At 62.3% G+C, this 55,444-nt stretch carries 58 protein-coding genes (1 of these 58 running past the window's edge); 46 read left to right on the forward strand and 12 right to left on the reverse strand.

Annotated elements, in window-relative coordinates; translation table 11 throughout:
• The first annotated feature begins 340 nt into the window (after nt 1-340).
• Complete coding sequence (locus HLH25_RS08425) at nt 341-997, forward strand: hypothetical protein (protein ID WP_182973632.1); 657 nt, start codon at nt 341-343, stop codon at nt 995-997.
• Complete coding sequence (locus HLH25_RS08430; RefSeq protein ID WP_182973633.1) at nt 987-2,423, forward strand: tyrosine-type recombinase/integrase; 1,437 nt, start codon at nt 987-989, stop codon at nt 2,421-2,423. Before HLH25_RS08425 ends, HLH25_RS08430 begins: the two co-directional genes overlap by 11 nt.
• Before the next feature lie 106 nt (nt 2,424-2,529).
• Here HLH25_RS08430 and HLH25_RS08435 read toward each other — a convergent pair whose 3' ends face one another.
• The 4 genes from HLH25_RS08435 to HLH25_RS08450 form a co-directional block, all read right to left on the reverse strand.
• Nucleotides 2,530-3,669, reverse strand: a complete 1,140-nt coding sequence (locus HLH25_RS08435) for a GGDEF domain-containing protein (protein WP_182973634.1) — start codon at nt 3,667-3,669, stop codon at nt 2,530-2,532.
• 295 nt (nt 3,670-3,964) lie between these two features.
• Complete coding sequence (locus HLH25_RS08440; RefSeq protein ID WP_182973635.1) at nt 3,965-4,939, reverse strand: hypothetical protein; 975 nt, start codon at nt 4,937-4,939, stop codon at nt 3,965-3,967.
• 1,229 nt (nt 4,940-6,168) lie between these two features.
• Entirely contained in the window at nt 6,169-7,035 is an 867-nt protein-coding gene (locus tag HLH25_RS08445; protein ID WP_182973636.1) for a ParB/RepB/Spo0J family partition protein, read from the reverse strand.
• Nucleotides 7,032-8,099: an AAA family ATPase gene (locus tag HLH25_RS08450; RefSeq protein WP_182973637.1), complete on the reverse strand. Its 1,068-nt coding sequence runs from the start codon at nt 8,097-8,099 to the stop codon at nt 7,032-7,034. Before HLH25_RS08450 ends, HLH25_RS08445 begins: the two co-directional genes overlap by 4 nt.
• Nucleotides 8,100-9,163: 1,064 nt before the next feature.
• Between HLH25_RS08450 and HLH25_RS08455 the strand changes: the two genes are divergently transcribed.
• From HLH25_RS08455 to HLH25_RS08515, 13 genes are all read left to right on the forward strand, one after another.
• A complete protein-coding gene (locus HLH25_RS08455; protein WP_182973638.1) occupies nt 9,164-9,589 on the forward strand; it encodes a hypothetical protein in 426 nt (141 codons plus the stop codon).
• Between the two features lie 126 nt (nt 9,590-9,715).
• Nucleotides 9,716-14,842, forward strand: a complete 5,127-nt coding sequence (locus HLH25_RS08460; RefSeq protein ID WP_182973639.1) for a DEAD/DEAH box helicase family protein — start codon at nt 9,716-9,718, stop codon at nt 14,840-14,842.
• Between the two features lie 307 nt (nt 14,843-15,149).
• The gene (locus tag HLH25_RS08465) at nt 15,150-17,603 is read left to right on the forward strand and encodes a toll/interleukin-1 receptor domain-containing protein (protein WP_182973640.1); all 2,454 of its coding nucleotides are present in this window, start codon (nt 15,150-15,152) and stop codon (nt 17,601-17,603) included.
• A 435-nt stretch (nt 17,604-18,038) separates the two neighbouring features.
• Complete coding sequence (locus HLH25_RS08470; RefSeq protein WP_182973641.1) at nt 18,039-19,553, forward strand: DNA cytosine methyltransferase; 1,515 nt, start codon at nt 18,039-18,041, stop codon at nt 19,551-19,553.
• 23 nt (nt 19,554-19,576) lie between these two features.
• A complete protein-coding gene (locus tag HLH25_RS08475) occupies nt 19,577-19,879 on the forward strand; it encodes a hypothetical protein (RefSeq protein ID WP_182973642.1) in 303 nt (100 codons plus the stop codon).
• A gap of 211 nt (nt 19,880-20,090) precedes the next feature.
• Nucleotides 20,091-21,983 carry a ParB/RepB/Spo0J family partition protein gene (locus tag HLH25_RS08480; RefSeq protein ID WP_182973643.1) on the forward strand — a complete coding sequence of 631 codons (1,893 nt, stop codon included), beginning with the start codon at nt 20,091-20,093 and terminating at the stop codon, nt 21,981-21,983.
• Nucleotides 21,983-22,267 carry a hypothetical protein gene (locus HLH25_RS08485; RefSeq protein WP_182973644.1) on the forward strand — a complete coding sequence of 95 codons (285 nt, stop codon included), beginning with the start codon at nt 21,983-21,985 and terminating at the stop codon, nt 22,265-22,267. The genes HLH25_RS08480 and HLH25_RS08485 overlap by 1 nt, the downstream gene beginning before the upstream one ends.
• A 192-nt stretch (nt 22,268-22,459) precedes the next feature.
• On the forward strand, nt 22,460-22,900 hold the full coding sequence (locus tag HLH25_RS08490; protein WP_182973645.1) for a hypothetical protein: 441 nt from the start codon (nt 22,460-22,462) through the stop codon (nt 22,898-22,900).
• A 592-nt stretch (nt 22,901-23,492) separates the two neighbouring features.
• Nucleotides 23,493-24,146: an LPD29 domain-containing protein gene (locus HLH25_RS08495; protein ID WP_182973646.1), complete on the forward strand. Its 654-nt coding sequence runs from the start codon at nt 23,493-23,495 to the stop codon at nt 24,144-24,146.
• Nucleotides 24,147-24,217: 71 nt separating this feature from the next.
• Nucleotides 24,218-24,841: a hypothetical protein gene (locus HLH25_RS08500; protein WP_182973647.1), complete on the forward strand. Its 624-nt coding sequence runs from the start codon at nt 24,218-24,220 to the stop codon at nt 24,839-24,841.
• Between the two features lie 75 nt (nt 24,842-24,916).
• The gene (locus HLH25_RS08505) at nt 24,917-25,222 is read left to right on the forward strand and encodes a DUF5983 family protein (protein ID WP_182973648.1); all 306 of its coding nucleotides are present in this window, start codon (nt 24,917-24,919) and stop codon (nt 25,220-25,222) included.
• Between the two features lie 4 nt (nt 25,223-25,226).
• The gene (locus HLH25_RS08510) at nt 25,227-25,667 is read left to right on the forward strand and encodes a hypothetical protein (protein ID WP_182973649.1); all 441 of its coding nucleotides are present in this window, start codon (nt 25,227-25,229) and stop codon (nt 25,665-25,667) included.
• Between the two features lie 309 nt (nt 25,668-25,976).
• Nucleotides 25,977-26,201, forward strand: a complete 225-nt coding sequence (locus HLH25_RS08515; RefSeq protein ID WP_182973650.1) for a hypothetical protein — start codon at nt 25,977-25,979, stop codon at nt 26,199-26,201.
• A 42-nt stretch (nt 26,202-26,243) separates the two neighbouring features.
• On the opposite strand, the gene HLH25_RS19980 is transcribed toward HLH25_RS08515, so the two are convergent.
• Complete coding sequence (locus tag HLH25_RS19980; protein ID WP_220791733.1) at nt 26,244-26,435, reverse strand: hypothetical protein; 192 nt, start codon at nt 26,433-26,435, stop codon at nt 26,244-26,246.
• Between the two features lie 3 nt (nt 26,436-26,438).
• Between HLH25_RS19980 and HLH25_RS08520 the strand changes: the two genes are divergently transcribed.
• The 3 genes from HLH25_RS08520 (at nt 26,439) to HLH25_RS20235 (ending at nt 28,704) form a co-directional block, all read left to right on the forward strand.
• Nucleotides 26,439-27,263 carry a hypothetical protein gene (locus HLH25_RS08520; protein WP_220791734.1) on the forward strand — a complete coding sequence of 275 codons (825 nt, stop codon included), beginning with the start codon at nt 26,439-26,441 and terminating at the stop codon, nt 27,261-27,263.
• A 120-nt stretch (nt 27,264-27,383) separates the two neighbouring features.
• On the forward strand, nt 27,384-28,316 hold the full coding sequence (locus HLH25_RS08525) for an ArdC family protein (RefSeq protein WP_182973652.1): 933 nt from the start codon (nt 27,384-27,386) through the stop codon (nt 28,314-28,316).
• A 13-nt stretch (nt 28,317-28,329) separates the two neighbouring features.
• Complete coding sequence (locus HLH25_RS20235) at nt 28,330-28,704, forward strand: hypothetical protein (protein WP_246401739.1); 375 nt, start codon at nt 28,330-28,332, stop codon at nt 28,702-28,704.
• Nucleotides 28,705-28,802: 98 nt separating this feature from the next.
• Here the strand turns inward: HLH25_RS20235 and HLH25_RS08535 are convergent, their stop codons facing one another.
• On the reverse strand, nt 28,803-29,171 hold the full coding sequence (locus HLH25_RS08535) for a hypothetical protein (protein WP_182973653.1): 369 nt from the start codon (nt 29,169-29,171) through the stop codon (nt 28,803-28,805).
• 320 nt (nt 29,172-29,491) lie between these two features.
• Between HLH25_RS08535 and HLH25_RS08540 the strand changes: the two genes are divergently transcribed.
• The 6 genes from HLH25_RS08540 to HLH25_RS08560 all read left to right on the forward strand — a co-directional run bounded on the left by HLH25_RS08540 (nt 29,492) and on the right by HLH25_RS08560 (nt 31,617).
• Nucleotides 29,492-29,671 carry a hypothetical protein gene (locus HLH25_RS08540; protein ID WP_182973654.1) on the forward strand — a complete coding sequence of 60 codons (180 nt, stop codon included), beginning with the start codon at nt 29,492-29,494 and terminating at the stop codon, nt 29,669-29,671.
• Nucleotides 29,668-29,889, forward strand: coding sequence for a hypothetical protein (locus HLH25_RS08545; protein WP_182973655.1), 222 nt, complete (start codon nt 29,668-29,670; stop codon nt 29,887-29,889). The genes HLH25_RS08540 and HLH25_RS08545 overlap by 4 nt, the downstream gene beginning before the upstream one ends.
• Nucleotides 29,890-29,893: 4 nt before the next feature.
• Complete coding sequence (locus tag HLH25_RS19985; RefSeq protein WP_220791735.1) at nt 29,894-30,094, forward strand: hypothetical protein; 201 nt, start codon at nt 29,894-29,896, stop codon at nt 30,092-30,094.
• Between the two features lie 72 nt (nt 30,095-30,166).
• On the forward strand, nt 30,167-30,676 hold the full coding sequence (locus HLH25_RS08550) for an N-6 DNA methylase (RefSeq protein WP_220791736.1): 510 nt from the start codon (nt 30,167-30,169) through the stop codon (nt 30,674-30,676).
• 27 nt (nt 30,677-30,703) lie between these two features.
• Complete coding sequence (locus HLH25_RS08555; RefSeq protein ID WP_182973656.1) at nt 30,704-31,102, forward strand: hypothetical protein; 399 nt, start codon at nt 30,704-30,706, stop codon at nt 31,100-31,102.
• Nucleotides 31,099-31,617, forward strand: coding sequence for a hypothetical protein (locus tag HLH25_RS08560; protein WP_182973657.1), 519 nt, complete (start codon nt 31,099-31,101; stop codon nt 31,615-31,617). Before HLH25_RS08555 ends, HLH25_RS08560 begins: the two co-directional genes overlap by 4 nt.
• A gap of 43 nt (nt 31,618-31,660) precedes the next feature.
• Here HLH25_RS08560 and HLH25_RS08565 read toward each other — a convergent pair whose 3' ends face one another.
• Nucleotides 31,661-32,170 (reverse strand): hypothetical protein, encoded by a 510-nt coding sequence (locus HLH25_RS08565; RefSeq protein WP_182973658.1) that lies wholly within the window; start codon nt 32,168-32,170, stop codon nt 31,661-31,663.
• A 381-nt stretch (nt 32,171-32,551) separates the two neighbouring features.
• Between HLH25_RS08565 and ssb (HLH25_RS08570) the strand changes: the two genes are divergently transcribed.
• Both ssb (HLH25_RS08570) and HLH25_RS08575 read left to right on the forward strand, forming a co-directional pair.
• On the forward strand, nt 32,552-33,043 hold the full coding sequence (gene ssb, locus HLH25_RS08570) for a single-stranded DNA-binding protein (protein ID WP_182973659.1): 492 nt from the start codon (nt 32,552-32,554) through the stop codon (nt 33,041-33,043).
• 75 nt (nt 33,044-33,118) lie between these two features.
• Nucleotides 33,119-33,352, forward strand: coding sequence for a hypothetical protein (locus HLH25_RS08575; RefSeq protein WP_182973660.1), 234 nt, complete (start codon nt 33,119-33,121; stop codon nt 33,350-33,352).
• On the opposite strand, the gene HLH25_RS08580 is transcribed toward HLH25_RS08575, so the two are convergent.
• A complete protein-coding gene (locus HLH25_RS08580) occupies nt 33,317-33,829 on the reverse strand; it encodes a hypothetical protein (RefSeq protein ID WP_182973661.1) in 513 nt (170 codons plus the stop codon). The genes HLH25_RS08575 and HLH25_RS08580 overlap by 36 nt on opposite strands.
• Before the next feature lie 48 nt (nt 33,830-33,877).
• Here HLH25_RS08580 and HLH25_RS08585 point away from each other — a divergent pair, with 48 nt between their 5' ends.
• Together HLH25_RS08585 and HLH25_RS08590 are read left to right on the forward strand one after the other, a co-directional pair.
• The gene (locus HLH25_RS08585) at nt 33,878-34,792 is read left to right on the forward strand and encodes a DNA/RNA non-specific endonuclease (protein ID WP_182973662.1); all 915 of its coding nucleotides are present in this window, start codon (nt 33,878-33,880) and stop codon (nt 34,790-34,792) included.
• Nucleotides 34,789-35,040, forward strand: a complete 252-nt coding sequence (locus HLH25_RS08590; protein WP_182973663.1) for a hypothetical protein — start codon at nt 34,789-34,791, stop codon at nt 35,038-35,040. Before HLH25_RS08585 ends, HLH25_RS08590 begins: the two co-directional genes overlap by 4 nt.
• Here HLH25_RS08590 and HLH25_RS08595 read toward each other — a convergent pair whose 3' ends face one another.
• Nucleotides 35,041-35,316 carry a WGR domain-containing protein gene (locus HLH25_RS08595; protein ID WP_182973664.1) on the reverse strand — a complete coding sequence of 92 codons (276 nt, stop codon included), beginning with the start codon at nt 35,314-35,316 and terminating at the stop codon, nt 35,041-35,043.
• A 608-nt stretch (nt 35,317-35,924) separates the two neighbouring features.
• Between HLH25_RS08595 and HLH25_RS08600 the strand changes: the two genes are divergently transcribed.
• The 18 genes from HLH25_RS08600 (at nt 35,925) to HLH25_RS08680 (ending at nt 51,987) form a co-directional block, all read left to right on the forward strand.
• Nucleotides 35,925-36,893, forward strand: coding sequence for a DUF3991 and toprim domain-containing protein (locus HLH25_RS08600; protein ID WP_182973665.1), 969 nt, complete (start codon nt 35,925-35,927; stop codon nt 36,891-36,893).
• Nucleotides 36,890-37,927, forward strand: coding sequence for a hypothetical protein (locus HLH25_RS08605; protein ID WP_182973666.1), 1,038 nt, complete (start codon nt 36,890-36,892; stop codon nt 37,925-37,927). The genes HLH25_RS08600 and HLH25_RS08605 overlap by 4 nt, the downstream gene beginning before the upstream one ends.
• The gene (locus tag HLH25_RS08610) at nt 37,890-39,950 is read left to right on the forward strand and encodes an ATP-dependent helicase (protein ID WP_246401749.1); all 2,061 of its coding nucleotides are present in this window, start codon (nt 37,890-37,892) and stop codon (nt 39,948-39,950) included. Before HLH25_RS08605 ends, HLH25_RS08610 begins: the two co-directional genes overlap by 38 nt.
• 193 nt (nt 39,951-40,143) lie before the next feature.
• The gene (locus HLH25_RS20755) at nt 40,144-40,677 is read left to right on the forward strand and encodes a DNA glycosylase AlkZ-like family protein (RefSeq protein WP_408869946.1); all 534 of its coding nucleotides are present in this window, start codon (nt 40,144-40,146) and stop codon (nt 40,675-40,677) included.
• Nucleotides 40,678-40,756: 79 nt separating this feature from the next.
• A complete protein-coding gene (locus HLH25_RS08615; RefSeq protein ID WP_246401778.1) occupies nt 40,757-42,013 on the forward strand; it encodes a DUF1173 family protein in 1,257 nt (418 codons plus the stop codon).
• Nucleotides 42,010-42,459 (forward strand): transcriptional regulator, encoded by a 450-nt coding sequence (locus tag HLH25_RS08620; RefSeq protein WP_182973668.1) that lies wholly within the window; start codon nt 42,010-42,012, stop codon nt 42,457-42,459. Before HLH25_RS08615 ends, HLH25_RS08620 begins: the two co-directional genes overlap by 4 nt.
• A gap of 4 nt (nt 42,460-42,463) precedes the next feature.
• Nucleotides 42,464-42,757, forward strand: coding sequence for a DUF2312 domain-containing protein (locus tag HLH25_RS08625; protein ID WP_182973669.1), 294 nt, complete (start codon nt 42,464-42,466; stop codon nt 42,755-42,757).
• Nucleotides 42,758-42,759: 2 nt separating this feature from the next.
• On the forward strand, nt 42,760-43,146 hold the full coding sequence (locus HLH25_RS08630; RefSeq protein WP_182973670.1) for a hypothetical protein: 387 nt from the start codon (nt 42,760-42,762) through the stop codon (nt 43,144-43,146).
• A gap of 46 nt (nt 43,147-43,192) precedes the next feature.
• Nucleotides 43,193-43,846 (forward strand): HD-GYP domain-containing protein, encoded by a 654-nt coding sequence (locus HLH25_RS08635; protein ID WP_182973671.1) that lies wholly within the window; start codon nt 43,193-43,195, stop codon nt 43,844-43,846.
• A gap of 865 nt (nt 43,847-44,711) precedes the next feature.
• Nucleotides 44,712-45,404 carry a hypothetical protein gene (locus HLH25_RS08640; RefSeq protein ID WP_182973672.1) on the forward strand — a complete coding sequence of 231 codons (693 nt, stop codon included), beginning with the start codon at nt 44,712-44,714 and terminating at the stop codon, nt 45,402-45,404.
• Nucleotides 45,405-46,288: 884 nt separating this feature from the next.
• The gene (gene ssb / locus HLH25_RS08645; RefSeq protein WP_182973673.1) at nt 46,289-46,762 is read left to right on the forward strand and encodes a single-stranded DNA-binding protein; all 474 of its coding nucleotides are present in this window, start codon (nt 46,289-46,291) and stop codon (nt 46,760-46,762) included.
• 492 nt (nt 46,763-47,254) lie between these two features.
• Complete coding sequence (locus tag HLH25_RS08650; RefSeq protein ID WP_220791737.1) at nt 47,255-47,740, forward strand: hypothetical protein; 486 nt, start codon at nt 47,255-47,257, stop codon at nt 47,738-47,740.
• 58 nt (nt 47,741-47,798) lie between these two features.
• The gene (locus tag HLH25_RS08655; protein WP_182973675.1) at nt 47,799-48,047 is read left to right on the forward strand and encodes a type II toxin-antitoxin system Phd/YefM family antitoxin; all 249 of its coding nucleotides are present in this window, start codon (nt 47,799-47,801) and stop codon (nt 48,045-48,047) included.
• A complete protein-coding gene (locus HLH25_RS08660; protein ID WP_182973676.1) occupies nt 48,037-48,324 on the forward strand; it encodes a type II toxin-antitoxin system RelE family toxin in 288 nt (95 codons plus the stop codon). Before HLH25_RS08655 ends, HLH25_RS08660 begins: the two co-directional genes overlap by 11 nt.
• Before the next feature lie 244 nt (nt 48,325-48,568).
• A complete protein-coding gene (locus HLH25_RS08665; protein ID WP_182973677.1) occupies nt 48,569-49,363 on the forward strand; it encodes a hypothetical protein in 795 nt (264 codons plus the stop codon).
• Nucleotides 49,363-49,965 carry a vWA domain-containing protein gene (locus tag HLH25_RS08670; protein WP_182973678.1) on the forward strand — a complete coding sequence of 201 codons (603 nt, stop codon included), beginning with the start codon at nt 49,363-49,365 and terminating at the stop codon, nt 49,963-49,965. Before HLH25_RS08665 ends, HLH25_RS08670 begins: the two co-directional genes overlap by 1 nt.
• Nucleotides 49,966-50,230: 265 nt before the next feature.
• Nucleotides 50,231-50,725 carry a hypothetical protein gene (locus HLH25_RS08675; RefSeq protein ID WP_182973679.1) on the forward strand — a complete coding sequence of 165 codons (495 nt, stop codon included), beginning with the start codon at nt 50,231-50,233 and terminating at the stop codon, nt 50,723-50,725.
• Between the two features lie 572 nt (nt 50,726-51,297).
• On the forward strand, nt 51,298-51,987 hold the full coding sequence (locus tag HLH25_RS08680; protein ID WP_246401751.1) for a hypothetical protein: 690 nt from the start codon (nt 51,298-51,300) through the stop codon (nt 51,985-51,987).
• Between the two features lie 1,426 nt (nt 51,988-53,413).
• Here HLH25_RS08680 and HLH25_RS08685 read toward each other — a convergent pair.
• The 3 genes from HLH25_RS08685 to HLH25_RS08695 form a co-directional block, all read right to left on the reverse strand.
• The gene (locus HLH25_RS08685) at nt 53,414-54,055 is read right to left on the reverse strand and encodes a hypothetical protein (RefSeq protein WP_182973680.1); all 642 of its coding nucleotides are present in this window, start codon (nt 54,053-54,055) and stop codon (nt 53,414-53,416) included.
• On the reverse strand, nt 54,043-54,825 hold the full coding sequence (locus tag HLH25_RS08690) for a hypothetical protein (protein WP_182973681.1): 783 nt from the start codon (nt 54,823-54,825) through the stop codon (nt 54,043-54,045). Before HLH25_RS08690 ends, HLH25_RS08685 begins: the two co-directional genes overlap by 13 nt.
• A gap of 86 nt (nt 54,826-54,911) precedes the next feature.
• Nucleotides 54,912-55,444, reverse strand: partial view of a hypothetical protein gene (locus HLH25_RS08695; RefSeq protein WP_220791738.1) — the 3' portion only. 319 nt of this gene lie beyond the right edge of the window; only the last 533 of its 852 coding nucleotides appear in the window; its start codon lies off the right edge, out of view; the stop codon is at nt 54,912-54,914.

The raw sequence follows: 55,444 nt of genomic DNA on the forward strand, positions 1-55,444 counted from the left end.
TTCAGCGGAGGCCGACATCCACGCACGCTCTTGGGCGCTTGAAATGGGACGGAAAACCGCGATTTTCCGGCAAAACGCCGCGACGGGAATGCGTGGCCGGGACAGTTCAGGAGGCGCGCTATCGGGGAGCTACAGATCCAGTCCCATCAAGTGAAGGAAACGACAACAACGGCAGTCATATTACGCTAATTTGTCTTTAAGGTAAATCTCGGCGGACGCTCCGAACTCCGCCCCCTCCTCCGCCTCTACTTCCGATAATGTCCCTTGTCGGATGTAGGTGGCGGGCCGGGCCGTTCGCTGCTAAACCACGCTGAACCGCCGCAATGGAGGCCCGCAGCCGATGCCGAACACGCTTCTGTCTTCCATCAGCATCCGGGGCCTGGCCTACCAATCCGGGCTGGCCGCGGAGACCGCAGAGGCCGGCCTGAACGCCGAACTGAGCGGCAAACGGCAGGCGCTGGACGCCTACGACGCCACACCCGGCTTTATCGGCGAACGCGAAGACGGGCATATCCTGTGGGAGCTGGATCAGGTGCTCGAGATGGACGTCGCGCGCCTGGAGGAAGCGTTGCCCGATCTGCGCCGCGCCTTCGCGCTGTCAGCCTACCACTACTGGGAGACCGCCGTTTACCGCTGGCATCACCAGGAGCACGGAAAAGCTGCCAAGAAGAGGCTTGGAGCACACGATGACCTCGTCGAAGAGATCCGCAGGCTCGCGCAGAACGCACCCGATCTCTCGTTCAGTGTCCACCCCGACCTCGAGGCCGTCGCCAAGCTGGCAAACGTCCTCAAACATACCAGCGCCGATTCATGGCAATGGCTGATCGGGCAGTGCCCGGAACCATTGAAGCCCCTGTTCCCGGCACCCTCGGACCGACACACGCCGGTGATGCTGACAGTCGCCCAACTCGCCTGGGTGTTCGAGGTGGTCAGCCAGTCAGGCCCGGCCGGCTACCCCGGCGGTGCCGGCGCGCCGAGGACAAGCGATGCTCAGTGACATCCGGATCCTCGGCTCCCGCGCCGCTGCCCGACGCACGGTCGCTGCGCGGGTCGATCGCCTCACCCGCAGCCGCCTCGACCTCGACCAACTGCAGCAGGCGGTGCGGGCCCTCTCGGTCGCCCGCTTCGATCCGCCGCTCCCGCTGATCCTGGCCGGCATCGAGCAACCGGACGGCAGTTATACCGCGGACCGGCCGCTCGCCCCTGCCCTGCCCCACGCCGCCGCCGCCCTCGACGCCGCACGCGAGGCCGTTGGCGATGTCCCGGCCGGCCACGAACTGCTGATCGCCCTGGAGATCGACCAGGGCGCGCCCAGCTTCGTCGCCTGGCTGCGCCGCTGCCCGCCGGCCGGGCCGGTGCCCGACCTGGACGACAAGATGCCGCCGGCACCGGTCGGCCAGCCGGCCGCCAGCGTCGCCCAGTGGTTCGCCCTCGCCTCCAGCCAGGCAGTACCGAACCATGACGGCAGCCTGGGCACCGCCCGCAAGGCGGTGGAGGCCTTCGTCCAGCGCGGCAAGGCCGATAATACCCGCCGCGCCTACCGCGGTGCCGTGCGCGCCTGGTGCCAGTGGGCCGCCGGCCACGCCCTCCCTGCCCTGCCCGCGCGGGCCGAGGATGTCGCCGCCTATCTGGCCGACATGGCGCTGCGCAAGCGCACGCCGCGCACCATCGACCTGCATCGTGCCGCGCTGCGCTATCTCCATCACCTGGCCCGGCTCGCCATTCCCACCAGCCATCCGCTGGTCGCCGCCACCCTCGCCGGCATCCGCCGCGAGGCGCCGGGCGCCGGCCCGCAGCAGAAGACGGCGCTGACCTGGACTCCGCTCACCCGGGTGCTCGAAGAGGTGCAGGGCGACGATCTGGCCTCGGTCCGCGACCGCGCCATCCTGCTGCTCGGCTTCGCCGGCGCCTTCCGCCGCTCGGAGCTGGCCGGCCTCACGGTGGCCGACGTCAGCGTCGACGATGACGGCATGGAGATCCGCCTGACCCGCTCGAAGGGCGATCCCAACCGAGACGGGGTGCGGGTCGGTATTCCACGCGGCATCACCCGTCACTGTCCGGTCCGCGCCTACGAGGGTTGGCTACGAGCGGCTGCAATTACCGAGGGCGCCGTGTTCCGCCGGGTATGGATGGCCCCGGACGCCAAGGCAGGTACCCGCTCCCCGCGCCCGAAAATCGGCAGCACCGCCCTGTCCGATCGCGCGATCGCCGAGATCGTCCGCAAGCATTGCCAGGCCGCCGGGCTGGAGGGCAGCTTTGCCGGCCACAGTCTGCGTCGCGGTGCCATCAGCACCGGCGCCGGCGACGGCTACGACCTCCTCGAGCTCAAGCGCTTCTCGCGGCACCAGAGCCTGCGCATGGTCGAGACCTATATCGATGCCGCGAGCATCAAACAGCGTCACCCTGGGCGCGGTCGATTTTAACCCTCCTCTGAAACCCGTATAAGAGCTGATTGGACGGCGATCCTGATTGAGCACGTGGTCCAGAAGGCGTGCGACCGCGCTCTGTGCACCTGGGGCCTGACCGGGGTTACGCCCCCGTCTCCCTCCTTGCCCGTTTGGCCGCATAGAGTGCCGCATCAGCGCGCTCCAGGAGCGCCTGAAATGAGATCGCCATCGGTCGCCCCACGGCTATGGCCGTTCCGACGCTCAGCGTCGCGTTTATAGGCCCACCCGGTCGCAGCCGCGCATCGTGCCGGAACGCAGCCGTGAGGCGGTCCGCAATCAAGCGGACGTCTTCCTCAGCCGTGGTGGGAAGAATACCCAGGAACTCGTCCCCGCCGATCCGATAGATCGTCTCGCTGTCCGGCAGCACACGGCGAGCGACGTCGGCGGCCATCCTGAGTAGTTGGTCGCCGGTCGCATGCCCGTGGTTGTCGTTGATCGACTTAAAGTGGTCCAGATCAAAGGTCAGGAGCGCAATATCGCCTGGGCAGCCGCCGCGGCGCGCCAGCCATTCCTCCAGGGCGCGTCGGTTTCCCAGATCGGTCAACGGATCCCGCCTGGCAAGGCGGAGGTGCTCCGCCGCCTGACGCTCGCGCGGCAGCGCGATCAGCAAGGCGGTGACCAGCAGCACCTCGATCATAGCCTGCGCATTAAACGCAACGACCGCCCACAACGCGGTCGGTTCCGCACCGAGCGGTTTCGGTAGCCAGGCCGCAAAAGGCACGCGCGCCCATTCGAGCGCCGCGCAAATGCCAAGCACCCGGGCTAGCAGCCTCGCCGCATGAATAGCCCTGCCAGATGCCAGCCAGACGTCGCGGGCGGCCAATGCATTGAAGCCTCCCACCAGCAACATGCGGGACATCGCACAAGCGACGTCGCTGGTTCTTCCCGGTTCAATGACAAAGGGTAACGCGGCCGTCGCTAAACAGCACAGCATCGCGGTCCCGATCCGTGGCCGGTACCCGACCTTAATGCGAATGGCCAGCCATCCAAAACCGTAAGCGAGAGTCAGCAGGAACGCCCCAACCGGGATCCCGGCCTCACCGGGCAGGATCCACGGCGCGGTCAGAAAAGCTCCCCCCGCCCCGCCGATCAGGAAAGGCGCGGCCAGCCAGCGAGCTTTGGAAGAACGCCCGTTGCTCACCCCCGAAACGAGAAATGCAAGCCCGATCAGCAAAGTGACTGCCGTGCTGTAACCGATGATAGCCGGGGCGTATGCGGTCATGTGGCGTATGGCTGGTGTGTTAGGACGGACATTCTGGCGTCTTCATGACTTACGAACGGCCGTTTGCGCAACCAAACTCGATGACTGAATCGGCGTCTCGGGCAGTGTATCACCCGCCGTTGCTCGTTCCGCGCTCACGACGCGTAGCCGCGGACCGCGGCACAACCGACTGCGCGGTGTTCCGACGGGTATGACTCCCCACCGAGGCCAATCCGGCCGTCCCCTCAGCGCGTCCACAGGGCAGCGGCGCTGCCATCTCCGATTGCGCGATCGGCGCGCCTGTCCGCGAACCGGTTCAGGTGTTTGGAAGCCCGAGCTCCCCTTGAGTGCCGAATATTTCGTCCGAGGCATCAAGCTGCTTCGCAGTCGGCAATGCGTGCTTGTAGATCACACGATAGGACTTAGTGCGGCCCGGACCGCTCGCCTCCAATTCAAATTCTGCGAGCCCTCCGGCCCTCACCATATCGTTGAAAGCAGACACCACATCCTCCCGGAACCGTGCTCGCTTCTTCGACGGCTCTGTTCGGTAATCCCTTCCAACCATTTCGGACAATGTTTCCAGTGTAATGTAGTGGTGATTCGGCTGGCTATCGATGTACGGCCACCAAGCCCGCGCGAAGTCCCCTTTCAATCCGAAATATACATCCGCAGAGACCGAGACCAAATTTTTGGTTTCAAACGTCCGTCTTACCCACTCGCCGTAAGTAACGCTAACCTCGGAATCGAGATTAACACCGGTCCAGTTGATCGAACCAATCAGACCATCCGACCATCCCGCAGAGGGAAGTCTGCCCTTCGCCACGGCTGTCTCATAGGCGTCATATGTTCCGGTGAAAACGCGCATCGTGACGCTTCTGAGCTCTTCCAAGATGCGCAGAGCAACGATTAAATTATTCACGTGCGCTGTGAGACCAGATGCTTTGAGAATATCCCGCCAGGTCGCGTCAGTGCGATAAACTGACCCCTTCACCTGACCATTCTCACCCACAGTCTCAAAACGCTTAGCCCGGAGCCTAAAAAGCGCGATCAGCGCATCACGATGGCGCGTCCCTAATTCCCTGCCCCTCACTTCCACGACCGCGTGCGGCTTCACAACATACGTGCGAACGAAATCCGCATCTGTCGACAAGCCATGCTTACGTGGCGCGAATGCAGCAGTGCGCGCGAGCTTCGACGGTAGAACAGCGGGATTACGACGACCTCGCATGTTCGCGCGAGTACGGGCTAACCTCTCTAACCGCGCCACCTCAGCGTCGCTCAACTCGGTCATCTCTACCCCAGCGATTCCGACAGTGATCTGACTTTAGCAAGCCAAACTGTGGAAAACTATAACCGATTTGGGAATCACAGGGGTAGAAACGGGAATCGCGGGGGGATGAATGGGAATTGCGCGGGGAAAATAGGCTGATAACATACTGGTTTTATTATATTAAATCGGCATAGACTTTACTTTATTAGACTAAAAAATTAAAGACCACGTCTTCCCCTGTGAATCACGTGAACAACTTGTGCCCCGATCTCGCGAACTCCCGTCGCAAAAACGACTCTATTGGCTAAAAAATAAGAATGCTCATGAACAAGGAGTTTATGGGGGACATAGTACACTCCAGACCAGCATATCTTGCGCTCCGAGATTCCCCTCCTAGTCTGAATTTTGCCATGACTTCGCTCACAAACCAGGTGTGCGCGGAATCGCGAGGGTAGAATGGAGCAACATCCGTACGAATCCGGTGTTCCATCGGGCACATGTCCGAACGGAATCACGGGGGTAGAATGGCAAAAGGCGACGTTCCAGTGAACTGATATCATTATACATTGTTCAACTGAGCGCTTCCTCTTGAACGCGGAATCGTAGGGGTAGAATCCGCCTTATCATGCCGGTTTGACCGGCAATATCGCGAAAACTATCCGAATCGCGGGGCTGGTGACGACGGGCAAACAGGAATCGCAGGGGTAGAATTAGGTGCTCCCTCTCGGGTGAGGGGAGCGCCACTTGACCATCCCCCTCGCTGAGCAACGGAATTGCGGGGGTAGAATTGGGACTTTTGCCGCTTCCGTTCCGCCAATTTAGCGGGGGCGGCCCCGCAACTGGTAACGACGGCAAGGGAACCGGCCGCCGTGGAATCGTGGGGGTAGATTCGTAATGCCTCGGGCTCAGTTCTGGTCTCGGAGGCCCGGTAAACTGCAAATATTCCTACCCAGGTGGAATCGCAGGGGTAGAATGCGCCAGCGTTTCGATGCTTAGGGATTAGGAATCCGGCTACACAGCAGGTGTCCCGCTAACAATGAGCGCGGAATCGCAGGGGTAGAAATCGAATACGCTACTCGCTTCATGGGTCTTCCACGGGAGACCGGGCCATAAGAGGCTCACGATCCATGGCGAAAGCGGGAAGCGCGGGGGTAGAATACGACATTAAGGCGATTCCTCCCCCCATCACACCTTCCACCAAGTAACTGGAAAAATGCGATTGAAAGCATTCCTGACTCAGGGATCCTCATTCATCGAGCGTCAAGAAGATCCGCAATAAGGCTTGAAAGGGTACGGAGTTTTCCACGATCGTCCTCGGAAAGTGCGTCACGACTAATCTTCCGAAGCGAAGTCTCAAGCTTATCCACCAAACGACCTGAAAAAGCGTTACCAGGCCCATTCCGGCTTGCGCTTACCTTAGACGATGACGGCTCTTGCATACCATTGCGAAGCTCCCGAATTGTCAGGCTTCCGGATAACGCGCGCTCCATCAGCGCGGTCCGCGAAGGACCGTCAGGTAGTCGACTGAGCTCAACGAGCATGTTGCGGCTGATAGGAAATTCTGACGTCAGAACTGCAGACAAGAAGTCTTCTGGCAAATCAATGATACGCAACAAGCCACTAAGCTCTGAAGGACTCTTCCCGATTTCCTTCGCTGCTTCCCGCTGATTCCATCCCTCCTTCTCCATCAGACGCTTGATCCCGTAAGCTTCCTCCACAGGATTCAGATTCTCACGATGGAGATTCTCAACCAAAGACGCCACCTCGAATGCTTTGTCGCACTTTATGGCGACAAGCATGTGGATTCCGGCGCGCTCGGCGGCTCTCCAGCGCCGCTCGCCGGCGACGATAATCCAGCGGTTCCGCTCTCCCGGCTTGGGCCTGAGCAACACAGGCGCGAGTTGCCCGTGCTTTTTTAGGCTCTCGGCAAGTTCGTCAATACTGGCCTCAGGGAATGTCTTGCGCGCTTGGGTTGGGTCGGGCTCCACATGAGAAGCGTCGACTTCGAAGCTGTGGTTTCGGTTTGACGAAACAAAGTTCGACTCCAACGACGATACCCGCTGCCCGATCGAGTTCATCAGCGGTGAAGGCCCCTTCCGGCGCGGTATCGGGCTCATGCCCGCACCTTGCGCTTCACGGGAACAGGCGGCTCATCCTCTTCCGGATCCGGCTCATCAAGGTTCAATAACGCCAGATTGGGTGGTGCGCCGGTCGCCAGCGACGCAGCTAACCTCACATAGACCTGCACAGCTTTCGACCGAGGTGAAGTGTCGAGCGCAATAGCACCTGCCCAAGCGGCATTGCCAAATACAGTGCTATCGGGAACAGGTTCCAGAACAGGTGCCAATTCCGCAGTGTACTTGATCAAATGGTGCAGAACCTCCCGATCTACGGCTTGTCGACCATTGTACCGCGTCGGCAAGATTCCGGTGACTCTAAGCTGAGGATTCAGACGGCGCTGAACTTTCTGGACGGTCGTCAGAAGGAGCGCGACTCCCATTGCATCGGGCGGTTCAGTTTGAACCGGCACAATCACCATATCTGCAGCAACGAGCGCCATGTATGTCATAAGCCCAAGATTCGGCGGCGCGTCGATGACGATAAAATCATAATCGTCGAGGACAGGTTCAATGGCCTCCGAGAGAGCGGCCTCGAAGCCTGGCTCGCGACGACCGTCCGCTTCGGACAAGTCGATATGGCTTGAAAGCATATCGAATTGCCTTACATTTCCTCCCACCTCCTCGTCGCCGCGGATAATGGCGTCACTTACCTCCGCGCCTCTAAGCAGTACGTGCATCACAGTCCGGCCAGAACGATAGAACTCAAGAGCGCCCTGCCCCAGAAGCCAGTCTGTGGCAGACGCCTGCGGATCGAGATCTATCAGCAGGGTCCGTTGCCCAGCCCGTTGGAGCGCCGAGACAAGATTCAGCGCTGTTGTGGTTTTACCCACCCCGCCTTTCTGGTTGGCGATGGCGACCACGCGCGCTTTAGCAGTCCGCTGCTCTTGAAGAAGTTGCATTTCACGCTCGACGTCTGCTGGTATTTGCTCCTTCCCATTTTCCCAGCGACTGAGGCGAGAGCGGTCGTAAGAGCGGTCAAGCCGCGTGTTGAGTACATTTCTCAAATCGTTCTGAGAAAATTTAAGCTCTTCGCGAATCTGGCGGAATTTGTCCCCGTTCACGTGCCGGCTCCCTCTGAAGTTTCCGTATCTGCACGCTAAAGCCCTCGAAGACTGACCGTCAACACAAAACGCACACTGTTGACGGATTAATGTTGCCGACACGATGAAGCGGCTTCGGGTCTGCGCAAATTCTTCTTGGCGACCGCCGCAGAGAGTAATCGACGTAGTCTCCCCTCCGCCGGAAGACGTTGAGGGTTGAACCTTGAAGATTCTGCGGCAAATGGGTCCCGTTGTCCCAACGACGCGCTGCTCTCCATTTCACCGCCGCTATATGTCACGCTTGGTGTCACCTCAGTCAGGTAAGGAAGTGGAAACTTCGACCCATATCGTCTCGTCCTCCAGGCATCATGATTCGGTGCTGTTGCACTAAGCGGGCGGCCGAGCCTTGCCGACGGGGCCGCTTTGTGTCGAGGCTCCCCTCCCCCATCTGTGACGCCGAGTTCTGACGTCAGAACTCGGCCGTCGAGCGCCGTTGCACTAAATGGGCGGCCGGGCGTTGCCGGCGGAGCCGCTTTGTGTCGAGGCTCCGCCTCTCCCATATGTGGCGCCGAGTTCTGACGTCAGAACTCGGCCGTCGAACGCCGTTACACTAGATGGGCGGCCGTGCGTTGCCGGCGGAGCCGCTTTGTGTCGAGGCTCCGCCTCTCCCATATGTGGCGCCGAGTTCTGACGTCAGAACTCGGCCGTCGAGCGCCGTTACACTAAATGGGTGGCCGGAAGGTGCTGGGGGGGGCTGCCTTCTGTCGAGGCTCCGCCTCCCCCGCGCGTGCCCTGGGTTCTGACGTCAGAAGTTTCACCAGCGCCGATGAGGCGCTTTCCAGAGTTGAATAACAATAAGCGGGGAGAAGAAGAGGGAAAGGGTCAGGAGGGAAGAAGACGCGCGCGGAAGCAGGGACAGAGGTCGCACCACATGGTGGGGAGCGGATCAACCGGGTGGGTCCTCGTCATGCTCGCCGGCTGCGCCGCCTGCGCGTGCCTGCGGTCCCGGCGCAAAGCGCCGCCGTATGATCCCCGCCCCACCATGTGGTCGCGCAAATGGGTCAAGAGAGAAAAGGACCCAGACAATGACGCTCCATATCCTTGCCCATGGCCTCCCCGATCCGGACGGCCCCGCACGACCGGTCGCCGGCCGCCAGTTCGAGGCGCTCAGCGAGCTCGAGACACTGGCCGGTGTGACCGACCGGGTGGCCTTCTGGCGCCGGTTCAGCCACCTGCCCCTGCAATATCGCGTCCGGCGCGGCCAGGAGGTCCTGCATCAGAGCGTCCATGAGCAGATCGCGAAAGGCATGCTGACGCCCAAGGAGACCCCAAAGGAACGGGCCCTGCGCGCGCTCAAACGGGCGACGACGGCTTTCATCGAGCCCAGTGATCCGACGGCGCAACCGCTGCCGGACGTCCTTGATGCACTCGCCCGATCGGCCGACGCGGCACGTGACGCCGGCGCGACGGCGCTCGAGATCATCGATGCCAGCGACGGGCTGGAGCATTAGCGCCTCCCCGTCCCTGCCCTCAACACCCTGACCCGTCATAGCGGCCACCTCCAGGTGGCCGTTCGTCGTTTCGCGCCCCCGGCCAGCTCGCTGCGCCGGGCGATCGCGCATGCCCGGAGCCCTTCCATGGCCGATTTCGGAACCCAGTTCAGCCTCTTCGACAGCACGCCCCTCAGCGGGAAAGACACCTGCCTCTATTGGGGCGACCTGGAAGGAGAAGACGCCGACGCGGCGCCTGCCGCGTTCGCCAAGGCACTCGCCGAAGCCCCAGCCGTCGTGCCGCAGCGCGATTTCCGCCTGGCGGGCCTCCGTGGCCTTGCTGCGGGTTGGCAGGCCCGCGCGCGGGATAATTTGGCCGCCATCCGGCTGCTGGGAGAGCTTGAGCGAGACGAGCGCAACGCGACCGCGGCCGAGCAGGCGATTCTCAGTCGCTTCGTCGGCTTCGGCGCCGGCGATCTGGCCAACAATCTGTTCCCCCGCGCAGGCGACACCGTTGGCCGCGGCTGGGAAGAGATCGGCGCCGAGCTGACCGCCTGCACGAGCGAGACCGAGCGCGCGGCGCTGGCGAGGGCGGTGCAATACGCCCATTACACCCCGGAATATATCGTGCATACGATCTGGGACTTCCTGCTCGCGCGCGGCTTCCAGGGCGGCTCCGTGCTCGAGCCCGGGTGCGGCACCGGCCTGTTCATCGCCACACGCCCGGCAAAGCTCGACGGCAGCATCGCATTCACCGGCATCGAGATGGACGCCGTGACCGCGCGGATCGCCGGGTGCCTGTATCCCCGGCAGTGGATCCGCCAGGAGGATTTCACCAAGGCGAAGCTCGACAGCGGATACGACCTCGCGATCGGCAATCCGCCGTTCTCCAACCGGACCGTCCATAACGCCGACGACCGTGCCCTCTGGGGCTTCAGCCTCCACGACTATTTCATCGCCCGCTCGATCGAGGCCCTGCGGCCAGGCGGGATCGCGGCGTTCGTGACCTCGCGTCATACGCTCGACAAGAGCAGCACGACGGCAAGGGCACACATGCAGGGGATGGCAGACCTGCTGGGTGCGGTCCGGCTGCCCGCAACGGCGATGCGCGCCGATGCCGGAACCGACGTCGTGGTCGACGTCCTGGTCTTCCGTCGCCGCGCAATCGGCGAACTGCCGGGCGATGACCACTGGCTGGAGAGCGCGGAGATTCCCGACACCGATCTGGGCCAAGGCGCTCTGCACGTGAACCGCTACTATCTGGATCATGGCGAGCAGGTCCTCGGACGGCATGCCTGGACCACGAGCCAGTTCGGGCCGGACTATACCTGTGAGCCGATCGCCGGCGTTGCGCTGGACGAGGCGCTGCCGATCGCGCTCGGCCGCATCGCACCGGACGTTCGTTTCCCGGCGCCGACCGACGGTCGGATCGTGGCGCCGGCGGCCGACGGCCGCCAGATCGGCACCGCGGCGGATGGCGCCGACCTGAAGGAGGGCAGCTACTTCCTGGAAGGCGGCGTGCTGCACCAGATCGTCGCCGGACGATCGAGCCGGGTCCTGATCCGGAAAGGCGAGCAGAAGGAGGGCCTGTTCCAGAAGCACGCGCGCATCATCGAGGCGCTGGTTCCGGTGCGTGACGCTGCGCGGCGCGTGCTGCGCGCCCAGATGGAAAACCAGCCGTTCGCGAAAGGGCAGGGGGACCTGAAGCGCGCCTACCAGGCGTTCGTGCGGCAGTTCGGACCGATCAACCTGACGAAGACGACCGTGCGGGTGAATGAGACGACAGGTGTCGAAACCGAGACGCAGCGGCGCCCGAACCTGCAGCCGTTCTACGATGACCCGGATGTGTGGCTGGTCAGTTCGATCGAAGAATATGACGAAGCGACGGAGAGGGGCAGGCCCGGTCCGCTGTTCACCGACCGCGTCATCCATGCGCCGGTGGAGCCGGAAATCCATTCCGCTCACGACGCCCTGGCGGTCTCCCTGCACGATACCGGCCGCGTCGACATTCCGCTGATCGCGGAGCTTCTCGGGCGGTCCGAGAGCGACGTGGTGACGGACCTCGGCTCGGCGATCTTTCTCGATCCAGCCTTTACCTTCCCGGGCCGGGATTCCTACGTCACGGCCGACGCCTATCTCAGCGGACCCGTGCGGACCAAGCTGGCGAAGGCTCGCGAGGCCGCCAGCCATGATGGCCGCTTCACCTGCAACGTCACGGCGCTGGAGGGGGTGCAGCCAGAGGACCTGCGGCCTTCCGATATCACCGCCCGACTGGGCGCGCCCTGGCTTCCGGTGAGCGACGTCACGGATTTCGTTCGCGAGGTACTCGGGGTTGAGACGCGGATCCACCACACCGCGCAGGTGGCCTGCTGGAGCGTCGACAAACTGCCGTTCGCTGGCAAGGCCGAGGCGACATCTGTCTGGGGCACGGAGCGCCGCCACGCGGGCGAGCTGCTGGAGGACGCGCTGACCCAGGCCAGTCCGAAGATCTACGACACCTGGACCGACCAGGACGGCGAACATCGTGTGTTGAACACGCAGGAGACGGAAGCGGCCAAGGAAAAGCTGGCAGCGATCAGGAGCGCATTCTCAACGTGGGTGTGGCAGGACGCCGAGCGTGCGGATCGCCTGGTGCGGCTCTACAACGACACCTACAACAACCTGGTCGCCCGTAAATTCGACGGCGCGCATCTCCGCCTGCCGGGCGCCAGCACGACGATCCGGCTGCGTGAGCATCAGAAGCGGGTCATCTGGCGGATCATCGCCACGGGGGGCACATACATCGCCCACGCCGTGGGGAGCGGCAAGACGTTCTCGATGTGCGCGGCCGTGATGGAGCAGCGCCGCCTTGGTCTGATCTCGAAGGCGATGATCGTCGTGCCCGGGCATTGCCTGGCGCAGATGGCGCGCGAGTTCCTGATGCTCTACCCGACGGCGAAGATCCTGGTCGCCGACGAGACGAATTTCGTGAAGGAGAAACGCCAGCGGTTCCTGGCGCGCGCCGCCACAGGGAATTGGGACGCGATCATCATCACCCACGATGCGTTCAAGTTCATTCCGGTCGAAGCCGCGTTCGAGCGGGAGATGATCGAGGCGCAGATCGCCTCATACGAGGAACTGCTCGACCAGGTGGACGGCGAGGACCGTCTCTCGCGCAAGCGCATCGAGCGGATGAAGGAGGGTATGGAGGCGAAGCTCGAAGGCCTCGCCGCCCGCAAGGATGATTTGGTGCATCTGGGCGAGATCGGGATCGACCAGATCCTCGTCGACGAGGCGCAGCAGTTTCGCAAGCTCAGTTTCGCGACCAACCAGTCCGACCTGAAGGGCATTGACCCGAACGGCAGCCAGCGGGCGTGGGACCTGTTCGTGAAGACCCGCTATCTGGCGGCGCGGAATCCGGAGCGTCCGCTGATCCTGGCCTCTGGCTCCCCGATCACCAACACGCTTGGCGAGCTCTACACCGTTCAGCGCTACATGGCGCTGGAAAGCCTGCAGGAACGCTATCTGCACGAGTTTGATCCGTGGGCGGCGAATTTCGGGGAAACCCGCACCGAACTCGAACTGCAGCCGAGCGGCCTTTACAAGCCGGTGACCCGCTTCACCGAGTTTGTGAACGTCGCCGATCTGATGGCGATGTATCTGCATTTTGCCGATGTCGTGCAGCAGGAGGATCTCCGCCGCTACGTGAAGCTGCCGGCAATTCAAGGCGGGCACCGCGAAATCGTCGTTGCGCCGGCGAATGACGATTTCCGCGCCTACCAGAAGGTGCTCGCCGAGCGCATCCGCGTCATCGAGAACCGGAAGGCGCGTCCCCAGAAAGGCGACGACATCCTTCTGTCGGTGATCAACGACGCGCGGCACGCCGCGATCGACCTCCGGTTCGTCGAGCGCGACCCCGCGAACGAGAATGCGCCCAGCAAGCTCGACGTCATGATCCGCAACGTCTTCCGGATCTGGCAGGAGACGTCGGAGAACCGCTACACCAACCCGGAGACCGGCGGTCCGTATGACCTGCCGGGCGCCGTGCAGATGGTGTTCTCCGATCTCGGCACCGTCGCGGCCGAAGGGAAGCGCGGCTTCTCGGCGTATCTGTGGATGCGCGACGAGCTGGTGCGGATGGGTGTGCCCCGCGACCAGATCGCCTTCATGCAGGACTACAAGAAGGCGGCGGCCAAGCTCCGCCTGTTCGGTGACCTGAACAGCGGGCGCAAGCGGATCCTGATCGGCTCGACCGCAACCATGGGGACGGGGGTGAATGCCCAGCAGCGGCTGATTGCACTGCACCACCTCGACGTGCCCTGGCTGGTCTCCGACATCATCCAGCGTGAGGGGCGGATCGAACGCCAGGGCAATCAGAACCCGCTCATCCATATCTACGCCTACGCCCAGGAGGGATCGGTGGACGCCACGAACTGGCAGCTCCTGGAACGCAAGCTGCGCTTCATCTCGCTCGCCATGTCGGGGGACCGCTCGATCCGACGTATCGAGGACGTCAACGACGACGGCAATCAGTTCGCCATGGCCAAGGCGCTCGCGTCAGGCGATGCACGGCTGATGCAGAAGGCGGGGCTGGAGGCCGAGCTGGCCAGGCTCGAACGGCTCCACGCCGCGCATTACGACGACCAGTTCGCGGTGCGACGCGCCATCCAGGCGGGCGAGCGGGACATCGCCAGGGCGAACGAGCTGCTTCCGAAGATCGAGGCGGATATCGCGCGCCGGGAACCGACGCGGGGCGACGCATTCCGCTTCGAGGCGCCGCGTGGCGCCATGGCAGAGCGGGAGAGGGCAGGGGCCTTTCTCCTGGGGCAGGCCAGGATGGCCGAGAAGCAGGGGGAGGAGGGACGCTGGGTCCTCGGCCGCATCGGCGGTTTCGACATCGTGCTCGAAGCGTGGGTGCAGCGGTTCCGCCTGGACGAGAAGCGCAAGGTCGAGGCCACATTGGCGATCGACTTCAGCCACGGAATCGCGGGGGTAGAGTTCGACGCCGACACAAAGCCCCTCGGCGTTGTGTCCAAAATCGAGCACGCGCTGTTGCGTCTGGACTCTACTCACGCCGAGACGCTGCGCAGTCGGGCGGACGCCGAGGGTCGGTTGCCCGCCTATCGGGCCCGGCTGGACGTGCCGTTCCGTGAGCAGGCGCTGCTCGACGATAAGCGGAACGCGCTGGCCGAACTGGAGGCGGAGCTTGCGGCAACGGCCAGCCCTGGCGGGAACGACAATGAAGCGGGTCCGGTGAATAATGCAGCCGCCGGGGACAGCGCGGCTGCTGCGTAGGAGAGGCTGGGAAAAATCAATTGACCGGCGTTGTTGGAGGACGCCGGCCATGCCAGGCTGCCAGGGTACGAAGGCCGCCGTTCATGGCGGCTTTCGCCCCTCATCTTGGCCGTTCGATTGGTTTTCTCACTGCCTCAGAAGCGGACAAATCTTTGTGGATTAAAAACGCTTGGCGCTCGGCTGCCGATGTTCTTCTAATTATGAGGGCATGGAAACCATCTCGCAGGATATTGCCTGTAGCTAATCGCCTGCTATGGTCATATGTACAAATGCAACATGAGAGTTTTAAAGATAGGATGAGAATTTCATGAAATGCTTCCTCTCCCATAGTAGTCGTGATAAAAAATCTTATGCAGAAATATTAGCATCCGCACTCAGACCAAACATCGAATATGATGAGGCTACATTCGAAGAAGGGATGGGAAATTTAGAAGAGATAATTAATGCTTTAGACAGATCTAGCATATTTGTTCTTTTGATATCTGATAACTCTCTTTCTTCTGATTGGGTAAAAAAAGAAATTACTGAAGCACATCATCGATTAAATAACGGCCAATTAAAACGCTTTTTCCCAATTATAATAGATCCTAATATTAACCATACCGACGATCGTATTCCCTCGTGGATTCGCGATGCATACAATTTGCGGGCGATTACACGACCGACAATAGCAGCAAAAAGAATCAAAGAACGCCTAGTGGAAGCTTCGTGGCAATCGCATCCTATGCTCAAGAGACGTGACCAGATTTTCGTGGGAAGAAATACACAGATTGGTGAATTTGAACAGCGGTTCGATGATTTTACGAGGCCTCAACCCACGGTGGTATTTGCGTCAGGATTGAATGAAATCGGACGGAAAACGACCATAAAGCATGCACTTCGTAAAGCTAACCTTGTTCGTGATACATATGAACCAATTCGTCTAGACCTTAGTAGAGTCGACAATATAGAAGGAGCCATATTGAAGTTGTTCGACATTGGAATAACGGAAAATATTATTATTGATAATTTAATGGAACGCACTGTCTCCGAAAAAATAGAACTTTGCTCAAAACTTATTAAAGACATTTTATCATATAAAGAAATTATTTTGATAAATGATGACTATTGCGTTCTTCGATTTGACGGGGATGTTGCTCCATGGTTTGAGAAAGTAATAGATTCTCTTCCTAAAGGCAGTCTTGCCATTTGTGTCGCGACATCTGCGCGGCCAAACCGACATTTATATATTAATAAACATAAATACTTTTTTATTCACATACCGGAACTTGAAAAAGTAGAAAGAATTGGTCTTTTTAAACGATACGCTGGTTTATTTCAAATAAATTTACAAGAAACAGATTATGAAAATTTTATCCCGTTACTAAAGGGGTTCCCGGAACAAGTAACCTATGCAATAAATTTAATACACGAGTCTGGAATCGAAAAAGCGTTCAAAGAGTCTCATAATATTGCGAATTTTTCAGTATACCGCGCCAACATTACTATAGAAAAATTTCAGAACGATGTTGATGTTATCAATTTCTTAAGATTCATCTCATCTTTTGAGTTCGTGTCGATTGATTTTATTTCTAACATAGAATCTGTGATGGGTAGAAATATTAACCAGCATTTAGATACACTTCTTCAATATAATGTCTGCGAATCCATTGGAGCAAGTGGTGACTATTTTCGAGTAAACGAAGTGATCAGAGATGCTATACTTCGAGATAGATTCCACATAGAGGATTCTTATATTTCGGCATTAAGGGTTTTTGTTGAAGATTTCTCGAAAAATCACAATGAAATTACATTTGATATATCAGAATATCAGATCGCTATACGGGAGGCATTGTCATCTGGCATAAAGCTTCCAGATCGAATGCTCATACCTGCGCATTTTCTGCAAACGATGCGTCGTCTTTATGATCGTAGAGATTACAAAGACGTTGTAGTATTGGCTAACAGAGCATTGATAAACAAGGAAAACTTCGATGAGCGCACAGAGCAAGATATACGATATTACTTATGTCAAGCTCTGGCTCGGCTGTTAGATCCGCGGTTTTTGGATGAAGTGCATCTTATTCATGGTCCAGAACATGATTTTCTTATGGGGTTTTACTATCGATTAAAAAGACACTTCCGCAAGGCTCTATCACGTTACAGATCTGCGCTTAGTTATCCTCGCATTGAACAGAGAGCTCGTCAAGAAATCGTTTTTGTTCTCATTAATATGGAGGATTTTGGACAAGCGATCTCTCTCGCTCGTGAGAATTTCCAAAGGTATCCTCGAAACCCTCTTTTGGCGCAAGCATACTTTAATTGTTTGATGCACGATTCTAATCGTGATTATGTAAAACTTGAAGGTGAACAAATTCTACAAGCTCTTAATAGCATGGGAGGATCTCGAGCTATAGAAATATTCGATAATCTGAAAGCAAAATTCGAATTTGAATTTGGTGATAAAGAAGATGCCTTTGTGCAGATTGATATTGCCATAGGTAAATATAAAGAGATCATATATCCACTTTTGACAAAATTGGAGATGTCTATATCTAATGAAGATATCTCATTGATACAATCTTCCATTGAAGATATCAAAAGAAGAAATCCTTCTCCTGGCCATAAGATTGCAATCTACAAAGGTGAAGCAGTTATTGCTGCCCTCTCAGGAGATTATGACCGAGCGCTTAGAATGCTATCTAGAGAACTATCTGAGTTGAGTGAGGGTGCAAAAGAAAAACTAGAACGTAAATTCCGGCGTATTTCTTGTAACTTGTAGAAATACATCGCGTAATTTTGTTTTATAAAAAATAATTGGTGATTCTTCAAAAATAGACCGTCCGTTGATGGCATATTACGGACGGTTTCAGGAGATAAATTTATTTTTTATTATATTATTTGACAAAACATACGGATTTACTGAGGGTTATGATCGATTTGGAAAAGGCGGCGATGTCTACTTCCTCAGTTTCCGAACCAATAGTGGACAGGCAGATTCCCCCTCCTTGCGGACGAAAATGTAGGGGAAAAATAAGCGCGGAGTAGGCAAAGGAAGCGCAAAGCCAGACCAACCCGTCCGCACCAAGTGGTGGGTGCTCCCCATGCTCGCCGGCTGCGCCGCCTGCGCGTGGGTTGCGCTCCCGGCGCCAGGGCGCCGCACTTGGCCCGGCCGGGATGCCCCGGCTTCCCGACCCTGAAAAGGGAAGGGAAAACGATGCTGAACGGCAGCACGCACCATACGATCCTCCATGGCCACCTGTTCTGCGGGCTGGGGGGCGGCGCAAAGGGCTTCAATGCCGCCAAGGCCCGCCATGGGACACTCTCCGCAGATTTCGAATGCCTCGGCGGGATTGATGTCGATCCGGCGGCGATCCGGGATTTCGAGCGGCTCGCCGGTGTTCCCGGCACGGTGCTGGACCTCTTCGATCGGGGCCAGTACCGCACGTTCCATGGAACGGAGCCGCCGGCGGATTGGCGGGAGGCCGGTCCGCAGGACATTCACCGGGCGTTCGGCTTCCGCCGCCCTCATATTTTGTTCCTTTCCGCGCCATGCAAGGGATTCTCCGGCCTGCTCTCGGAGCGGACCAGCCGAACGCCGAAATACCAGGCCCTGAACAGATTGACGCTCCGTGGGATCTGGCTGACGCTGGAAGCGTACAAGGACGACCCGATCGAGTTCATCCTGTTCGAGAACGTGCCGCGTATTGCGACGCGGGGGCGTGAGCTGCTCGATCAGATCGTCGCCCTTCTGCGCGGTTACGGATACGCGGTTGCAGAGACGACGCACGATTGCGGCGAATTGGGTGGGCTGGCGCAGCGGCGCAAGCGCTTCCTGCTGGTCGCGCGGCATGCGCAGAAAGTCCGCCCCTTCCTGTGGGAACCCCCGAAGCGGGCGCTTCTGGGTGTGGGCGATGTGCTGTCGCGCATGAAGCTGCCCGGCGACGCCGACGCCGGGCCGATGCACCGCATTCCGCGGCTGCACTGGCAGACCTGGGTGCGCCTTGCCTTTGTCGAGGCCGGGAAGGACTGGCGATCGCTGGAGCGGCTTGCCGTCCAGGACGGATTGCTGCGCGACTACGCGCTGGTCCAGGACACGCCTGGCTGCTCACCTGCGGCGTCCGAGATCCCCGATCCCCGGCCGAGCAATCACCGGAAGTTCGCCAACATCTACCGTGTCGTCGCCTGGGACGCGGCCACGTCCACGGTTATCGGCCGCTCTCAACCCAGCGACGGTGCGATGAGCGTCGCCGACCCACGCCCCGGTCTCGCGCGCGGCAAGGGAGACGACTATCTGACCGCCGGACATTACGGCGTGGTTCGGTGGAAGGATGGCTGCGGTGCCGTGAGTGCCGCGGCCTGCCACGATAACGGCCGCTGGGCCGTGGCGGATCCACGCCCGCCGTTGCCGGCGCACGATGAGCGCCTGGTTTCGGTCATTCGCGCGGAAGACGGCACCTGGCACCGGCCGTTCACGACGGCCGAGCTGGCGTGCCTGCAATCCCTCTTCGACCCGGAGGAACAGGCCGAACTCGACGGCCTGAACGACACGGCGTGGCGGGAGCGGATCGGCAATGCCGTCCCGCCGGACGCAGCACAGGCGATCGCGGAGGCAATGGGCCGTACGCTGCTGGCCGCCTGGAGCGGAGAGAGCTTCATGCTCAGCGCGGCGCCGATCTGGGTCAGGCCGATCGCGATCGCAGCCAGCGTCGACCTTCCCCGCTATCAATAATCTATGCCGATCAGGAGATCATCATGGCCGAGTATCGCGTCAAAATCGGGTTCTGGCTGCGTGCATACGACAGCTTCACGATCGACGCCGCCTCACCGGAGGAGGCGATCGAAATCGCCAGGCGGGAGGCCCGGAAAGAAATCGAGAGCAGCGGGAAGCCGGAGCATATCGAAACCGACGAGCGGCGCGAGGGCGTGATCCTGTACGTCGATCGCGTCGGCGCAGCCCTCGATGTCGCGACGGTCGCCGAGGATCTCGCGTTTGATGACGATCGGATTCATCCGGCGGAGGAACGCCCGGCAGAGCAGGAAATCCAATCTGCCTGACAAACAGGGGAGGAGGCGGAACACGGAAGACAAACAGAAGAGAAAGATGGCTGCCACGACCCCGGCGCGCGCTCAAGGCCAAGGCGAGCGCGGCGTTGCCGCGGCCTTGCCCGCGCGCCGGGCCCGTGCCCGCCGGAAAGTATCAGGCAGGAAAGTGATGGCAGGGTGCCGTCGCTTGTCCGGATGCCTGCGCTCTCCGAAAGGCCGAACCATGACCTCTGAATTTCGTGAAGTCGACCCGCGCACGCTGATCCCAAACCCGAACAACCCGCGCACCTCGCCGCCCAACGAAGAGCGGGACCGCCGCTTCGCCTTGAATATCCAGATCGTCGGCGTGCTGCAGCCGCCTGTCGTGCGCGAGCAGGCCGATGGCACCCTGATGATCGTCTACGGGCACCGACGGGTGCGTTGCTCGATCATGGCGAAGCTCAAGGTGATCCCGGTGATCGTGCGGTCTGGCGACGAGAAGCTCGACGACCTGGCAGCGGGCTCGGAGAACATGATTCGCGAGGACATGTCGCTGCCCGACCAGTGGCGTTACGTCGACCGGATGCGCCGCGAGAAGAACTATACCGAACGGCAGTTGTGCAAGGCGCTGATGGTCACGCCTGCCTATCTGAAGCGTCTGTCGCTGCTGGCCGGCCTGCATCCGCCGATCCTCGACGCGATCGAGATTGATTACGGTCCGGACGAGCGTGCCCTGCGGGTCATCGCGCGGACGCCGGCGGTCGAGCAGAGAGCCGCCTGGGCTGAGATCTGGTGCGAAACGATCGCCGACGACGCGGACCCGGCCGAACATTGCATGACGGAGGACGAGGCGAAGGATTTCGATTGGACGGAATTTGCTCATGCTCTTGAGCACACCCAGTTCTTTGCCCGCGACGCCTCATTCGACGATGCTCTCGCCCGCAAGCACGGGATCGCCTGGGAAGAAGACCTGTTTGCCGAGGGCGGCCAGGATAACCGTTACACGGTGGACCGTGCGCGCTACGCGAACGCGCAGCGCGCATGGATCGAAACGCAGTTCGGCGAAGACGATGTGTTTCTTGAGACGCATGAATATGGGCACCCGAGGATGGAAGACGGCATGCGCCGGCTGTGGCACGCCGAGGAAGGCCCGCGCGCGTTCTACCTGGATTCCCGAACGCTGAAGGTCGGTTACGTCTTCTTCGAGCGATGGACACCCCAGCCCGGCGCAGGGGCGACCATGGGGTCGTCGGCCCCGGCTCCGAAGGTCCGCGGCGACATCTCGGGAACCGGTGAGAAGATGATCGGCCAGATCCGGACGCGCGCGCTGCATAGCGCCCTGGACGCTGCGTGCGCGACTGCGGAGCCATGGGACCTGGTTGGGGCTCTTCTGCTCGCCTTCTGCGGAAACAATATCGCGGTCCAGGGAGATCCGACAGGCGGATTTGGGGAGCAGTCCGCGCGCGACGCCGCGACTGCCGCCCTATTCCCGGAAGGTGTGCTGGTCAGGGATCCCGAGCTTCTGCGCACGCATACGATGGCGGTGCTCCGGAGCGTGGCCAACTGCGAAGTGAGTCTCCACAGCGGTAGCGGGATCGCGGCGCAGCTGCTCGGCGTGCTGTTCAATGCGGACGTGCAGATGCCGAACATGGCGTTCGATGAGTTCCTGAAGACGTTCAGCAAGGCCGGCATCACGACTGCCGTCGAGGCAGAGGGCCTGGCCGCCCAGTCCACGGGGAAGCTGATGCGCGCGGCGCTGATCGCCCATGTCGGGGAGGGACGCTGGGTGCCGGAGGCGGCAGGCTTTGCGCAGTCGACAGCCGCGTGGAAGGCGAAACTTGCGGAGGACGCGCAGCATGCGGCGCGCCTCGCGGCATACTCCGAGGACGATGACGGGGACGAGGATGAGGAGGACGATGAGCCGGCTGACGCCGGCGACGGCGACGACGTGGTGCCCGTAGAGGATGAGGCGGCGCCGGAGGACGCCAATGCAGCGTGCATGAGCGCGCCTGCGGACACTGAGGGGGCAGGGGAGGCGCTCGACGCTGTTGCCGAGCGGCTACGGGATGAGTTCGCCTCGACCCCCGAGGGGCGCGCGCATTTCGACAGCCACGTCGTGTTCGTAAAGGCAGCGTGATGTCGGGGATCGTCAGTTGGGGCAGCGAGACCGAGCCCTTCCAGTTTGCCGGGAAGAATCCGATCCCGCGCAACGATCGGGACCCGATGATGGCCAGCTACACGGCTGGCCATCTTGGCTTCCACGGTTGGATGCGTGCGGTCGACCGCGCGGTCTGGAGGCAGACCGGGCTTGGCGTATTCGATTTGCCCGACCGATGCTGGCGTGATGCCTACGAGGAGCAGATCCCGCCGGCGGAAGCCGCACAGGAGGCCCTCGAGGACGAGGGATGCCCCCTGGAATAGGCAAGGAGCCGAGAAGAGCAGGCGAAGAGCGTGGGCTGCCAGAGCGGGCAGGCCCTGCCGAAAGGTGGGTGCTCCCCATGCTCGCCGGCTGCGCCGCCTGCGCGTGGGATGCGCTCCCGGCGCCACGGCGCCGCTTTCGACAGGTCCTCCCCGCCCTGGCCGGCCGATGGGCATTCCAGAAGGAGAAGACCGATGTCGAATGTCTCTTTCCGCTCGTCCGGGGCTGGCCCGCGCCGGCCGGCTCCGGTACGCTGGGCCTGCACATCAGGGCCAGTCACCTGCAGGCGGTGCTATGCCGCCTTCGAGGAAGGTGACCCAGCATATCTGGTGGCCTGTCGTGGCTGTGCCGCGCCGGCAGGCGTCCCCTGTCGGCGGCCTCGTGGCGGGAACGAGCGGGTCTGCCACCAGCGCGATACCGATGCCATCGGGATGGGCCTGCTCGATCCATGCGACGGATTGAGCTGGGACGGCCGTCACGACAAGCCGCTGCCGTTGTTCGCGGTGCCGGTCGCCAACGCGTGCCGGGTCGTCACCGGCTCGCCGGCGAATGCCGACCCGAATGGTCTTCCGGCTGCGGCGCCGGCGGATGGACGGAGAAAGAGCCTGCCGCTAGAGAAACTCTGGGCCGCCTGAATGAGCCGGTAGCGGCGAAACGGGCGATGCGTGGCTACGACATCGCCCGTCGCGGCCCCTTGATCGTAGCCGGGTCAGGCACCTCGGGGCCGTGGTGCCGAAGCCCATCAGAAGAGGAAAACACCATGATCCTCGTGATCGTGGTGGATCGGACTTGGGTTGCGAAGGTTCTTCGCAAAACGAAGAAGGCTCTCCAGGCGGCTGCTACCGTCCTGAAGAGCCTCTCCGAGTAACTCGGTCCGAAACACCGGCCGAGGGGTTATCTTTTCCCGGATGCCCCTCGGCCACCTCTGATGATGGCAAGCCCGGCTGCGATTTTCAAGGGCGGTGTGTCCAGCGGACATGCCGCCCTTGGCTTGTACCGATCCGCGCGCGGCAGGTCGTCGTGCGCGAGGAAAACAGCGAAGCAAAAAGAGAGAAGGGCGGAGAGGAGGGACGTGCCAGAACATGGCGGCCGCCGCCAGAGCGTCGCCATGCTCGCGCGCTGCGCGCCCTGCGCGTGGCTCCGTGAACGGCGCTGACGCGCCGCTCTGGCCCCGGCCGCCATGTCCCGCCACGCGGGAAAGCATCCAGCAAGAAAAAGGAGAGCGGGATGTCCGTGCAAAACAACCCGATCGAGGTCGGCACCATGGTGTCGAGTATCCTCTACAACCGTGGCCGCGGCTACGTAACCAGGATCCAGGGCGCGCAGAGGCCCGACACTGTAAGGCGGCTGTCAGGCACGGCGATCACCGCCGGAGGCGCTGTCACGTTCGACATCGTGTTCGAGTCCGGGAGCTACTCCCGCCTGCTTCCCGAGGCGATCCTGCATGGCGTTCAGTGGACGATTCATGACCGGGAGGAGGGGTTTGCCGACCAGGAACAGCTTGCTGGCCTGTGTCGCCATGCAGACGAGGTGATCGCACAGCAAAGAGTTGAGGCAGAGGCTGCGCAGGAAGCGTTTGAGCAGGAGATCGCCAGGCTGCGTGCAGACACGGCCCACGCCATGCTGACGCAGGGCGATACGGGCGACGGAACAATCGCCGCGAAGAACATCCGTGTCCTGCTGAAGGAGGCCTTTCCCGCCGTGAAATTCTCGGTGCGCAAAAGGCATTACGGCGCGCTCACCGTCAGTTGGGCGGAAGGCCCGGATTCCAATGCTGTCGAGGCTATCACCGACCTTTTCCGGACCGGACACGATGGCAACGCCACGCCGTGGATGATGGTGTTCGGCCACGCGGAATACATTTTTACTTCCCGCTCCTGATCGGGGGCGATCCCAAAACACTGCATCAAGGCCGCCCGTGAGGCGGCCTTTTTCGTATCTGGAGATACAGCATGCCGACAATCATCCTCTCCGCTCACCCCGCCCGCCGCTACGAAAGAAAGTCGCTGACCGGCACTCAGATCGAGTACGGCCAGAAAGTGGTTCCCTCGGTCTGCATCGAAGCTCGTACGGTGCCGGAAATTGCCGAACAGGCGCGCGCCTTCGGCGCCTCAGTCTTCACTGCAGCACCGCGCGTCTCCTTTCTGGTCTCTGTTCAGATGGCTCGTGGTGAACGGAAGCCACGGGGGTTCGATGTTGCCGATCGTGCCGGCCAGTTCCACGATGCGGACTGGATCCACACCGAGATCGAGTGCCCTGTCCGGCACGTCGACGGGCCCGGCGTCCGCATGTGGGGAAGCCGCCTCGCACCATTCCAGATGGATGGGCAGGACCCATTCTGGCCTGCTGAAGAGCCGGACGATTTTACCTCGCCCGCCGATGGATCCATCGGCCTCTATGGTTATCTGCGGGCGGTCAACGCGCGCGTGCAGCGCCGCACCGACAGTTGGCAGAGCCTGTTTTCCATCGTGCATGAGGTGCCGCTGGGCGACCGCTATGCCGCTCGCGTCCATCCGTTCGATGTGGCCGCTGAACTGTTGGCCGGCCGGCTGTCGCCGACCTCAGCCGCGGCCTGAAGAAACGGAATGCAGCGGGGCCGTGATGTTCCGCCCCGCTGCCGCAACGAAAATACCGGATAGGCGGAGAGAACCATGCCGAAAGCAGAATCCATCCCGCGTGGGGTGCGCAAATTCCTCGACTTGAGCACCGGCCATCTGCCTGTGTCTGATCGCGTGCTCATGGTGTCCTCAGCAATTGAGGCGCTCTCGTTCAGTGCTTTTGCCGGGCCCTATGGATGGTTTGTGCACGTCCCAGAGGATGGAGCCTCCATCTGCTGGACAGGGAGTGGGGCACTGAACGCCGTGTTCTCGCGCGCCCGCGAGCTGGACTGCGATTACGTGCTGCTCGACGCGGATGGCCCGCGGGACGAAGCGTTGCCATGGTTCGATGAGGATTAAGAGAATGGCCGAATATTTCACAAGATTCTCAGCGCGCCTCCCAATGACAAGCGAGAGCGCTGCGCATGAGGCTTTGCTCGCCCTGGAGGGGCGGCGCAAAGCCGGAGAGGCCCATGGCAATCCGAACCCTGAGGGTTTCGAGGCGGCGTATGACCATCTTGATGCAGCCGGAAGGCCGGTCGTTTGGCTCCACAGCCGTGCAGGCTCGCCCGATAACGTCGTTGCCTTCGTCCAGGATTGCGCAGAACGCGGTCTGACCGAGCCAGGTCTGTGGACGCTCATATGGTCGTTCGATTGCAGCAAGCCCCGGTTGGACGGCTATGGCGGCGGCGCCTGCATCGTCGACCTGGCGACGGGCGCAATCGTGGAGAGGATCGACCTGAACCATTGGGCCAGCGTCCAGACAGGACGAATGCGCGCGACGGAGCGAGACGGATCGAGCTGATCGTGCCGTCCTTCGGATAGCGGCTCGCAAAACGGGCTCCCGCGCGATCTGATCGCCCAGACTCCGCGAGCCATTTTGGACACAAATCCTCCGATGTCGCGGGCAATGGCAAGGCGCCGGGGACGTCGGAACGGGAGAAGAGAACGAGGAGAGAGGAAAAGAGAGAGAAGGGGAGGGGAGACCGCTCTCATGGGGCGGGGAACGCTGCAAGGGTTCGTCGCAGGCTCCCGGCGCAAGCGCCGCCCTTGCACCGTCCCCCGCCCCATGAGGCTGCCGATCAGGTCGAAAACAGACTTGAGAGAGGCAGAAATGACGCGGAATACGAGCGATCCCGACCTGAACGCCGCGCGGGCGGCAGCACGACGGTTCGGTTCCGAAGCGATGATCTTTGAGGATCTGGCGGTCGGGGAGCGGTTCTGTTTTGCCGGCAGTTCGAGCCAGACGGTCTGCATCAAGATCCGTCGCAGACGATACAGTCTGGACGGTCGGGTCTGCTACGCGACGGCCACGCGCGCGGTCGTCAGAAGCGCGTAGCCGGCAGAGACCTCACTTCTCGTCGCACTCTTCAGGCGCCCGTCAATGGGCGCCTTTTTTCGTATCAACACAGGATTTCCCGCCATGACGACCGATCCGCGGTGCGCAGAAGCCCACGGGCCGAAGGCGCGCGCGCCAGGCCCATTTTCTGGGTGCGAGCACGGTTGCCGCCTCCGCGTGACGCTTGCGAGCGGACATCCCGTCGAGGGTGAGCTTCAGATCTTCGGCGGACATCGCATGCTGATTATCCGCGATCCCGCTGCCCCGATGGGTCACCGGGTGGAAGGGCCGCTTCGCCGGGCCGACGTCACGCGCGTCGAGATTCTGCAGAGCCGGGAAGAGGTGCGCGCGGAGCAGCGGGCGCAGCGCTTTGGCAAGCTGGTCTTCACCTGGGAGCCGAAGACGCGGGACGACAACCGCGCTCAACTGGAGGGGATTGCCCGCGCGATTGCCGATATCCCGCGTGACGGCGATTTTCATCGCCGGCTTGAGCTGGAGGCTCAGTTCGCGCACCTGGCCGGCCGCATCGCGCTTGGCCAGGCAAAGCGCGCGTGGGTGCTCGCGGAGGCAGCGTGGTATCGGGCTCACAACAGTCCCCCCTCGATGGCGGATCTGTGGGGAAGCGACCTCGCCTCACCGTCCTGCTTCCGCCGGCCCCGCGAAGAGGATTTCGATCCGGATCCGGCCGTTCGCAATCGGCCGGTGCCGGTTCCGACCTGGGTTCTGCAAGATCCGCGCTCGATCAGGAACATGCTTGCCGCCTTGCAGGAAGCAGGCCTGTCTGCCCGCATCCATCGCCTCGGCGACCTGCCTCATGAGCATGGAGGCATCCTGGTGAAAATGCCGGTCAGCGGGCGCGCCCAGTTTGCGTTGATCGGCCGAAGAAATGGCGCCGGCGTCATGGACTGGACCCACGCATGGGACGTGCTGGACACGCCGACAGGGGCCAGGCGCCTCGGCGCGGTGCGGCGATGCGCTGCGTACCACCGGATGCTGAAGGTGCTTCAGGTCGGACGGGTCGCGCTTCAGCTCGATTTCGCCACCATGCTCGAACGCCTTTGAGGTGGATGGGTCCGCCACACGCGGCCCACCCGCAGTCGAGCCATTTTGGACACAAATCGCTTCGGCGTCGCAGGCAGACGGCCGCGCCCGAGGCAGCCAGAAGAAGAAGGAATCCGTAACATGGCAACCAGGGCCAAAGCCTCTGCCGTACGCTCTTCGGGTGAACGCGCCGACATTTACCAGGAGGTCACGGACCGGATCGTCGCTGAACTCGAGAATGGGCGCCTGCCGTGGGTCCAGCCGTGGTCGAATACTGTGGCGGCGCCCTCGGTGCCACGCAACGCCACCACAGGACGTCGTTATTCCGGGATTAACGTTCTGTTGCTCTGGGGCAGTCTCCAGCAGTGCGGGTTCGCAACTCAGCGCTGGCTGACGTTTCGCCAGGCATTGGCCGCCGGCGGGAATGTTCGCAAGGGAGAGAAAGGCACGACGGTATTCTTCGCGAACACCTTCGTGCCTGAAGGGCAAAAGCTGGAAGCCGAGCCGCGGGCGGTGCCCTTCCTTAAACGGTTCACGGTGTTCAACATCGATCAGTGCGACGGTTTGCCCATCGAGATGACGGCGGCGCCTTCACCTCAGGCCGATGGTGACATTGTGCCGCGAGCGGAGCGTCTGATCTGCGCGACGGGAGCGGATCTGCGTATTGGAGGTGACAAGGCTTTCTATATGCCTGCCCTGGATTACATACAGGTTCCTCCGCGATTTGCGTACTTCGACCAGATCAATTGGTATCGAACCGTCATGCACGAGACCGGGCATTGGAGCGGCCATGTAAAACGCCTTAACAGAGACCAGACGGGAAGTTTCGGCACCCATGCCTATATGGGCGAGGAGATCGTAGCCGAGCTGACAGCAGCTTTTGTTCTTGCGGAACTGAGCATCCAGCCGTCGGTGCGCCACGCTGATTACATTGGCGCGTGGATCGATATGCTCCGCGACGACAAACGCGCGATTTTCAAGGCCGCGCGGCTCGCCACGCAAGCGGCAGATTATATTCTGGCCTTCGAGGACGCCACGGTCGACCAGACCGGTCCCGATCAACTGGCGGCATAGGAAGATGCGCGCCGTGATCACCGTGTTCTGGGGTAATCCCTGCACGGTACCCCCGCCCGATATCCCGACACTCGACGACGGACGGACGCGCTGGGCCTGCACGCTCCTGGCGGCAGGCGATAGCGAGGCGGTCCGGGCTACGCATGCGCCGGCGGTGCGGCCTGGCCTCGGGTGGTGCCATGGCTGGTCCCCCCTGCTGGATGCCCCCAGGCGCTGGAGCGGCGAAAGGAAAGCCGCCGCACGGCGGCGCAATCTGCGGCGCCGTCTCGATCGCGCGGTGCCGCTGTTCGCTGATCAGCTGGAGGCAGACGAACTCGCAAGACGCCCCGCCTATTTCGATGCCAGCAGTATCGAAGACGAGGAGAGAAGAAGAGAGGAGAGAACCTGACATGCTCACCCGACTGGAGGATGAGGGTTCCAGTAGGAGTGAGCATTAAGCTGCCTTCTCGGTGCTGCATGCTGCAACGGGTCGCTACATGGGTGGGGTCAGCGGCAGATTTGCGCCGCAACGGCGTCCAGTTTGCGCTCGTAAGAGGCCCGCTCGGCGGCGCTGAGAAAACCCTGTTTCTGCGCAAAAGCATCCGTGTTCGCACGGACCCGTTGCACATCTTTCCATAGCCGGTCCGCAGTGGGCTGACTCAGCCGGCGCGCCTTGCGCGCAGTGCTGATATCCGCCTGCAGGATATTGGCCCGCATGGAAATATGGGCTTGCCCCGGATCTTTGATCGTCCCGCCCAACTCCCCCACCAAAGAGTGTTGCTCCCCAAGATTGCAACTCGGAAACGCATCCGAGCGGGTTTGTGCGTGGGCTGAGGACAGACCCAAAATCAGCCCAGAAAAAATGATTAACTTCATCGATCACTCCAATTCCGCACTGCTCGTTATAGTCTCCTGGGCGTCGATTTCACACCAAGCGTGTCGCACGTGCCGTCGGAGCTGCCAGACGAGGAGAGAAGAAGAGAGGAAAGAAATTAAGGAAGAGGGCAGGTCGCTCTCATGGGGTGGCGGCCGGTGCAAGGGTTCGTCGCAGGCTCCCGGCGCAAGCGCCGCCCTTGCACCGGCCGCCACCCCATGAGGCGCGGAAAGCATCGAGGAGAAGAAGAAAGAGGGGTCAGCGCTGTCTGCCCTGTCTTCGGCTCCCGATGCCTTTCCATCCGAGCCGCAGGAGCGCCCTCATGGCAGACCATCGCAAAACCCCGACACGTCTGACCGATACGTTCGAAGCCATTGCGCTGATCGGTAGCAGCGTTGTGATCGCATTGACCGCATGGCTGATCATCGCCGCGCCGGCCTTTCTCGCCGGGATTCCGTCAGATCTCGATCACCGGCACCCGGTTCAGGTCGCGGCCCGATGAGCGGACACGCCGAAGCCCACGACGGATCGGGGGGCGCCATCACGGCGTCTCCCAATTCCTGCACCGAGACAGTGGATGCGCTGGTCGACGAGGCTCTTGCCTATCAGGCCGAGTCCTTCGACGCCGATGAGCCGATCGACGGCGGCGACCTGGTGGAATGGTTTGCGGCCTGGCGGATCGCGCTGCGCGAGGCGCGGCGGCACGAGCGGCAGGTTTGAACCGATGTCCGGCCGGATCAAGACGATCGCGAAGCTGCTCGAAGCGGCCCGGTATCGGCACGACCTCTACACGACGTTCTCCGACTGTATGGAGGCGATGGCGATTTCCATGGCGAATGCCGTCGACCTGACGCAGCGCGAGGAGCGGGAAGCCCGGTATCTGAAGATCGTCGGCCGCTATGACCGGCAGACGATCGAGACCTAGCCCCAGGTCCTCGCGGAGGTTGCCCTCGCGCTGGAGGAAAGCCCGACCGACATTCTCGGCGCCGTCTTCGGGATGCTGGAACTGCACAATGCGCATCGGGGCCAGTTCTTCACGCCATTCGAGGTGTGCCGCCTCATGGCGGGAGTTCTTATCGGCGATGGCGGGGAGGCCCGGGGAATCATCGAGCAATCCGGATTTGTCACGGTGCAGGAGCCGGCCTGCGGTGCCGGCGCCATGGTTATCGCCCTTGCCGAGGCGTTGCGGGACGCCGGGATCAATTACCAGCAACACATGCACGTCACCGCGATCGACGTGGATCCCCGCGCAGCGCACATGGCGTTCGTCCAGTTCTCGCTGCTGCATATCCCGGCGACCGTGATCGTTGGCAATTCGCTGACGCTGGAGACCCGCGAATACTGGTTCACGCCGGCACATATTCTCGGCGGGTGGTCGCGCAAGCTGGCCGCAAGTGCTGCTGCTGCGCCTGAGGCTTCAGTCCCGGTCGCCCCCGTGGCGACGCCAGGTGTGCCCACCCAGCCAGTGCCCGCCGAGCGCCCGCTGCTGCAACTTTCCCTGTTCTGAACCGCGCCGAAGCGCTGGAGAAATGCCATGATCCGCCAATATTACGCCTCCCCCTTTCAGGGGGGCGATAACCCGCTGCGCGTCGGCTGCGTTGCGGTCGGCACAATCTTCCGCCTGCCGGCGCCCAGGGAGCGTTACGCATCCTGGATCGTGGAGGCGTTTCTGAATGGCCAGTGCATGGCCTGTGCCTACAACCGGCGCACCGGGCGCTGGGAGGACCGCTACCTCTCCCGCCGCTCCGACACCGTGGTTATCCGCTCTCTGGCGCATGGCAAGCGTGTGACCGTCGCCTTGCGTTGGCTTCTGCACGAGGGAGGGGACGACGCGATCGCCGCGCCCTATCCCGACCTGCCCGACGTGTACCGCTTCCATGGCGCCTATCGCCGTGCGGCCGGGGCCCGGTGCGCGGGGAGGATCGCGGCATGACGGTCGGCGTTCAGTTTCCGGCCCTTCGGCGTCCGGCGCTGGCCGCCGGGGGCTTTACCGCGACCCGCTGGCACAGTGCCGACGAGAAGGCGCGGATGGGCGACGCGATCCTGGCCTTCATTGCGCGGGGCATGCCGAGGTCCGGATGGACAATGTCGCTCTACAACCGGCTGTCGAACATGTTCGGCTTCATCGCGCATTACGACCGGCACGGCTTCTGGCACACCCATTTCGCCAGCACGGCAGGGCGGGTCGCGTTCCTCGAGCAGATCGCGGGTTATCCGTGCTGGGGGCAGCCGACGGCAGTCTGGTCGGACGTCGAGCGGGAGATCCGGGCTCGCGTTCTCGAGTCCGGGCTGATTGCGGCGTACCGCGCCCAGGAGAGGCAGGAGACGGCATGCGCCGAGCGGGAGCAACTGGCCCGCCTATTGGTGAAACATGGCCAAGCGCAGCACGGAGACCTGCATGCTGCCGCAGCGAGGCCCGGACCGGCTTCGCAATTGTCGCTCATCTAGGTGCAATGCACCCGGCCCGAGAACAATGCGGCCGGGTGTCGGATTATGCCGCTTGTGCGGTCAGCAGGCGGCCGTGGCCGTCCAGTTTGGACTCCATGAAGGGGACTGCCATCCGCGGTACCCTGCGGATGATGAACTCCGAGCCGGTCGGAATCCACAGCCACCACTGGAGACCCTTGTGCTCGAGGAGAGGCTCGCCTCGCACGAACCGAATGCCCTTCCCTGCTCGGGGAATCAAGCGGTCCTTCAATACGCCCGCGACCTGCCGCCCGCCGAGATAGATATCGTCGTGGAAGCGTCGAAACAGCGGGGAGCCGCCGTTTTCTTCGACCGCGACTGTGAGGTCGACCTGATCTGCTACCGTCTCCGGCCGGCCGTCCACGCCGAAGAGCATATGGCACATGGCGCGCAAGTCGGATTCCCATTTGGCTTCGAACCGCCATTTGCCCTTGCCGACGAATCGTCCGCGATATCGGCGAGCCTGGGTGGAGAGCTCGGGGTGGAACGGCGCTTCGAGCGTAATGTAGGCCCCGTCGACCGAAAGTATCGCCATGATGATGACCTCAGTGTGAGTCGAAACTGTCGTGATTCTATTGGCGTCGATTCGCGATGTACAGACAAAAATGTAGCGGGACAGAAGAAAAGATCGTGATTGAGCAAAGAGAGTCACGAAAGAGAAGGGAGGGGTGGGGAAGGCAGTGGCTGTAGCCGCGTCGCCCTCGGGTTGCTGCGGTCTGGACCGGGCGGCTCTCCCGTTAATCCCCGGCCTGCGGCCGCCTGCGGTTCCGGCGTCACCGTGAAGCGGCACGCCGCTTCCGCACCACTGACGCCTTCAGGGATCAACACTCGCTTTCCGCCCGGTCCCTGTCGACCGCACCCGAGGGAGACGCGGCTACCGCCCCGTCCGGGAAGAGAAACGAGAAGGAAATCAGAGATGGCCGGAAGCGTGAACAAGGTGGTCCTGGTCGGCAACCTGGGCAAGGATCCCGAGGTCCGGAACGCGCAGAATGGCGCGAAGATCGTCAGCGTCACTCTGGCGACCAGCGAAAGCTGGACCGACAAGGCATCCGGCGAGCGCCGCGAGAAGACCGAGTGGCATCGCGTCGTGATCTTCAACGAGCGGATTGCCGACGTTGCGGAGCGTTTCCTGCGCAAGGGACGCAAGATCTATCTGGAAGGCGCGCTTCAGACCCGCAAATGGACGGATCAGTCCGGCCAGGAGCGCTACACGACCGAAATCGTGGTCGATCGCTTTCGGGGCGACCTTGTGCTGCTGGACAGTGCCGGGAGCCACAGTGACGAAAGCCGCTACGGGCTCGACGACCGGCCCTCGCGTAGCGCACCGGCCCGCGATAGCGCGTTCGGTGGCGGCAGCGCCGGCGCCGGGCTCGATGACGAAATTCCCTTCGCGCCGTGCGTCGACTGAAGCCCGTGCCGCCGTGTCGCCGGACACGGTGGCAGGACCGCTGACGCGGTCGCATCCGGAAAAGGAAGAATTGCCATGTGCCAGTTTTCTACGGGGCTCGATCCTGTGTTCTCAGCGCCCGTGCTCCATCGTGCGGCGACTGTCGGCATTCGCATCGGCGCCGCGCGCCGTTCATTCGCTGAAGCGGCGCTGCTGGTGGACGAGGCGGCCGAAGCCGCCATCAGCGCCGCGGCCCGCGCCGCGTGGCGGCGCGAGGCCCATGCGTTCCATCGCTCAGCGCGTCGCCTGCTGTTCGATGTGGCCCATTGATGCGCCCGCATGCGCGATCAGGGCCTCGTCCAGCACCGACCACGCGGCAAGCAGCCGGGTCCCCGTGCGCCAGGCGATCATGGTGGTGCTTGCCACCCGGGCCTGATACGCCTCATTCCACATCTCGTCCCTGGTCTGGCGTTCGGCTTCCCATGTCAGGTCGCGCAGCTCGCTGAAGCGACGGACCATGCGTTCGACGAGCGGTTGAAACCAACGGGTGACTTCCTCGCGCGCGGTTTGCGGATCCGGATGCAGCGTGATGTCGCCAAGCATTTTCATGCCGGTACGACGGCCCTGTGCCTCGACAGCGGTGGGTTCCGGGGGGGCTCCCAAGCCGTGACGGGCGAGCAGGTTGTACACCGTGCCGTATTCGGGCAAGAGGTTACGAATCTGCTCTGCAGTGGGCGTCGTCCGACGCTCGACCGGAAAGCGGAGCAGGGTGCGTTCGGTCCGGTCGCGTTTGATCAGATCGCTCATAGAGAGCATAGAAGACTCGCCAATGCGATAAAGTAAAGGGATAACAGTATGTTGCGTGCATTTTTGCAGGCGCTCGCCGGCTTGTTTGCCGGCACCGCCGTCCTGTGCACGGCGACGAGTGCCTTGGCTGGGGAATGCGACGGGTTCGGCGCCGGGAACAAGCTCCCGGCGCTCGTCAATCCCCGGTTGGCGCCGCGAACAACGCTCCTGTGCAATAGGGCTTACGCGTCGTTCAATTCCGGGCTTGCCCACGAACCATTGTGGTCCGCTGAACGGCTGGCGGAAGAAGACCTGGAAGGGGCGGAACGGGTCGGCCGGGTGACGCGATATTTTCATGTCGAACCCCGCGTTCCCGAGGGTGATCAGGCGACGCTGTCGGATTATCGGGGCTCCGGCTACGATCGAGGGCACCTCACGCCATCCGGCGACGCGCCGGATGCGCGCGCGCAGGAGCAGACATTCTCCCTCGCGAATGTCGTACCCCAGACGCCGGCGCTGAATGAGGGGATCTGGGCCGGTGTGGAAATGGCCGTACGCGACCTGGTGCGGCGGGATGGCGTCATCTACGTCGTCACCGGGCCGGCCTTCCATGGACAGAAGCAGGCGATCGGGAGCGACAATGTGCTGGTGCCGAGTTCGACCTGGAAGGCCATCTATGACCCGGTGGAGGAGAAGACCGGGGTCTATGTGTGCAAGAACAACGATGCTCCAACCTGCACGACCGTCAGTGTAGCAACGTTGATTCAGGAGGTCGGGATCGATCCCTTCCCGGGTCTTTCGGACACCTTGAAGGCGCAGGCTCCGGATCTTCCACAGCCCGAGGCCAGCCCCTATGCTCCGCGCTCGCGAGCGAGGCGGACGGGCTGGGAAGGTGCCGGTCGATCCGGCATGCTTCGCGACGCGGAGAGGGCGGGAACAACGGCGCTGCACGGATTGGCGCGGACATTGGAGGGCGGCCAGTGAGCTTCACACCTTTTGTCGATGATGGTGGGAGCCTGTCGGTCGACGGCCTGACGATCGAGAATGGCGAGGAGCGTGTTGCGCTCTATGGACGCCTTTCCATCGGCAAGGATCAGGCCGGGCTGAAGGACGCGAAGGCGCTGAAGGCGATCGTCGACGCGCTGGTCGCCCGTCTGGAGCACGAACCCTCCCTGCCGAGCCATCTGCCGCCAGGGGAGAAGGCGCATCCGGTCGACGACCCGTTCGTCTGATCAGGCAGGCGTATAGCCGCGGCGCCGACGAATGACGACCTGGTCGGCCAGCGCGTTCACGGCGGCGCCTTCATCAGGGTGTAGATCGAGGCGTTGCGTGCCTCTTGTGCCGATCCGTCCCCACTGGCGAACCAGGACGGCGCCGCCGAACAGTTCCGGCTGAATCGACAGGGAATAGAAGCGCCATTCGTTCTTCTCGGGCCGGATCCGGCGGAAATGGGCGCTGACGGGAAACAGATTTATCTGGGAGGCAGCCGGCCGGCGTTTACGGGTCATGCTCCTCTGGTCTCCGGACTGTTTGGCCCAGGACCTATCATGTCGCGATTCAGGGTACCAGAGAAATCGCGCCTGCGCGCAGTCACAAACGCTTCCTCCATGATGCGAGGAAGGCGTGGACTGCGGAGAGGACGCAATGGAAACACAGACGGGGATGGCGGCGAGAGGGACGACGATCCCTGGAATGCTGCCGTGTGCTGCGCGGGAAGCAGTGGGTGCCACAAGCCTCACTCCGGGCAAGACGCCTTCCACCCCATCTTCCTCCGCTGCGCTCCGTGCAGACGGGTCCCCTGAGAAGGCATCTTGCCCTGCGTTGCGTTTGCGGCGGTCCTGAAAGTGTCGGGACGAAAGGCGTCGCTGCGCATCGCTTTCGCCCTGTCGCCTCCGGCTCGGGTCGAACGAAAGGCTGTCGTCTTCTTTTTCTTTGTGCAAGCGGTAAACGCGATACGATGCGGGTAATTCCGTTGTGTGTATTTGGTTTTTATGAAGTGGATTGCGGTTTTGTATTGTAATTAATGCGGTGAATGCCTATACTGACTTTGAAATCAAACGGGTGTTGAGGCTCACCTCCGAGAAGAGCGCCACCTGGACTGCGAAAGGGATCCGAAATGGCTCGCTTCGAACTTTCCGATGATGACCGGGCGAACATCGCCAGTGGTGTTCCCTGCGCAGCTCTCCTCGAGCGGCATGGCTACGCCCTCGATCGCAGCGAGAGCACCCGCAATTGCCTCAAGTATCGTGCGGCCACGGGCTATCCGATCATCGTCAATCACCATGGGCGCGGCTGGTGGGACACCGGGTCCAACGAAAAGGGCGACGTGTTTGACCTGATCCGCCGCCTGGAACCGGCGCTCAGCTGGCGGGATGCCTGTGCCGAACTGGGAAAGATGATTGGTGTCGAGCCCGAAGGCGCGGTCTTCGTTCGGGAACGCAAGGCAAAGGGTGGATGCGATGCGCCACCGGCGCCGCGCTGGGAACGGTGCGCGGTGTTGGCGCCAGGTAGTCAGGCGTGGACCTATCTGACCGTTGAGCGTGCGCTGCCGGAATGGGTGGTTCGCCGGGCCGTGGCCGCCGGCGTGGTCCGGGACGGGCTGCATGCCGCGTGGTTCTGTCACCGTGATGCCCAGGGCCAGATTTGTGGCGCCGAGCTGCGCGGCCCGGAGCGTCATCTCTGCCTGAAGGGTACGGTCAAGACGCTCTTCCGATATATGCCGGGAGGTGCTCCGGTCGTGCGGCGCCTGGTCGTCACCGAGGCCGCGCTCGACGCACTGTCCTTTGCGGCCCTCGATGGTGGTCGCACGGTGGACACGCTCTACACGTCCACGGCCGGCGGCATGGGCCCGGAAACCGAGGAGGCCCTCAGGGCGCATCTGCGTGCGATGGCGCGCGAGCCGGGCGCCAGGCTGGTCATTGCCACCGACAACGACAAAGCCGGCGATCGCTACGCTGCGAGGCTCGCATCCTTGGCGGATGGCGCCGGCGTGCCCTGGACGCGCGAACTGCCGGCATGGGGCATGAACGACTTCAACGACGTTCTGCGCCGTGTGGTGGCCGAGCGCGCGGCCGCAGCCGCATGATGATGACTGCACAGGAGTTCGCAGTGTTGCGGGAGCGTTTCCTTGCACACCCGCGCGCTGCCTCGATCATGAGACGCTGGCCTGGCGGCGAGGCGCAGGCGGTCTGGGTAGCCGTCGAGTGCGAGAACATCGAGATCACCGCACGTGGTCTGGTGGTGGGCGGAGACGTCGTCGACGGGGACTGGGACCTCGATGGACGATTCCTTCTGTTCGACATTGATGACGATTCCGCGGGCGCCTTTTACGCCGTGAATGGTTGGTGTGGCTCCGTAAAGGAGATTGCTCGCCTCGATCCCGATGGCGCAGGCCACGGACCCACGCCCTTTATGAGAGATGGAGGAATGAACATGGACTCTGAACAAACTCGCCGGGAAATGGACGCACTGTTTCCGGGCCTTGAGCAGAATGAGGCCCTGCAGGCTGCATTTGAGGCGCATCCCGGATCGGTGGCCTTTCTGGAGCTTCAGCCGGAACTGGGGCGGACCATTCCCTGGGTGCTGGTCGGGTGCGATGTGAATGGCCGGCAGATCACGGGGCTGGTCGTCGATGGGATCGTCGTCCGGCACGGTTGGGATCTCCGGGAGGAGTTTGTCCTGTTCAGCGTGGACATCGGACCCACCGGGCGTTTTGTCACCATTCCGGGCGGTGAGGCGACCGTGTCGGTCATCGGGACCTCCCCGTCGGCAGTCGGGTTCGGCGAGAGGCCGGACGCATCCGCATTGCTGCGGGAAATGGTGGAGGCAAGCGCCGCATGGGCGTCGAACGCCGAACTCGTCCGGTCCTGGCACGCATGCGCCGTTCTGCATCGTCTGCCGAGCTATCCTGACTGTTTCGCCGAGTTCCACAGGGATTGCGAGGTAACGCGTGGACTCGTGATTGGTGGGCATCTCGATCGCGACGGGCAGTGGGACTTCACGCAGGAGGTCCAGGTGATTCTCCGGTCGGGCGAGACTGTCATGCTCGATCCGACCCAGGCGGACAATATGGAGATCCTCCATGGACATGATGTTGTCATGCCGCCACGGCGGGGTTGAGATGTCGGCGGGTCTGACAGGCGCGCAGAGTGACGCGGCCCGCGCCTCGGGGCCGATCGTGGTGCTGGCCGGCGCCGGAACAGGCAAGACGCGTACGCTCGTCGCCGGGTTCGTCGACCGCATCATGCGGCGCGGGATGCGGGCGAACCGCATCCTCGCCGTCACATTTACCAACAAGGCTGCCGCGGAGATGAAGTCGCGGATTGTCGAAGCTCTCGGGTCCGGTGTTGCGCCGCAGTGGGTTGGGACCTTTCATGCCCATGGCCGTCGGCAGCTTCGGACCGACCCTGACATCGCCGGCCTGCGGCAAGGCTTCGATGTGTGCGATGCCGAGGACAGCCAGAAGATCGTGCGTCGTTTGCTGGAGAAGGCCTGTGCAGCCGGCGTTTTCGAGGTCGAGGATAGTGAGGTCTTCCGCCGCCGGGTAAAATCGATCACGGCACGCATCGCCATGCTGAAGGAGGAACTGATCCTGCCCGACGTGGCGGCCGCCGCGACCGAAGGGCTTATCGCCAGCCGAAAGCTCGCCGATCCGGACGACATCATGGCCTGGCGCGATGCCGCCGCTGTCTACCCCGCCTACCAGGCGCTTCTCCGGGAAGCGAATATGGCCGATTTCGCTGATCTGCTGCTGTGGCCGACCATCACCATGCTTCGGGACGAGACATACCGCCGGGATTGGGCCGCGCGCTTTGATGCGGTGCTCGCGGACGAGTTCCAGGACGTCAACCGGCTCCAGTTCCTTTGGCTGAAGGCGCTGTCGCGTGACCATGGCGAGCTGTTCTGCGTCGGCGACGACGCGCAGAGCATTTACGGCTGGCGTGGGGCAAATGTCCGCATCATTCGCAACTTCCTCAAGGAATTTCCAACCGGTCGGATGATCGCCCTGGAGGAGAATTTCCGCTCGACCGGCCACATCCTCTCGGCCGCCAATGCGGTGATTGCCAGGGACCCCAACCGGCTGAAGAAAGAACTCCACACGGCCGCCGGCGACGGGAAGCCAATCGAGATCGTGTCGTGGTCGGGAAGCGCCGAGGAGGCAAAGGGGATCGCGGCCGAGATCGGGCGACGCGCGCTCGAGGGTGTCCCCTACTCGGATATGGCGATCCTCTATCGATTCAACTTCCTGTCACGCCTCGTCGAAGAAGAACTGCTCCGGTCGAAAATTCCCTATGAGCTGGTCAACGACACCGCGTTTTGGCAACGAGCCGTGGTCAAGGACGCGCTCGCGTTGTTGCGTCTTTCCTGCTGCCCGGATGAGCGCCAGTCCGACGAGGCCTTTCGTCGGGTCGTGAACCAGCCCGCTCGTGGCATCGGTGCGAAGTCGATCGCCCGGCTTGAGCAACTGGCGGACGACGAAGCCGTCTCGCTGTTCCGGGCGGCCGAGATCTGGGCCGGGTCGGCATCCGGCAAGACCCGGGAACGCCTGCAGGCGTTCCTCTCGTTCATCCGGACGATGGAGGACCGCGCGGAAGCCTCGGAAAACTCCTTGAGCCCCCGTATCAGGACCCTGCTTGAGGACAGCGGCTACGCCGATATGCATCGTGCCGCCGGTGAGGACGGACGTGCTGCTCTCGAAAACCTGCACGAACTGCTGGAGCTCGCTCAGGAGTTCGCCGATGCCCAGGACCTGTTCGACCACGCATCTCTCGGATCCGCCAGTCACGGCGAGGATACCTTCGGCCGCGTCAAACTGATGACGATCCATGGCGCCAAGGGGCTGGAGTTCGGGCATGTGTTTCTGATCGGTTGGGAAGACACCGTTTTCCCGTCGCGCAACAACTCAGATCCCGATGAAGAGCGACGCCTGGCGTATGTGGCCCTGACCCGCGGCCGGCGACAGGTTTCGATATCCTGGTGTGCCTTTCGCAATGGGCGTCCTGCCGAACAGAACTGCTTCGTGGATGAGCTGCCAGAGGCTGCCAGGCATGAGGGATGGCTGCGTGAGGTCGGTCACAATCGTCGGTTTAGTAGCGGCCGCCGCAGTAGTGCGGCCGAACAGAATGCGGCACTTGGGTTTTAGAATTAGAACTTAAATTACCTAAAATCAGTGGGTTGTGCGGAGTTACAAATGAATGCCGCACAATCTCACCCATGAGACGCGATGATTCCCCACCCGATTCGGCCCGGCGGCGGGCCATGTCGTGCATTGGTTGCCCGCGCGGCGGACTGGCCAGATCCCGGATGCTGTTTCCGCTCGCCCCGATGGTGTCATGATGGGGCTGCCGGATCCTCGGCAGGTTGCTGCCCGACCGTATGCCGCGCTCGGTGATGACGAGCGGGTGGCCGTCCATAGCCGAGTAATGTGTCACGTTCGGCGGGCACTCGATCGCGGCCCTCATGGCTTACTGGAACTCCGCGCCGGCCTTTCCGCCGAGGAGGCGGGTGCCTTCCCGGTCGTTCTCGCCGACATGGTGAGAGCCGGCGAAATTGCCGCGCTTGGGCACAGTATCTACGTCCGAGTGCCCTGGATGCCCGCAACACGTCCCGTTACGTCGACCCCCGTGCAGGATCTCGTCCTCGCCGCGCTGACCCGGCATGGAACGCCGGACACTTTGGCCACCTGGCTGGGCCTGACCCAAGAGGCTGTCAAAGCGGCCCTCGCTGCCCTTGAGCGTGCTGGTCTTGTTCAGGAGAGCTTCGGACGCACGCGCCGGGGACACTGGCGTATCGTGTCGCAACGCATGGCGTCACACATCCGCCGCGGTGCTCAGGACCGAGTGTTCGCTGACGTGGCTTCTCATGAGTGACTGGGTGACGTTTCCGGACGGCCGCCGAGGACGGCTGGGATGGGCGTGGGACGCAGAGCGCGCAGCGTTGTGGCAACGTATGCACTCCAGCGCGCATGGTGATCCCAGACGACCGATCTGCGATTGCGTAGCGGGCGGCCGTCGTCTCGAGCTCGCTGTGCGCGAACTGATACGTCGCGACGACGGACGTCAGGTCCGACGGTATTGTCTCGCGCGCATGCCCCATGACGGCACGCTCCATCAGGCTGGTTGCCCCTTTCACGAGACCGATGCGCGGCGAAGCGGGCGATCGGGATATCAGCAGGGCGTGATACGCGAATTGCCGGACGGCCGGTTGAGGATCGCGATTGCCGGGGGCCTGGAGGTGCGGCAGCCGGCTCCAGAGCCGGTCGCCGCCCAAGGCGCAGAACCAGCGAACGGAGCGGCGCGGCCCCGGCAGGCACGCATGAGCCTGCTGGGGCTGCTTCACTTGCTATGGGAAGAAGGCGGGCTCAACGCGTGGTCTCCCGAGGATCGCCGGCGCCGTACCTGGTGGCCCACGGTACGTGGAGCGCTCGATGACGCGGCCGCTGGTATAATTGCCGGACGAGAAGCGCTGTCCAATGTCTTCGCGACAGTGGGCTATCGGGACGCAGATGGACCCCACCTGTTCGCCAAGGTGGCTCGGCAATGCGGCCAGACTCGACGCATCGTCCTGGTGGGTCTTGTGAATCAAATTACGCGCTATCAGCCGCAGGTTGCAGACGGGCAACCTCCACGGCCCCCTCGCCTGCGGGTGGTCTTTGACGGTGTCAGGAACTACGGACTCTATGTCTCGGCTCCGGTCGAAGCGGAGCGCCGGCTTGCGCGCAGCTTCCCCTGGGCGTGGAAGGCCCTCGGCCAGGATCCGCGGGATCGGGCCATCCGTGTCGTCGCCGTCGTTGCTGCGCGGATCCAGCCCACACGGAGCGGCACGCACTTTACAGCGTGGGCGGATGGCATTGCATTAATGGAAACGGCACCGTCTCTCGTGCCGGTTGCAAGTTTCCACGAATTGCGTGTGCTGCAGGCATTGCAGCATGAGGGAAGGCGGTTTCGGAAGCCGCTTCGCTACGATGCTGAGCGCCAGGTCGTCCATCCCGATTTCGAATTGCTCGATACCGTTGATCCTCGCGGGACGCCCATGGAGGTGTTTGGCAGGGACGATGAGGACTACGCGGCCAGGGCGGCCGAGAAGCAGCAATACTACGACGCCGTCTATGGTATCCGCGGGTGGTGGTCCTGGGATGCTACCCGGGCGGACCACTGGCCACCTTTTCCTCCAGCCTCCCAGCTTGCCGCACGGTCCACAAAATGACGGCACGCGGGTTCGAAACGGTGGAGAACGATTTGGAGGCAATCGGGTGGGGGCTGCGCCAGGTCTCCCGACGCTCGGGCTTTTCCCGCGCGCGTATCACGCGGCTAAAATCGACCACGCTTGACCATGATGGTAGCCCGGCGGAACGTGCATTCCGCCGTTGGATTGCGGATCTCGCCCGCCTGCACCGGAGGTTCTACTCCCCGCTGTCGCCCGCCGTTCCGGCGCCCGGAAACAGGCCTTGCCTGAACGGCGCCGGCGTGAACCGTGCCTTGATTATCATCGGGTGGTCCGAGCGTTTTCTGGCAGAGAGTCTGGCCATGCATCGCACAGAATTACGAAGAGTCCTCGAAAACGGCGGAGAGTTGAGCCCGCGGCCGTCGCGCTGGCTCGACGTCCTGTGCGACGGTCACATCGATCTGCCGCGCCCTGATGTGACGGATTGAGACGATGGGAACCCACGGTTCGCAGGAGCGACAAGACTCTGGGTCTGGACGCTTGAGCAATACGGCAGGAGGTATTGCGGTTGAGCGCCTGAGGTCGATCATTGAACGTGTCGAACGCCTCGAAGAAGAGCGCAAGGCGCTGACAGCGGACATAGGAGATATCTTCGTAGAGGCGAAGTCAGCAGGCTTCGATGTGAAAGTCGTGCGGCAGATAATCCGTCTTCGAAAGCGGCAACCCGCCGAAGTGGAGGCGGAAGAAACTTTGCTCGCGATCTATCGGCAAGCCCTGGGGATGTAGGGATGGAATATCGGGCCCTCGTAAAGCAACTCACGCCGGCCGTGTCTATCTCCCTGCCGGACGCCGTCGCCCGCCGCGCTTCACGTCCGCCGCATGGGGGACGCGGACTCGTATGGGCGGCAGCGGCGGCCCTGCTGTGCGATTTGTCCGATGGCTACATTCTTGCGGACCAGTTTGGGGCACCCGGTCGCTTTGCCCTCTCAATACTTGGGCCGACCCGGCTGGTCCTGCCGCCCTGGATCTGGCTGCTTATCGCTGTTGCCTCCCTCAGTGCCGGATGGTTCCTCGATCGCGCGCAGCGTGGGCGTGCACGACAGCTGCGTTTGATGGTCAGGGCATTGCGTTTCGGCGCTCTGGGGGTGGGTGCCTTCCTCCGCCTGGCCAGCTGATCGGCGATCGGTTCGGAGTCACAAACGATGGGCGTAGCCTGATCCGATGTTAGATTTTCCGCCGCGCCTGTGGACTGGTCTGGCCAGTGGCCTTCTATTGCCGCGCGGGCTTCTCGTTCATCCGGATCTCGATCCGGATGGTCACGGGGCGAGGGTAGGAATTCTGGCGCGTGCGATAGGGCTGCCGTTAATGCCAGGTACCCCTGGTGATCGCCTTGAGCTGGCCGGTTGCATGCATGACGTGGGGAAAATATTCGTCCCCCCAGAAATTCTCAACAAGCCCGGTTCGCTCACGGTGGACGAGCGCACGATCATGAACAGGCATCCGGTGGATGGAGCCTGGTTCCTCAGCGCTGTCCGTCCCGATCTCCACCGAGACGTGCTCGATGCCGCGCTTTATCACCATGAGGACTTTGACGGGCGCGGCTACCCATGTGGGCTTACGGCCCAGAGGATCCCTCTTGTGGCGCGGATTATTGCCGTCGCTGACGCCATTGATGCGTTGCTGTCCCCTCGCGTCTATCGGCCAGCCTGGGTTCCAGGACGCGTCCGCCATTACCTCGCCGATCGTAGCGGGACGCGCCTCGATCCGCTCGTCGTCTCAGTCGCGATCGAGCGGTTCGATACGCTGCTAACGCTGCGCCAGGGGCGCGGGAAACGGCGGGCGAAGCTCATACTTCTTGCCGAAAGGGAAACATAGTTGTGTTGCGAGCCTTCCGGGACTGGCGCTTTCTCCTAGACACGGCCAGCGGCGCGGTAGCCCTCGCGTCGTTTGCGTCCTCTTGCTGTTTCGCTTTGGCACAATTGTGGCATATCGCGATACCGGCTTATCGGTTCTATTTACTTGCCGGCGCGCCCTACGCCGTCGGCGTCTTCTTCGAGGCGCGACTGAGATCCAGAAGAAGCGGTGCTATGCCACATGAGAAGGCGCTCAGGCGAGAGAACTGACCTGCAGCCACAACTAGCGGTGCGCCGCAATGGCGCGCCCAAGGGCTGGGCGCAAGCGCCCGCCATTGCCCCGCCCCGCCAGCCGTGCCCGCCGGAATGGGATCAAGAAAAGGAATTGATCCCGTGCTAAATAAAAACTTCAAGATTTCCAGAGTCTTCGTCGGCAGACGATCTGCGCTTCCTGCCGATATGACCGTTCCGCCTATGTCTGTTTCCGTGTTTCCGGGGGACGCGATCGCCGATATTCGCGAACGGCTTACAGATGATGTCATCCGAGTCCTGTGCCCGGAGGATTGGCGGGCGCAGAGGTGCGAGCGATGGTGCGGGGTACTCCGCCCGTGGGTAGAAGCAGCTATTCCCGGGCCGCCGGCAGCGCCTGCCGACCCGGCGGCACCTCCGGCACCGTTGGGGGCGGTGCCATGGCCTCTTGCACCTGACTCGGAGGCTTACGGTGATCACGCCGGATGGTGGATTGTGGTTGACGCGACCGGAGAGCATGAGCTCAGTGAGGCTTATCCGACACCTGAATTGGCCGAGTGTGAAGCACAGAAGATAAACGGCGCGGATCCGCACGCCGAATGGTATCGGCATTGGTTCGCCTTCCAGGGAGGCGTGTCATGAGCAACTGCGCCATCAACTGGTTCCAGCTTATCGGCCCGGGCTCCAGCCTTCAGGCTGCTGCCGATCATCTGTCCCTTGCTCCTCCAGCAGAGGAATGCCACGCGTTCGAATTCGATCTGCCGGGTTGGTACGATGGATCTGCGTGGCATGTCGCTGACGATCTTGCAACACGCTTCCCGGATCTTGCCGTGCGTTACGAGTTTCGGCCGGAATTCGACAATTTCGCCCTGCATGGTGTTGGTGCGTGGGAGGGCGGGGCGGCGCTCTATCGCGCACCGCTCGAAATAGTCGATAGCTGCTGCTATTCGACTCCCACGACGCAGGGTGCACAGCATACAATCCCGTTGATGCGGCGCACCGAAGCGCTCACGCGAGCGGCTTGCCATTTCCCGCTCCAACACCACTTCGAAACAATCAGAAGAATACCTGCCGGCTCGGATGGGTGGCGGGTTCTCGAAAGCTATCCGCCGCACCAGTTCAGCGCCATTCACCTTCCGGATGTCGGTGCGACGGGTGAGGTAGTGGTCCTCTACCCGGAGGCACGCCGTGCTATGCTGTTCCAAGGCGTGAACACAGTGGGCGCGTTCGAAGTGAACCGCGCCTTGCAGACGGATGAGGTTCTGACGCTGACATGCTTGCCGGGGTGGGCCGTCGAGCAATGGACGTTTGCCAACGGAATAGCTGGTTGATCCCGGATCGAGCCCGAATGTGCAGCGAAGGCCGCCGGTGCTGGCACACCGACGACCCTCTGTTTCCACCCCTGTCTTACCCAGAGGAAGAACGTAACCGTTCATAACAATTGTCGCTGTTATCGGCAATGTTTGGCAGTGATCGTGACGCTGCTCACACCTGAGACGCATGGGCGCCCCTTCGGGGTTCGCTCGCCCAGGCCCTCTAGGCGGTCGAGCCGCCAAGAGGGATCGAGCCCCCTGCGGGGTCTCGCCGCTTTCGCGCTAATGCTCTCCGCCGGGCCGTGGGCTGTGCTGCGTGTCGGCGGGGCGGGGGAGTAATGGGCGGCGAGGGGAGTGTGACGGCTCCTCGACCCCCCTGACACGCCTGCGGCGCGTCAGGGGGGCACGCTCCGGGGATTACGCACCGCATCCAGCTCCAGTGTGACAACAGCCCGTGCGGTCTATCAACAGGGGAACGACCCTCGCCGCGCCTGGGCCACCCCGCGTTCATCGCAGGCCCTGCGGTCCCGCGCTGTCCGCAGGGCGACCGGCTTGCTCAGGCCGCTCCCCTGTTGACAGACCACCCGGCCCGTCGTCTTGCCGAAGGCAGGATGTGGCTCAGAAAAGCGCTCCATCCCCTACGCTCTCGTCACCGTCGCGGGCGCTCGCCGCCCCGCACCCCGGCAGCGATGTGGTCTAGTAAAGCAATCGGTTTCTTTCAGTATCGCAAGCAAGAAAAGCGGCACTAATGCAAATAAATTTCGCCATTATTGGCGGGTTTATGCCGTTTTCTCTTGCCGAAACTCGGCAATCTGTACTATTCTTTTCTTGTCGAGAGGGATTGGCCCTCGGTAAGGCCAGAATAGCTGGTTCGGAAATACTGTAGCTGTGGAGTGTAGATAATGGCCGGTTCCGTCAACAAAGTGATCCTCGTGGGCAACCTGGGCAAGGACCCCGAAATCCGCCACGCGCAGAGTGGTGCGAAGATCGTTTCCCTGACGCTGGCGACCAGCGACACCTGGAACGACAAGGCGTCCGGAGAGCGCCGCGAGAAGACGGAATGGCACCGCGTCGTCATCTACAACGAGCGCATCGCCGATGTCGCGGAACGCTTCCTCCGCAAGGGGCGCAAGGTCTATCTCGAGGGATCACTCCAGACCCGCAAGTGGACCGACCAGTCGGGCCAGGAACGCTACACAACCGAGGTGGTGGTCGACCGCTTCCGGGGTGACCTGGTGCTTCTGGACAGCAACCGCGGCGAGGGTGAGGACTTTGGGGGCGGGCAATCCGCGAGTGCCCCGGCGTCTCGTGGCAATGCTGGCCGTTCGCCGGCAACCGCAGGTCGGGCGGACGTCGATGACGAGGTCCCGTTCTAAATCCTTCGGACGGACGGGCGGCCGCGCGCAAGAGTGGCCACCGCGCCTATCTCATTGAACAACCAATACGCCGGTGGCCCAATGTTGCCTTCTCACCTTTTCGGAAATCGCCCAACGTCGGCCTCTCTCGCGCTGTTGCTTCATCTGCGCCGCGAGATGGAGCGGATCGAGGCAGAGACAGTGGTCCCATTGGACCCGACCGATCTGGTCGACCATGCTTCCGTCGCAATCGCCAACGCTCGCCGATCTGGTCTCGACGCGGTCCACAAGTATTATTGGCGGGAAGCAACGAAGGTTGTTCGCTCCCTTCTGCGGTCCAATGCCGGTCGCGCGGCTCTCGCGAGCGTCGGACTGGCCGGTGACACGCCGGCTCAGGTCCTCGCCTGTACATCTCGCTGAGTGAGGGCTGCTTCAATGGGCAAGAACGAGACCGCGGCTCGTAACCTCCTGGACGCCGCGTATAGCACGATAAACGCGGACTCTGGACACGCCATGGATGCGGAGGCGTTGTTTGCCAGCCTCTTCTTTGAACTTGGACCTGAAGCGTTAACGCCCCAGGCCCTCGATCGCCTTGGCCGCCTCTATCTCGAATATTGCGCAAACTTCGGCGTCAGCCCGGTTATGAGCGACGCAAAGCCAGATGTGGGAACCGGCGGCGACCTGCCGGCGACGCCGTTGTCGCCGGTCAGCGTCATGATGCCGCTTGAGGTGCCCGACACGACGCGCCACTTGGGAGCGAGCGATGCGCAGGGCCGCGCATCCGTGAGCGCGTTGTGGTCGAGGATACGCGATCTGGTCGCAGACGCCGTCCGCGACGCCACTATGCAGGCTGACGGGGCTGCCGAAGCGCATGCCCATTATCGAGAGCGGTTCACCCGCTTCGAGGCCGGCGTGACTTGGGGGAAGGCGTTTATCGGGCGGTTCAGGGAGCCGTGCAGATCGGCGGTTCAGGCTCGCTCGGTTGGAAAGCAGCCTTGAAGATACCTGTTCAGAGACCTATTATTAGACCTGTAAACCGATCATATCAGAGGCGCAGATGGTATATCCGATCCTTGCAGAGGTTGCGGCCAGTGTGTCCGAACTCAAAAGGAACCCAATGGCGACGGTCGCCGCTGGGGACGGCGCTCCGGTCGCGATCCTCAATCGCAATGAGCCAGCTTTCTACTGCGTGCCGGCGTCGGTCTATGCCAGCATGGTCGAGCGCCTTGAAGACGCCGAACTCAATGCAATTGCGGATGCTCGCCAGGGCGAGCCCGTGATCCCGGTCGTGCTCGATGAGCTATAAGCTCGCCTTTCTCGATTCCGCTCTCAAGGAATGGGGCAAACTGGACGGGACCACGCGCGGAGCCTTCAAGAAAAAGCTCGCCGAGCGTTGCGAAGTGCCCCGCGTCCCGTCAGCACAGCTCTCAGGCAGCCGCGACAGGTACAAGATCAAGCTCAGAGGCGTTGGGTACAGGCTCGTTTATGAGGTCCGCGATACGGAAATCGTGATCGTCGTCATTGCCATCGGACGACGCGACCGCAACGAAGTCTACAAGACCGCAGGGCGGAGAGCGGACTGATGCAAGCGCCCATGGTGGGACCGTATGTGAGTTCCGTCCTGACAGGTGACGCGCGGAGGGTCTTGTCCAATAGTAAAGGTCGTGTCTAACGGGATCGAACTCTACACTAAATGCAAATTATCTCGGTGATGTTCTCGCATAGATATTGACTATTATTGGATTTCTGTACTACAATTACAACATTCGCAGAGAATGTAGGCGAAACGGGCGCCTCGCCGTTCATCAGGGGCAGGAACCATAGCATATGGACCTCGGACTCAGCACGCTGACCGATGACCAGCTCGTCGAGCTGGTGCGCGCCATTTCGGCCGAGATGGCCCAGCGAAATCCGGCTGTCCTCGACGCCGCCAAGCGAGCGATGATGGACGTTGTGGCCCAGGCCACGCAGAGCCAGGACATGACCTGGTCGATCAAAAAATGGCTCGGAAAGATGGTGGTCGACCATCTCGGCGAGGGCTGGAAACTCAACGTCTGGAATGCACGCGATCGGGACGAAACCCGGGTTTATCTCGAGCACGCGGGTACCGACCGGCGTGGGCGCGACGCCATGAAATATTGTTATTACGTCACTGGCGGTGAAAAATTCCCGCCCGGCTCGCTGTCCCTGGTCAATGGCAGCAACAACAGGACCGCTGACAACACCATCGTCAAGATTGTCGCCAAAAGCGCATTCGCGCGCTTTCCCACAGGCGTCACCATCGAGTGCGACCGGGCCGCACAGACAGATTACGCTACACCCCCAGAGCCGGTTGAACTCACCGAATATGTCGAGAAACTTGCCATCCGGGCACACTACAAGTCGGAGCGCGATGCTGAGCGGGAGCGGATCTGGGCCGCGGAACTGGAATCCGTGCGTGCCGAAATCGCTGCGCTTGCAGCGCAGCGGGGCCGGCGCATATGGGGCCCGTATCCGACCGTCAACGACCTCGGGACAACTGACCCGGATTACGCGCGCCTCAAGCAGGATAATGACGCCGCGACCGAGCGGGCGCGCGCCAGGCTGGAAGCGTGGGATGCCGAACACCCGGAGCCAAACTGATGAATAATCCGAAGGGCAGGGGCGCATTGGCGTCCCCTCTCGCCGCCTTGGTGGCCCGTGCCGCGGCCAGTCTCCCGACCGAGACTGGCGCGACCGCAGCCGCCGGCGCCCAGCGACAAAATGGCGGATTTACCGTAATTCTTGCCGACGTTTCGTCATCAATGGCGGAATACGCCGGCGCGCGCCGTAAATGCGACATTCTGGACGATGCCATCGCTCCGGCCGTCAGGGACGGGGCCCACGTCGTCGCTTTCGGGAGTTACGTCAAGGACCTGCCAGCAGGGGCGCGCCTCCCTCCGCCGGCAGGAAGCACGGCGCTGCATCTCGCTCTGCGTCACGTCGAGGCCACGCGTCCGCGCCGCCTGGTCGTCGTCAGTGACGGAAGACCCGACGACCCCGCCGCCGCCCTGCGGGCGGCCGATCGGCTCGGATATGTGCGCATCGACGTGATCTACTGTGGACCCGATCACGATGGCGAAGCGCTGCGATTCATGCAGCGCCTCGCGCGGGGCGGCGGCGCCGCCTCTGCTCACGATATGGCACGCGAGCCCCAGAGGCTTGCCAACACCCTCAAACGCCTCGCCGGGCCTGCCGGAAATTGACGAATCACCCCAACCGCCGCCCAGGTGCGGAACAGGCGAACAGGCATCTCCTGCGCAGGACATATCTCGCATTCTGCATCGGGGCGGGCCTTCAGCCCGCAGACGTCGAACGCCTGCTCCTCGCTCGCGGCCATGCCATGACCACCAACCGGCTGCGCGCTCTCGGCCGGCAAGCCGACCCTGGCGCGGTTATCACAGCCACGGAGTTCTACGATCTAGTCTCCGAATGGGCACAAGAGCAGGCCGCGAAGCGAGGGGACCAAAAATGACGAAACTCACCCATCTTACCCTGAACACCGGCCATCTCACCCGCACATCCCGCGAAGATGTCGACCAGGCCGTCGTCGATGCGCTCCTCCCGATCGTCGACGCGGACGGTGGACCGATACCAGGTATCCCCGGCTGGTATCTCGACTTCATGCGTCCCCTCAACCCGGACCGGTCCGCACCGGTCAATGGTGCGGCCTTCTTCCAGGTTGCCGACCAGCCAGGGCGCAGCCCCCTTCCTGCCGTCCTCGCTGTGGCCTGCTGGCAGGAAAACATGGCGCCCGCAGCCTGGAAGCAGATCATCCAGGGCTATACCGCCCTCGAGCCGGCACTCCGATCCGCCGGCATCTGGCGCGCTCCGCCTCCCGCACACCCACGCCATACTCCCTGGCTCGTGGTCGCCCTCACACCGTTCATCGCCCTCGCAGACGCCGAAAACACCAAGGCTTTCGGTGATCTCGAGCGCGCTGTCGCCTGGGCCCTCACCCTCTGATCTGTCCACCCGGCCCCCTCATCGGCCGGCCGGCGATCGGGCGTTCCCCTGCGCTTCGCTCCGGGTCGCGTGACCCGGGCTCCGCCCCGAGCCCCCTGCGGGGTCTCGGCCATTCGGCGGATCCCGCTAACGCGCTGCGTGGGCGGCGCCGCGTGGCAAGCATGCCGGCAGAGTAAAGGGCGGCGAGGGGAGGAAGACGGCTCCTCGAAGCCGCCCGTGAGCAGCACACCGTTGTTCGGCAGAGCCATGTCCGGCGTGGACGCGCTTCGCGCGGCCTACGGCTGCGGCGTGCTACGCCGCATCCACGCTGTGAGCGTATTGTGCAGTGCTATACTGCCTGCTTAAGAAGCATAGAAACCTGAAAGGTCATGTATCCGTCAATGTTATAATCCTGTTGTGCGATGAATATTTATATTGGCATGAGTATGGTACATGCCTTAACGGCTAGCTATGCAATATTACTTATATTCATTCGGCCGGAATGCAGCTATTCTTTTTCTTGTCGAGAGGGATTGGCCCTCGGGACCAACGCCCCGGACGGTGCTGGAACACCAGTCCGGGACTTCGCCAGAATGAAGGATGAGTTCATGTCCGACGCAGCCAACGCTATGAACCAAGCCATGACCGCCGCGCAAGAGAAGAAGGGCACGCGCAAGGTCGCGCCGCAGGCCCGCAAGGCCGCCGCCGCCCGCCAGCGCACGCAGGCCCTTTCCGCTCCGACGCTGGCCGATATCCAGCGCCTCGTGCCCTCCGACGACCAGATGACCAGAATCGTCAATGCGTTCGGCGTGGAGAGCGGTGACGTGGACGAGCTGACCGGCGCGGGCTCGAACCTGATCCGGGACCAGTATGCGCTCCTGTCGCCCGTGCTCGTCTCCACCATCCGGGGGGAGGCGAATTATCAGGGCCTCAAGCTCCATCTCGATCGCGTCGTGGATGGTCTGATCCGCTCGGCCTACGGCGCCGCCAATTTCTACGAAAACCGCCGCATGATCGCCAAGGACGCCGCCGATAGCTGGGCTAACCAGCACCGCGACGAAGACCGCATGGGCGTGGACGGCGGCGAAAACCGCGTCGCCGGGCTCCGGCGCATCGCGGCCGAGAACGGCGCCAAGGCATATGCGCTGGCCGCTCTCGCCGCCGGTGCCTGCGCTGCATACGCCGAACTCATGGGCGCGGAGTGGAAACCCTACCAGCGCGACGACGGCCGCACCCTCGACCAGAAAGTCGCCGCCGCTCAGGCCGAAGCCCTCGGCTTCTGACCACCACGCCGGGCCGCCCACCGCGGCCCGGCATCCGTCATGGAGATTTCCTTGCGACCAGTTCTGCGCCGCATCTTGCGCTCACTTCTGCCGCCGCCCCAAGTGCCGAAGCACAAGGAAGACCGGTTCAAGGCTCTTGCTGGGGTGCTCCAGACAATCGCTCTCAGCACATGGGGCCTTGGTCTCGTCTCTCCCCTTATCGCAGGAGCCGGTACCATCACCCCCCGCAAGGTCGTGGTGGCCCTTGTACTCGGGGTCGCGTTCGAACTCGCATCTTTGACACTGCTCGCCTACGTCCCATATGATGATGCAAGTAAGGGAGGCTAGACCATGGACACCATGACTCAGGGATTCCTTTATATCCTCATTCCGGCAGCCGTGCTGACGGTTTGTCTCGGTCTCGCAATCGGCCCTCTTGCGGATCGCCTTGCGAAGTATCGCAAGGCGCTGCGATAGGCGCGTAAGACAATTCCAAAATGTAGGGCGGCCGACGGCCGCCTTTTTTATTTTCTGACCGTCAATTGACGAGCCGTCGTACGCTCGACCGCGACACCGTTCTTTCCACGGGCCGCGTTGCCCCCGTTTACCACATATCCACCGGCCGCGATCCTGACTCTTGGCGGTCGATCGCGGCCGGTGGATATGCTCCGGCGCCCCTGCGGGGCGCCTCCGGCCCTTCGGGCTGGAAAACGGGGACAACGCTGAGGGCGGCGGCGCGGGCCACAATCAACCGCCCATCATCTCCCGGATGCTGCCCAGTCCGGAACTTGCCGGACTGGAAGGCTTTGGCGTAGGCATCCGTCGCAGCCGTTCCCCAATTGGCTTTTCTCGCTCTGCTCGCATATGTCCCGTACGACTCTCAAAAGAGGACTGACACATGGACGGTTTTTTGCGCGCGATCGTGCTTGTCGCTCTGCCGTTCTGCGTCGCAGTCGGACTCTTCGCCCTCGCTCTGGGGCCAATTGCCAACCGGCTTTCCCAGTTACGTGAGGCGCTGCGATAGCAACACAACCGCCGCTTTCCGGCGAGAGGCGGCCGTTGGCCGCTTTTTTTTGCGCCACCCCTTAATTGATGGCGGGTCGTACCCTCGACGGCGACACCGCTCTTCCCGCGGGCCGCGTTGCCCCCGTTTGCCACATATCCACCGTCCGCGATCCTGACTCTTGGCGGTCGATCGCGGCCGGTGGATATGCTTCGGCGCCCCTGCGGGACGCCTCCGGCCCTGCGGGCTGGAAAACGGGGACAACGCTCAGGCCAGCGGGACAGGCCCTGTCCGCTCCGACGCGCCGTTGATTGATATTTCCGGCGGTGCAAGGGCGCGGGCAACTCCTCGGGCGCGCGGAGGGGGCAGTCGAACTCCCCCGCTTGCCTCCGGAGCCGCGGGACGAACCTGGACCAAAATGGACACAATCCTTCCCCGGTGCTTTCAGCGCGCGGCCTTGGTTTGACCGGCTTCCGGGCTCCCGTTCGGCAGCGGGTCCAACGCACACCACGCCATCCCGCTGGTCGGATCGCGGTGATAATTGTCCTCGCAAAAGCGGCCAGTGCGCGCAGCGTGCCAGTTCCACGTTATGCCGGTGCTGAAGCCGAGTGTTATCAGGATCGCGCCTGCCAGAATCATGCGCACGTAGGCCGCCCAGCGCGCCTCTCTGTAGAAGCGACGCTCATTGGCTGGGATCTCCTCGCGGAGCGCGTCAAAGACGCGCTCCTTGAGATCCGCCGTCAGCCCGGACACGAGCCCATCCAGCGCCACCTGGAGTTCACGCTTGCGGAAGAGTTCCTGCTTCCGAATGTTGGTCTGGGCGATCAGCGCCATCTGATTCACCTGCTCGCGGCCCGCTTCGAGGTCCGCTCGCAGGGTGCTCAACTCCTTACGTGCGCCGGCCAGCAGCGCCTCTGCGGCGGTCGTGGCATGGAACATTTGATCACATGCGTCGGCCGTCGCCTCACATTGGCGCAGGAACAGCACCCCCAAAGGGCTGTCGCGCTCGATCCCGGCATCGTGCAGGCTTGCAAGAAGGTGTTCCCGCGTTGCCTGGCGACCATCCGGGGCGGCTACGGCAGCCACAGATGCACGCCTTCCTCCTCGATATTTGCCCCGAAATCCCGCAACCATTTGACCGCCATGTGGCGCCAAAGGGGGTTTACTTGCGATCCATCCGCCTTCGGCTTGCCGGCGATCACGTCGAATACATTCAGGCCGTCGTTCTCAAGATACTTCATGCACGTCAAGGCTGGGAACACGACGGTGCGAACACCCGCATCGTGCATCGCTCGCAGCCGCTCGTCCTTGCGCAACCAGGCGAAGGGATCGGAGGACCGCGAGGTGGAGCGGTACAGTCCCTCGTTGAGGAAGAGGACCGAGTCACCGTCCTTGAATGAGGACGAATCCCAGATGCGGTAGACGTGATCGAAATCGTCGCGTTCAGGCCCGGTGAAATAGGCGAATGTCGGGATTACGCCGTTCGCACGGAGAAATGCGCCAAGGTCTGATTCCGCCGCCAGTTCCTCGCTCACGCGGTCGCCGCCGCCCATGTCGATTACGATCGACGCATCCTCGGACAGCGCCTCGGCGAGTGTGTTGGCGAGCCAGATCTTGCTCGCTTCCAATTCTGCGCTCGTCGGACGATCAACGCCATAAGGCCCGTCCGACGGAAAGAGCTTCGATAGTGTCGGATTGTTCGGATCTCCGTCTGCCGCCAGTGCTGGGCGTCCCGCCTCAATTGCCCAATGCATGAAGCATGAGAGCGCCAAACTGCCTCCGCTGCGCCCACGGCCAATTCGCCAAACCGACCGACGTTGGTGCCGCTCATCGGAGCGGGGTGTGGTGTCCGGCATGCTTGCGTCGTCTCCCTTCCATGTTGCTGGCAACATGCCAGCGACAAGGAAGGCTAGCCCGATCGTTTGTGACTGCGCCCCGACGGCTAATAGAGATTCGGAATCCTCGATTTTGCGGTTTGCATGACGTACTTCTCCTCGCGGGTCATCGTCAGGTTCGTAGGGTGCTTGGCTCGAAGCAGGCGACCGACATCGCGCAGCCAGTCCTTCTCGTACTCGTAGTTACGCTTGCTGGGATATCCCGGGAGATCTCCACCAATTTCCCACCTGGCGCCTGTCGCCTTGCAGATGTCGCCCTCCTTCACAGGGGGCAACGACGGATCATGCGGCAGATAGGCGCGCGCTGATACGTATGGCGGCGGATAATACGGCAAGTCGAGCGTGACGAGAGTGGCCTGATCATTCGCTCGAGCATGCTCAGCCGCAGGCGTTGGCTGCCGTGTCGTGGTGCCGGTCTCCGGAATGAGACCATTGGCCTCCTGTCTGGCCCGCAGTCGCTCACCAGCTTCACGCCGATACGGCTCCTCCTCTGCGGCCTGGCGCCGCTTCGAAGCGGCTGCCCGATTGACCTGCTCCATGCGACCTCGCAAAGCCGCATCCGCTTCGCGGGCTGCGGCGA

Origin of the sequence: Gluconacetobacter dulcium (assembly GCF_014174165.1) — a bacterium.
In the GTDB taxonomy this organism is placed as follows: Bacteria; Pseudomonadota; Alphaproteobacteria; order Acetobacterales; family Acetobacteraceae; genus Gluconacetobacter; species Gluconacetobacter dulcium.

Bases quoted from the DNA above. Each gene is read 5' to 3' on its own strand.
- HLH25_RS08430 (WP_182973633.1), top strand. From the start codon at position 987: ATGCTCAGTGACATCCGGATCCTCGGCTCCCGCGCCGCTGCCCGACGC.
- HLH25_RS08505 (WP_182973648.1), top strand. From the start codon at position 24,917: ATGCCGAAAGCAGAATCCATCCCGCGTGGGGTGCGCAAATTCCTCGAC.
- HLH25_RS08485 (WP_182973644.1), top strand. From the start codon at position 21,983: ATGTCGGGGATCGTCAGTTGGGGCAGCGAGACCGAGCCCTTCCAGTTT.
- HLH25_RS08625 (WP_182973669.1), top strand. From the start codon at position 42,464: ATGGGAACCCACGGTTCGCAGGAGCGACAAGACTCTGGGTCTGGACGC.
- HLH25_RS08470 (WP_182973641.1), top strand. From the start codon at position 18,039: ATGCTGAACGGCAGCACGCACCATACGATCCTCCATGGCCACCTGTTC.
- HLH25_RS08635 (WP_182973671.1), top strand. From the start codon at position 43,193: ATGTTAGATTTTCCGCCGCGCCTGTGGACTGGTCTGGCCAGTGGCCTT.
- HLH25_RS08510 (WP_182973649.1), top strand. From the start codon at position 25,227: ATGGCCGAATATTTCACAAGATTCTCAGCGCGCCTCCCAATGACAAGC.
- HLH25_RS08455 (WP_182973638.1), top strand. From the start codon at position 9,164: ATGACGCTCCATATCCTTGCCCATGGCCTCCCCGATCCGGACGGCCCC.
- HLH25_RS08550 (WP_220791736.1), top strand. From the start codon at position 30,167: ATGCTGGAACTGCACAATGCGCATCGGGGCCAGTTCTTCACGCCATTC.
- HLH25_RS08480 (WP_182973643.1), top strand. From the start codon at position 20,091: ATGACCTCTGAATTTCGTGAAGTCGACCCGCGCACGCTGATCCCAAAC.
- HLH25_RS08580 (WP_182973661.1), bottom strand. From the start codon at position 33,829: ATGAGCGATCTGATCAAACGCGACCGGACCGAACGCACCCTGCTCCGC.
- HLH25_RS08475 (WP_182973642.1), top strand. From the start codon at position 19,577: ATGGCCGAGTATCGCGTCAAAATCGGGTTCTGGCTGCGTGCATACGAC.
- HLH25_RS08460 (WP_182973639.1), top strand. From the start codon at position 9,716: ATGGCCGATTTCGGAACCCAGTTCAGCCTCTTCGACAGCACGCCCCTC.
- HLH25_RS08435 (WP_182973634.1), bottom strand. From the start codon at position 3,669: ATGACCGCATACGCCCCGGCTATCATCGGTTACAGCACGGCAGTCACT.
- HLH25_RS08660 (WP_182973676.1), top strand. From the start codon at position 48,037: ATGAGCTATAAGCTCGCCTTTCTCGATTCCGCTCTCAAGGAATGGGGC.
- HLH25_RS08495 (WP_182973646.1), top strand. From the start codon at position 23,493: ATGTCCGTGCAAAACAACCCGATCGAGGTCGGCACCATGGTGTCGAGT.
- HLH25_RS08620 (WP_182973668.1), top strand. From the start codon at position 42,010: ATGACGGCACGCGGGTTCGAAACGGTGGAGAACGATTTGGAGGCAATC.
- HLH25_RS08690 (WP_182973681.1), bottom strand. From the start codon at position 54,825: ATGCCGGACACCACACCCCGCTCCGATGAGCGGCACCAACGTCGGTCG.
- HLH25_RS08520 (WP_220791734.1), top strand. From the start codon at position 26,439: ATGCTGATTATCCGCGATCCCGCTGCCCCGATGGGTCACCGGGTGGAA.
- ssb (WP_182973673.1), top strand. From the start codon at position 46,289: ATGGCCGGTTCCGTCAACAAAGTGATCCTCGTGGGCAACCTGGGCAAG.
- HLH25_RS08680 (WP_246401751.1), top strand. From the start codon at position 51,298: ATGAAGGATGAGTTCATGTCCGACGCAGCCAACGCTATGAACCAAGCC.
- HLH25_RS08655 (WP_182973675.1), top strand. From the start codon at position 47,799: ATGGTATATCCGATCCTTGCAGAGGTTGCGGCCAGTGTGTCCGAACTC.
- HLH25_RS08500 (WP_182973647.1), top strand. From the start codon at position 24,218: ATGCCGACAATCATCCTCTCCGCTCACCCCGCCCGCCGCTACGAAAGA.
- HLH25_RS08525 (WP_182973652.1), top strand. From the start codon at position 27,384: ATGGCAACCAGGGCCAAAGCCTCTGCCGTACGCTCTTCGGGTGAACGC.
- HLH25_RS08445 (WP_182973636.1), bottom strand. From the start codon at position 7,035: ATGAGCCCGATACCGCGCCGGAAGGGGCCTTCACCGCTGATGAACTCG.
- HLH25_RS19985 (WP_220791735.1), top strand. From the start codon at position 29,894: ATGTCCGGCCGGATCAAGACGATCGCGAAGCTGCTCGAAGCGGCCCGG.
- HLH25_RS08630 (WP_182973670.1), top strand. From the start codon at position 42,760: ATGGAATATCGGGCCCTCGTAAAGCAACTCACGCCGGCCGTGTCTATC.
- HLH25_RS08490 (WP_182973645.1), top strand. From the start codon at position 22,460: ATGTCGAATGTCTCTTTCCGCTCGTCCGGGGCTGGCCCGCGCCGGCCG.
- HLH25_RS08440 (WP_182973635.1), bottom strand. From the start codon at position 4,939: ATGACCGAGTTGAGCGACGCTGAGGTGGCGCGGTTAGAGAGGTTAGCC.
- HLH25_RS08515 (WP_182973650.1), top strand. From the start codon at position 25,977: ATGACGCGGAATACGAGCGATCCCGACCTGAACGCCGCGCGGGCGGCA.
- HLH25_RS08640 (WP_182973672.1), top strand. From the start codon at position 44,712: ATGAGCAACTGCGCCATCAACTGGTTCCAGCTTATCGGCCCGGGCTCC.
- HLH25_RS20755 (WP_408869946.1), top strand. From the start codon at position 40,144: ATGGGGCTGCCGGATCCTCGGCAGGTTGCTGCCCGACCGTATGCCGCG.
- HLH25_RS08675 (WP_182973679.1), top strand. From the start codon at position 50,231: ATGACGAAACTCACCCATCTTACCCTGAACACCGGCCATCTCACCCGC.
- HLH25_RS19980 (WP_220791733.1), bottom strand. From the start codon at position 26,435: ATGTCCGCCGAAGATCTGAAGCTCACCCTCGACGGGATGTCCGCTCGC.
- HLH25_RS08555 (WP_182973656.1), top strand. From the start codon at position 30,704: ATGATCCGCCAATATTACGCCTCCCCCTTTCAGGGGGGCGATAACCCG.
- HLH25_RS08465 (WP_182973640.1), top strand. From the start codon at position 15,150: ATGAAATGCTTCCTCTCCCATAGTAGTCGTGATAAAAAATCTTATGCA.
- HLH25_RS08610 (WP_246401749.1), top strand. From the start codon at position 37,890: ATGGACATGATGTTGTCATGCCGCCACGGCGGGGTTGAGATGTCGGCG.
- HLH25_RS08605 (WP_182973666.1), top strand. From the start codon at position 36,890: ATGATGATGACTGCACAGGAGTTCGCAGTGTTGCGGGAGCGTTTCCTT.
- HLH25_RS08665 (WP_182973677.1), top strand. From the start codon at position 48,569: ATGGACCTCGGACTCAGCACGCTGACCGATGACCAGCTCGTCGAGCTG.
- HLH25_RS08425 (WP_182973632.1), top strand. From the start codon at position 341: ATGCCGAACACGCTTCTGTCTTCCATCAGCATCCGGGGCCTGGCCTAC.
- HLH25_RS08535 (WP_182973653.1), bottom strand. From the start codon at position 29,171: ATGAAGTTAATCATTTTTTCTGGGCTGATTTTGGGTCTGTCCTCAGCC.
- HLH25_RS08615 (WP_246401778.1), top strand. From the start codon at position 40,757: ATGCACTCCAGCGCGCATGGTGATCCCAGACGACCGATCTGCGATTGC.
- HLH25_RS08565 (WP_182973658.1), bottom strand. From the start codon at position 32,170: ATGGCGATACTTTCGGTCGACGGGGCCTACATTACGCTCGAAGCGCCG.
- HLH25_RS08585 (WP_182973662.1), top strand. From the start codon at position 33,878: ATGTTGCGTGCATTTTTGCAGGCGCTCGCCGGCTTGTTTGCCGGCACC.
- HLH25_RS08560 (WP_182973657.1), top strand. From the start codon at position 31,099: ATGACGGTCGGCGTTCAGTTTCCGGCCCTTCGGCGTCCGGCGCTGGCC.
- HLH25_RS08600 (WP_182973665.1), top strand. From the start codon at position 35,925: ATGGCTCGCTTCGAACTTTCCGATGATGACCGGGCGAACATCGCCAGT.
- ssb (WP_182973659.1), top strand. From the start codon at position 32,552: ATGGCCGGAAGCGTGAACAAGGTGGTCCTGGTCGGCAACCTGGGCAAG.
- HLH25_RS08575 (WP_182973660.1), top strand. From the start codon at position 33,119: ATGTGCCAGTTTTCTACGGGGCTCGATCCTGTGTTCTCAGCGCCCGTG.
- HLH25_RS08595 (WP_182973664.1), bottom strand. From the start codon at position 35,316: ATGACCCGTAAACGCCGGCCGGCTGCCTCCCAGATAAATCTGTTTCCC.
- HLH25_RS08545 (WP_182973655.1), top strand. From the start codon at position 29,668: ATGAGCGGACACGCCGAAGCCCACGACGGATCGGGGGGCGCCATCACG.
- HLH25_RS08670 (WP_182973678.1), top strand. From the start codon at position 49,363: ATGAATAATCCGAAGGGCAGGGGCGCATTGGCGTCCCCTCTCGCCGCC.
- HLH25_RS08540 (WP_182973654.1), top strand. From the start codon at position 29,492: ATGGCAGACCATCGCAAAACCCCGACACGTCTGACCGATACGTTCGAA.
- HLH25_RS08650 (WP_220791737.1), top strand. From the start codon at position 47,255: ATGGATGCGGAGGCGTTGTTTGCCAGCCTCTTCTTTGAACTTGGACCT.